The 57,671-nt window shown below is 71.9% G+C and carries 50 protein-coding genes and 1 pseudogene (1 of these 51 running past the window's edge); 25 read left to right on the top strand and 26 right to left on the bottom strand.

The window, feature by feature from the left end:
* On the bottom strand, positions 1-1,771 hold part of the coding region annotated (locus ACFVT5_RS41785) for an amino acid adenylation domain-containing protein (protein ID WP_389899383.1) (this coding region is incomplete at its 3' end). Its footprint begins 5,686 nt before the window's first position; 1,771 of 7,457 annotated nt are visible.
* Between the two features lie 846 nt (positions 1,772-2,617).
* Here ACFVT5_RS41785 and ACFVT5_RS41780 point away from each other — a divergent pair.
* On the top strand, positions 2,618-3,790 hold the full coding sequence (locus tag ACFVT5_RS41780; protein ID WP_389899382.1) for a M23 family metallopeptidase: 1,173 nt from the start codon (positions 2,618-2,620) through the stop codon (positions 3,788-3,790).
* A 42-nt stretch (positions 3,791-3,832) separates the two neighbouring features.
* Here ACFVT5_RS41780 and mca read toward each other — a convergent pair whose 3' ends face one another.
* The 8 genes from mca to ACFVT5_RS41740 all read right to left on the bottom strand — a co-directional run bounded on the left by mca (position 3,833) and on the right by ACFVT5_RS41740 (position 13,816).
* Entirely contained in the window at positions 3,833-4,675 is an 843-nt protein-coding gene (gene mca / locus ACFVT5_RS41775; RefSeq protein WP_389899385.1) for a mycothiol conjugate amidase Mca, read from the bottom strand.
* 199 nt (positions 4,676-4,874) lie between these two features.
* The gene (locus tag ACFVT5_RS41770; RefSeq protein WP_389899381.1) at positions 4,875-5,612 is read right to left on the bottom strand and encodes an ABC transporter permease; all 738 of its coding nucleotides are present in this window, start codon (positions 5,610-5,612) and stop codon (positions 4,875-4,877) included.
* Positions 5,593-6,615, bottom strand: a complete 1,023-nt coding sequence (locus ACFVT5_RS41765) for an ABC transporter ATP-binding protein (protein ID WP_389899380.1) — start codon at positions 6,613-6,615, stop codon at positions 5,593-5,595. The genes ACFVT5_RS41770 and ACFVT5_RS41765 overlap by 20 nt, the downstream gene beginning before the upstream one ends.
* A gap of 52 nt (positions 6,616-6,667) precedes the next feature.
* Complete coding sequence (locus tag ACFVT5_RS41760) at positions 6,668-7,801, bottom strand: S8 family peptidase (protein ID WP_389899379.1); 1,134 nt, start codon at positions 7,799-7,801, stop codon at positions 6,668-6,670.
* A 343-nt stretch (positions 7,802-8,144) separates the two neighbouring features.
* Complete coding sequence (locus ACFVT5_RS41755; RefSeq protein WP_389899378.1) at positions 8,145-9,086, bottom strand: sensor histidine kinase; 942 nt, start codon at positions 9,084-9,086, stop codon at positions 8,145-8,147.
* On the bottom strand, positions 9,083-9,781 hold the full coding sequence (locus tag ACFVT5_RS41750; RefSeq protein WP_389899377.1) for a response regulator: 699 nt from the start codon (positions 9,779-9,781) through the stop codon (positions 9,083-9,085). Before ACFVT5_RS41750 ends, ACFVT5_RS41755 begins: the two co-directional genes overlap by 4 nt.
* Positions 9,782-9,857: 76 nt before the next feature.
* Positions 9,858-10,607, bottom strand: a complete 750-nt coding sequence (locus ACFVT5_RS41745; RefSeq protein ID WP_389899376.1) for a LuxR C-terminal-related transcriptional regulator — start codon at positions 10,605-10,607, stop codon at positions 9,858-9,860.
* Positions 10,608-11,023: 416 nt separating this feature from the next.
* A complete protein-coding gene (locus ACFVT5_RS41740; RefSeq protein ID WP_389899375.1) occupies positions 11,024-13,816 on the bottom strand; it encodes an AAA family ATPase in 2,793 nt (930 codons plus the stop codon).
* 285 nt (positions 13,817-14,101) lie between these two features.
* On the opposite strand from ACFVT5_RS41740, the gene ACFVT5_RS41735 reads away from it, so the two are divergent.
* Positions 14,102-16,531: a LuxR C-terminal-related transcriptional regulator gene (locus ACFVT5_RS41735; protein WP_389899373.1), complete on the top strand. Its 2,430-nt coding sequence runs from the start codon at positions 14,102-14,104 to the stop codon at positions 16,529-16,531.
* Positions 16,528-19,248: a LuxR C-terminal-related transcriptional regulator gene (locus ACFVT5_RS41730; RefSeq protein WP_389899372.1), complete on the top strand. Its 2,721-nt coding sequence runs from the start codon at positions 16,528-16,530 to the stop codon at positions 19,246-19,248. Before ACFVT5_RS41735 ends, ACFVT5_RS41730 begins: the two co-directional genes overlap by 4 nt.
* 235 nt (positions 19,249-19,483) lie before the next feature.
* Here ACFVT5_RS41730 and ACFVT5_RS41725 read toward each other — a convergent pair whose 3' ends face one another.
* Together ACFVT5_RS41725 and ACFVT5_RS41720 are read right to left on the bottom strand one after the other, a co-directional pair.
* Positions 19,484-20,191, bottom strand: coding sequence for a LuxR C-terminal-related transcriptional regulator (locus ACFVT5_RS41725; RefSeq protein ID WP_389899371.1), 708 nt, complete (start codon positions 20,189-20,191; stop codon positions 19,484-19,486).
* A 170-nt stretch (positions 20,192-20,361) separates the two neighbouring features.
* Positions 20,362-21,321, bottom strand: coding sequence for an ArsR/SmtB family transcription factor (locus ACFVT5_RS41720; protein WP_389899370.1), 960 nt, complete (start codon positions 21,319-21,321; stop codon positions 20,362-20,364).
* A 156-nt stretch (positions 21,322-21,477) separates the two neighbouring features.
* Here ACFVT5_RS41720 and ACFVT5_RS41715 point away from each other — a divergent pair, with 156 nt between their 5' ends.
* From ACFVT5_RS41715 to ACFVT5_RS41675, 9 genes are all read left to right on the top strand, one after another.
* Positions 21,478-22,506 carry an SMP-30/gluconolactonase/LRE family protein gene (locus tag ACFVT5_RS41715; protein ID WP_389899369.1) on the top strand — a complete coding sequence of 343 codons (1,029 nt, stop codon included), beginning with the start codon at positions 21,478-21,480 and terminating at the stop codon, positions 22,504-22,506.
* 216 nt (positions 22,507-22,722) lie between these two features.
* Positions 22,723-23,805, top strand: coding sequence for a hydrogenase expression protein HypE (locus tag ACFVT5_RS41710; RefSeq protein WP_389899368.1), 1,083 nt, complete (start codon positions 22,723-22,725; stop codon positions 23,803-23,805).
* A gap of 71 nt (positions 23,806-23,876) precedes the next feature.
* Positions 23,877-25,658 (top strand): nickel-dependent hydrogenase large subunit, encoded by a 1,782-nt coding sequence (locus ACFVT5_RS41705; protein WP_389899367.1) that lies wholly within the window; start codon positions 23,877-23,879, stop codon positions 25,656-25,658.
* 39 nt (positions 25,659-25,697) lie between these two features.
* Entirely contained in the window at positions 25,698-26,639 is a 942-nt protein-coding gene (locus tag ACFVT5_RS41700) for a NifU family protein (RefSeq protein ID WP_389899365.1), read from the top strand.
* Positions 26,636-27,286, top strand: a complete 651-nt coding sequence (locus ACFVT5_RS41695) for a DUF5947 family protein (protein ID WP_389899364.1) — start codon at positions 26,636-26,638, stop codon at positions 27,284-27,286. Before ACFVT5_RS41700 ends, ACFVT5_RS41695 begins: the two co-directional genes overlap by 4 nt.
* Positions 27,283-27,924 carry a DUF6084 family protein gene (locus ACFVT5_RS41690; protein ID WP_389899362.1) on the top strand — a complete coding sequence of 214 codons (642 nt, stop codon included), beginning with the start codon at positions 27,283-27,285 and terminating at the stop codon, positions 27,922-27,924. Before ACFVT5_RS41695 ends, ACFVT5_RS41690 begins: the two co-directional genes overlap by 4 nt.
* A 1-nt stretch (position 27,925) precedes the next feature.
* Positions 27,926-29,350, top strand: coding sequence for a hypothetical protein (locus ACFVT5_RS41685; RefSeq protein WP_389899360.1), 1,425 nt, complete (start codon positions 27,926-27,928; stop codon positions 29,348-29,350).
* On the top strand, positions 29,347-29,901 hold the full coding sequence (locus ACFVT5_RS41680; protein WP_389899359.1) for a hydrogenase maturation protease: 555 nt from the start codon (positions 29,347-29,349) through the stop codon (positions 29,899-29,901). Before ACFVT5_RS41685 ends, ACFVT5_RS41680 begins: the two co-directional genes overlap by 4 nt.
* Positions 29,902-29,979: 78 nt before the next feature.
* Positions 29,980-30,084: a DUF6893 family small protein gene (locus ACFVT5_RS41675; RefSeq protein ID WP_389899358.1), complete on the top strand. Its 105-nt coding sequence runs from the start codon at positions 29,980-29,982 to the stop codon at positions 30,082-30,084.
* Here ACFVT5_RS41675 and ACFVT5_RS41670 read toward each other — a convergent pair.
* Positions 30,060-30,470, bottom strand: coding sequence for a helix-turn-helix transcriptional regulator (locus ACFVT5_RS41670; RefSeq protein WP_389899357.1), 411 nt, complete (start codon positions 30,468-30,470; stop codon positions 30,060-30,062). The genes ACFVT5_RS41675 and ACFVT5_RS41670 overlap by 25 nt on opposite strands.
* A 55-nt stretch (positions 30,471-30,525) precedes the next feature.
* On the opposite strand from ACFVT5_RS41670, the gene ACFVT5_RS41665 reads away from it, so the two are divergent.
* The 12 genes from ACFVT5_RS41665 to ACFVT5_RS41610 all read left to right on the top strand — a co-directional run bounded on the left by ACFVT5_RS41665 (position 30,526) and on the right by ACFVT5_RS41610 (position 42,920).
* Positions 30,526-30,888 (top strand): hydrogenase maturation nickel metallochaperone HypA, encoded by a 363-nt coding sequence (locus ACFVT5_RS41665; protein ID WP_389899356.1) that lies wholly within the window; start codon positions 30,526-30,528, stop codon positions 30,886-30,888.
* Positions 30,872-31,681: a hydrogenase nickel incorporation protein HypB gene (gene hypB / locus ACFVT5_RS41660; RefSeq protein ID WP_389899355.1), complete on the top strand. Its 810-nt coding sequence runs from the start codon at positions 30,872-30,874 to the stop codon at positions 31,679-31,681. The genes ACFVT5_RS41665 and hypB overlap by 17 nt, the downstream gene beginning before the upstream one ends.
* A complete protein-coding gene (gene hypF, locus ACFVT5_RS41655) occupies positions 31,678-34,140 on the top strand; it encodes a carbamoyltransferase HypF (protein WP_389899354.1) in 2,463 nt (820 codons plus the stop codon). The genes hypB and hypF overlap by 4 nt, the downstream gene beginning before the upstream one ends.
* Entirely contained in the window at positions 34,137-34,532 is a 396-nt protein-coding gene (locus ACFVT5_RS41650) for a HypC/HybG/HupF family hydrogenase formation chaperone (RefSeq protein WP_389899353.1), read from the top strand. Before hypF ends, ACFVT5_RS41650 begins: the two co-directional genes overlap by 4 nt.
* Positions 34,529-35,749: a hydrogenase formation protein HypD gene (gene hypD / locus ACFVT5_RS41645; RefSeq protein WP_389899352.1), complete on the top strand. Its 1,221-nt coding sequence runs from the start codon at positions 34,529-34,531 to the stop codon at positions 35,747-35,749. The genes ACFVT5_RS41650 and hypD overlap by 4 nt, the downstream gene beginning before the upstream one ends.
* On the top strand, positions 35,742-36,812 hold the full coding sequence (hypE, locus tag ACFVT5_RS41640; protein WP_389899351.1) for a hydrogenase expression/formation protein HypE: 1,071 nt from the start codon (positions 35,742-35,744) through the stop codon (positions 36,810-36,812). The genes hypD and hypE overlap by 8 nt, the downstream gene beginning before the upstream one ends.
* A gap of 127 nt (positions 36,813-36,939) precedes the next feature.
* The gene (locus ACFVT5_RS41635) at positions 36,940-37,317 is read left to right on the top strand and encodes a DUF779 domain-containing protein (RefSeq protein ID WP_389899350.1); all 378 of its coding nucleotides are present in this window, start codon (positions 36,940-36,942) and stop codon (positions 37,315-37,317) included.
* A 246-nt stretch (positions 37,318-37,563) separates the two neighbouring features.
* Positions 37,564-38,760, top strand: coding sequence for a phosphodiester glycosidase family protein (locus ACFVT5_RS41630; protein ID WP_389899349.1), 1,197 nt, complete (start codon positions 37,564-37,566; stop codon positions 38,758-38,760).
* 81 nt (positions 38,761-38,841) lie between these two features.
* Entirely contained in the window at positions 38,842-39,585 is a 744-nt protein-coding gene (locus ACFVT5_RS41625; protein ID WP_389899384.1) for a response regulator transcription factor, read from the top strand.
* Positions 39,572-41,725: an ATP-binding protein gene (locus tag ACFVT5_RS41620; RefSeq protein WP_389899348.1), complete on the top strand. Its 2,154-nt coding sequence runs from the start codon at positions 39,572-39,574 to the stop codon at positions 41,723-41,725. Before ACFVT5_RS41625 ends, ACFVT5_RS41620 begins: the two co-directional genes overlap by 14 nt.
* A 104-nt stretch (positions 41,726-41,829) precedes the next feature.
* Positions 41,830-42,189 carry a sortase-dependent protein gene (locus ACFVT5_RS41615; protein WP_389899346.1) on the top strand — a complete coding sequence of 120 codons (360 nt, stop codon included), beginning with the start codon at positions 41,830-41,832 and terminating at the stop codon, positions 42,187-42,189.
* An 80-nt stretch (positions 42,190-42,269) separates the two neighbouring features.
* On the top strand, positions 42,270-42,920 hold the full coding sequence (locus ACFVT5_RS41610; protein ID WP_389899345.1) for a class F sortase: 651 nt from the start codon (positions 42,270-42,272) through the stop codon (positions 42,918-42,920).
* A gap of 25 nt (positions 42,921-42,945) precedes the next feature.
* On the opposite strand, the gene ACFVT5_RS41605 is transcribed toward ACFVT5_RS41610, so the two are convergent.
* From ACFVT5_RS41605 to ACFVT5_RS41560, 10 genes are all read right to left on the bottom strand, one after another.
* Positions 42,946-43,140: a hypothetical protein gene (locus ACFVT5_RS41605; protein ID WP_389899344.1), complete on the bottom strand. Its 195-nt coding sequence runs from the start codon at positions 43,138-43,140 to the stop codon at positions 42,946-42,948.
* Between the two features lie 144 nt (positions 43,141-43,284).
* On the bottom strand, positions 43,285-44,148 hold the full coding sequence (locus tag ACFVT5_RS41600; protein WP_389899342.1) for a phosphatidylinositol-specific phospholipase C/glycerophosphodiester phosphodiesterase family protein: 864 nt from the start codon (positions 44,146-44,148) through the stop codon (positions 43,285-43,287).
* A 106-nt stretch (positions 44,149-44,254) separates the two neighbouring features.
* Positions 44,255-44,926 (bottom strand): ABC transporter ATP-binding protein, encoded by a 672-nt coding sequence (locus ACFVT5_RS41595; protein ID WP_389899341.1) that lies wholly within the window; start codon positions 44,924-44,926, stop codon positions 44,255-44,257.
* On the bottom strand, positions 44,919-45,845 hold the full coding sequence (locus ACFVT5_RS41590; protein WP_389899339.1) for an ABC transporter ATP-binding protein: 927 nt from the start codon (positions 45,843-45,845) through the stop codon (positions 44,919-44,921). Before ACFVT5_RS41590 ends, ACFVT5_RS41595 begins: the two co-directional genes overlap by 8 nt.
* 77 nt (positions 45,846-45,922) lie before the next feature.
* The gene (locus ACFVT5_RS41585) at positions 45,923-46,795 is read right to left on the bottom strand and encodes an ABC transporter permease (protein ID WP_389899338.1); all 873 of its coding nucleotides are present in this window, start codon (positions 46,793-46,795) and stop codon (positions 45,923-45,925) included.
* A complete protein-coding gene (locus tag ACFVT5_RS41580; RefSeq protein WP_389899337.1) occupies positions 46,788-47,753 on the bottom strand; it encodes an ABC transporter permease in 966 nt (321 codons plus the stop codon). The genes ACFVT5_RS41585 and ACFVT5_RS41580 overlap by 8 nt, the downstream gene beginning before the upstream one ends.
* A 32-nt stretch (positions 47,754-47,785) precedes the next feature.
* Positions 47,786-49,381, bottom strand: a complete 1,596-nt coding sequence (locus ACFVT5_RS41575) for an ABC transporter substrate-binding protein (protein WP_389899335.1) — start codon at positions 49,379-49,381, stop codon at positions 47,786-47,788.
* Positions 49,382-49,513: 132 nt separating this feature from the next.
* Positions 49,514-50,653 carry an acyl-CoA dehydrogenase family protein gene (locus ACFVT5_RS41570; RefSeq protein ID WP_389899333.1) on the bottom strand — a complete coding sequence of 380 codons (1,140 nt, stop codon included), beginning with the start codon at positions 50,651-50,653 and terminating at the stop codon, positions 49,514-49,516.
* On the bottom strand, positions 50,650-51,834 hold the full coding sequence (locus tag ACFVT5_RS41565) for an acyl-CoA dehydrogenase family protein (RefSeq protein ID WP_389899332.1): 1,185 nt from the start codon (positions 51,832-51,834) through the stop codon (positions 50,650-50,652). The genes ACFVT5_RS41570 and ACFVT5_RS41565 overlap by 4 nt, the downstream gene beginning before the upstream one ends.
* Positions 51,831-52,835, bottom strand: a complete 1,005-nt coding sequence (locus ACFVT5_RS41560; protein WP_389899331.1) for an NADPH:quinone oxidoreductase family protein — start codon at positions 52,833-52,835, stop codon at positions 51,831-51,833. Before ACFVT5_RS41560 ends, ACFVT5_RS41565 begins: the two co-directional genes overlap by 4 nt.
* A gap of 168 nt (positions 52,836-53,003) precedes the next feature.
* Between ACFVT5_RS41560 and ACFVT5_RS41555 the strand changes: the two genes are divergently transcribed.
* On the top strand, positions 53,004-53,909 hold the full coding sequence (locus ACFVT5_RS41555) for an SDR family oxidoreductase (RefSeq protein WP_389899330.1): 906 nt from the start codon (positions 53,004-53,006) through the stop codon (positions 53,907-53,909).
* A 40-nt stretch (positions 53,910-53,949) separates the two neighbouring features.
* Here the strand turns inward: ACFVT5_RS41555 and ACFVT5_RS41550 are convergent, their stop codons facing one another.
* From ACFVT5_RS41550 to ACFVT5_RS41535, 4 genes and pseudogenes are all read right to left on the bottom strand, one after another.
* Entirely contained in the window at positions 53,950-54,786 is an 837-nt protein-coding gene (locus ACFVT5_RS41550; RefSeq protein ID WP_389899329.1) for an enoyl-CoA hydratase/isomerase family protein, read from the bottom strand.
* Between the two features lie 65 nt (positions 54,787-54,851).
* Entirely contained in the window at positions 54,852-55,298 is a 447-nt protein-coding gene (locus ACFVT5_RS41545) for a hypothetical protein (RefSeq protein ID WP_389899328.1), read from the bottom strand.
* Positions 55,299-55,395: 97 nt separating this feature from the next.
* Positions 55,396-56,697, bottom strand: coding sequence for an alpha/beta fold hydrolase (locus ACFVT5_RS41540; protein WP_389899327.1), 1,302 nt, complete (start codon positions 56,695-56,697; stop codon positions 55,396-55,398).
* Positions 56,698-56,811: 114 nt separating this feature from the next.
* Positions 56,812-57,570 (bottom strand): annotated as a pseudogene (locus tag ACFVT5_RS41535) (substrate-binding domain-containing protein); the annotation flags it as partial.
* Positions 57,571-57,671: the final 101 nt, after the last annotated feature.

Below are 57,671 nucleotides of genomic sequence, written 5' to 3'. Positions count from 1 at the left end.
GGGTGAGGACGCAGGTCACCTTCAGCGAGTCGAGGATCCAGTGCCAGCGCTTCACAGGGGCGTTGACGTCCAGGGGGATGTAGGTGGCGCCGGCCTTCAGGATGCCCAGGAGCGCCGGGATCATCTCCGCCGAGCGCTCCATCAGGATCGCGATCTGGTCGCCGCGGCCGATTCCGAGGGTGGTCAGTCGGTGGGCCACCTGGTTGGCGCGCTCGTTGACCTCCCGGTAGGTCCAGCGCTCGTCCCTGAAGAGCAGGGCCAGTGCGTCGGGGGCTTCCGCCACGCGCCGCTCGAACAGCTGGTGGATGCAGAGGTCGCGCGAGTACGGCGTGTCCGTGTCGTTCCACTCATGGACGAGTCGCGTGAACTCCGCGGGCCCGAGCAGGCTCAACTCCCCCAGCGTGGCGTGGGGTTCGCGGGCCAGTTCGGTGACGATCCGGCGGAGGTGTCCCGCCATGCGCTCGATCGTGTGCGCCTCGAAGCGCCGGGTGTCGTAGTGGAGGGTGAGCGTGAGGCGTTCCCCGGGGGTGACGACGACGCTGAGCGGATAGGCGGCGTGACTCTCCTCCCAGGTCCTGACCATCCGGAGGGAGTCGGTGCCGGACTGGGTTTCCGCTGCCTCGTCCTGGACCCGGTCTTTCCCGTCCTCGTCCTCGACCAGCACGACGCTCTGGAAGAGGGATTCCCCGGAGCTGATCCCGCTCCACCGCTGGACCAGGAGCAGGGGGCTGTACTCGTGCTCCCGGATCCTCGCGTACCGCTGTTGCAGGTCCCGCATCCATTCCGCCCGGCCCATCGCGGCGGGCACGGGGACGCGCAGCGGAAGGGTGGTGATGAGAAGGCCCACCATGCCCTCGATACCGGGCAGTTCGGCGGACCGGCCGGGGGTGGTGACCCCCATGACCACCTCGTCGGCGTTCTTGTAGCGGCTCAGGAGGAAGGCCCAGGCGCTCTGGACGAGCGTCGTGAGTGTCAGGTCGTGCTCTACGCCGGTGGCCCGCAGCGCGGCGGTCTCCTGCTCGTCCAGGACGAGGGACACCTGCTCGTACGCGACGGTCGTGGCGTCCGTGTCCGTGGCGGTGCGCGTGTTCGTGTCCGTGGCGGTGTCCGCGTCGCCCTGCGTCCCCGTGTCCGCCTCTTCATCGGTCGGGGGCTTGCATTCGACGGGAAGGGGCGCGTCGGGTGCTACCGCGTCGAGTTCCGCGCGCCAGAATGCCTCGGCCCGGCCGGCGTCCTGGCGTCCCAGCCAGTCGATGTACGCGCGGAAAGGCGTCACCGCCGGCAGGTCGAGTGGCTGATCCGAGGTCAGGCCCGAATAGATCCGCTCGACTTCGCGCAGTACCGTCGCCTGGCTGCGACCGTCCATGAGGAGGTAGTGGAGGCTCCAGAGAATCCGGTACCGCTCGTCCCCCGCGCGGGCTATGTGGAGCCGCCACAAAGGCGCGTCGTCCACCGAGAAACCCCGCGCACGGTCCCGCTCCAGAAGCGCCTGGTGCCGATCGGAGCGCTCGGCCTCGTCCAGGGTGCGCCAGTCCTCGTACACGACGGGGACGTCCACACCTTCCCAGGCCGTCTGGAGGGGTTCCTCGGCCGTGGGGTCCGGAAAGCTCGTCCGCAGCGCCGCGTGTCGGCGCGCGACCTGCTCCCAACTCCGGCGGAATGCGTCGACGTCGAGTTCCCGCGCGACCTCCAGCACCACCTGTGCGTGGTAGAGCCCGGCCCTTTCCCCGTGCCGGGCCTGGAACAGAATGCCCTGCTGCGCGGGTGACATCGGGTAGGAAACCTCGACCCTCCCGTCCTCCGTGAAGGCAGGAAGGTCTTCTGCTGAGTCACGAGAAATACTCAAGGCCGCAATCCCCTGAAGTCATGAACAATGATGTGCGCTTCCGGCCCTGACCGAGGGAAAACGAACTCCCGCCGAACGGGAGTTGCATTCCCTTTGTCCCGCGACGGTCGGCGTCGACCGTTCCGGAGCCGTGCACATGGGCTTAGTCGATCAGTTCGGACCGAATCGAACCGGGCGAATACCTCGTCAGCGGCCGACGGAAGTCAGCCTGCGGAAGTACCGCGTGTCCCGGGTCGCCGCATCCCCGGGGGGATGGCTCCGACCTGGGCGGAAGGCCGCATGGAGGCCGACCGGGACGGTGGGGACAGGAGGGCGCACAGGACCCTGGCACACGACTTCGACTTCGACCCGACTTCGCATATCAAGTCCCCCGGACAAGAACAGGCCATCTGCAACTCACAACGAGCGGGTATCTCTTGCGTGCCCCTCCCATCGAGGGGTCGCGCTCGTTCACACCTTCGACTTCGCTCGGTATGCTCATGCACCCCGTCAGGGACTGTCAACAGCTTGTGTCAGCGCCCCCGTTGAGCGAACGCTGGCTTTTCCCGGACCGTCAACCCCGCTTTGACCTGCAAAAAGACTCGTGGAATCATCGCGCGCCGCTTGAGTGACCTTGAGCCGGCACCCGCAGGACTAGGAAATCGCCCATTCTTTTGAAACCCGCCGAGGTGTTCCGTCGCTCGTTGACGAGGCCGGCTGGGCAGCCATACTTGCGAGCACTGGCCTCCGAGCACTCCGCGCGGCACCCCCTACGGACGGGATCTCACCGACATGGCCCTCCTGCTTCTGAACGCCGCCCTGATCCTGGCCGTGCTGGCCACCGCCCACTGGTATGTGTTCCGGCGACTGGTCAAGGACGCCTCCCGCGACGGCGGCCCGTGGCGACGCGTCGGCACGGTGCTGGTGTGGCTGCTCGTGGCGGCCACGGCGCTCGTCCTGACGGCAGGACCCGCCGAACTGCCCTACGAAGCCCTCCGTTTCTCCTCCTGGACGGCCGCCACCTGGCTGCCCTTGCTGATGTTCCTCACGCTCGCGCTGCTCCTGGGCGAACTCGCCCGCCCCCTGCTCCGCCGCACCCTCGCCCACCGGGCCGCCCGGTCTTCGGGCGGCCCCGGTGACGCGCACGGGGTAGCGCAGAGTGCCGACGCCTCACGCCGGCTCTTCGTCGCGCGCGTCGTCGCGATCGGCGCCACCGTCCTCGCCGCGGGAACCGCCGCCCTCAGCAGGGCCGGCGGGTCACCCTCGCAACGTCCGGGCGAGCAGGGGGTCGAGGTCGCGTTCCCCTTCACCGGACTGTGGCGGGCCAGGAACAGCCCGGCCCGCCGGGTCCCGAGCCATGGCACCAATCTGCTCGGCGGTCGCTACGCCATCGACTTCATCGCCGTGGACGATGAGCACCGGACGGCCCGCAGCCGCAGTTGGCGGACCTTCTTCGCCACCGAACCGCCGCAGCTCTTCCGGGCGTTCGGTCTGCCGATCCTGGCGCCCATCGACGGCACGGTCGTCGCGGTCCACGACGAGGAGTCCGATCACGACGCACGGCGATCACAACTCGCCCTGGTGCCCTACACGTTGGGCCAGGGGGCACGGCTACGCCAGGGCGTGAACGCCATCGCGGGGAACCACGTGATCATCTCGCTGTCGGAGAAGGGCCCGTACGTCGCGCTGGCGCACTTCAAGGCCGGTTCCGTGCGAGTGTCCGTCGGCCAGAAGGTGACCGAGGGCGAGCACATCGGGGACTGCGGCAACTCGGGCAACTCGACCCAGCCGCATGTGCACATCCAGGCCATGGACAGCGCGGACATCTCGGTCGCCCGGGGTGTGCCGATGCTGTTCCGGCGCTTCCGCGAATGGCCTTCCGGCCCGGACAAGGCGCGGATCAGGGAGCGTACGGTGCCGCAGGAGGAAGCGGTCGTGGAGCCGCTGCCCGTCGCGCGTCCGTGAGCCCGCACCACTCCATGAGCACGCGACCGCCATCGCGGGCGGTCACAGACCCGCGAAAAGGTCGTCCTCCGGGAAGGACGTGTCGACCAACGACTTCGCCAGCTCGTACTCCTCCGTCGGCCAGCACTCCTTCTGGATGTCCAGTGGTACGTGGAACCAGCCGGCGTCGGGGTCGATCTGAGAGGCGTGTGCGGCCAGCGCCTTGTCGCGGATCTCGAAGAAGTCGCCGCAGGTCACGAAGGTGGTCAGGGCCCGTTCCCGATGCTCGAACGGTGCCATCTTGGCGAGCCAGTCGGCGCAGAGCGACCGCAGGCCGCGGGCGAGGAGCCCGTCGTGGAGTGCGCGGGTGCGCCGGGGGTTGAAGCCCTGGTTGTAGTAGATCTTCTGCGGCTGCCAGACGGGTCCGGACCGCGGATACCGTTCGGGGTCGCCCGCGGCGTCGAAGGCGGCCATGGAGATCCGGTGGGTCATGATGTGGTCGGGATGCGGGTAGCCGCCGTTCTCGTCGTAGGTGATCATCACCTGGGGGCGGAACGCGCGGATCAGTCTCACCAGCGGCTCGGCCGCCGTACCGACGTCCTGGAGCGCGAAGCAGCCGTCGGGCAGCGGGGGCAGTGGGTCGCCCTCGGGGAGGCCCGAGTCGACGAAGCCGAGCCATGCCTGCTCGACGCCGAGGATCGCTCGGGCCTCGTCCATCTCCTTACGGCGCACCTCGCGGATGTTCTTCTCGACATAGGCGTCGCCCTGGAGCCGGGGGTTGAGTACGGTCCCCCGTTCACCGCCCGTACAGGTCGCGACCAGTACGTCCACACCCTCGGCCACGTACTTCGCCAGGGTGGCCGCGCCTTTGCTCGACTCGTCGTCCGGGTGGGCGTGCACGGCCATCAACCGCGGTCGCCGTCCCACCGCGCCCGGCCCTGCGGCCTCGGGCAGAAGGGAAGAGGACATGAGGAAACCCTCGCTTCTTCATGCGTTCGGATCCGGCCAAGGGAAGGCGGGTGAGTGTCGCGGACGCGGCGACGCTCCTGGCTGAGGGGGTCGGCCAGGAGCGTCGCCTCGGGGTCCGCTCGCCCCTGAGGAAGGCTCAGGGCCTTCGGGACATCATCCGGTAGGTGATGAGGAACCCGACGAGGGACCAGGCTGCCAGGACGGCGAAGGGGAGGCCGGAGACGCCGTCCGGCGGGGTGTTGAGGGTGTCCCGGACCGACTCGGCCATGTACTGGAACGGAAGCACCCGGTGCACGGACTCGAACCAGTCGGGCAGCCGGGACGCCGGGAAGGTGATCGGGGAGAACATCAGCGCCACGAAGACGACCAGTTGCGACATCATGCGGGCGGCCGGCGGTGCCATCCCGTAGCCGATCCCGTACCCGAGACCGATGGCGGTGAACGCCGTCAGGAGGATCGCGGGGACGACCAACGGGCTGATGTGCAGGGTCAGATCGAAGCGCAGACCGGCGACCACGAGCGCGGCCAGCATGCCCGGCAGCGCGGTGATCAGCGCGACGGTGGCGTCCGACGCGATGAGGGCGCTTCTGGGCACCGGCAGTGAGCGGTTGAAGTCGAAGATGCCCTCCTGCTTCGAGGAAGCGACCTCCTGAGGGCCGATCACCATGCCGACGGTGATGAGTCCCAGGACCGGGGCGCCGGTCGCGAAGTAGAGCGCGGTGGCGTCGTCCATCTCGGGTATGAGGTACGCGAAACCGACGATGATGCCCACCGCGAGGCAGGTCTGGATGATGAGGTTCAGGGGCAAGGTCGCGCGGCTGCGCAGCGCGGTCCAGCCCAGCAGCAGGCCGTAGCTACGAAACCAGTGGCTCACCTTGCTCCTCCTTTCCGGTGTCGAGGGCTTGCGCCGTGCCGAGGGCTTCCGCTGTGCCGAGGGCTTCCGCTGTGCCGACATCGCTCTCGCCGCCGACCAGGTGGAGATAGACGTCTTCCAGGCCGACCGGCAGCAGCGCGAACTCGTCGATGTCCCCCGCCGCGCGTAGCTGTTGAGCCCAGGCGAGCGCCGCCGATGCCGCGTCGGATTCGAGGGGCACCACCACGCGCCGGGAGCTGCGCAGCGGCGGTCCCGCGACGGGAAGGTCGGCGGGCAGGTCCGGGAGGCTGTCGGGGGTCGCCGCCGTCAGTTCCAGCCTGAGTTCACCGACCGCCCGGGAGCGGAGCTGTGCCGCCGTGCCCTCCGCGAGGACCTTGCCGGAGCCCATCACGACGATGCGGTCCACGCTCCGTTCGGCCTCGATCACGTTGTGGGTGACGAGCAGAACGGCGCAGCCCCGGTCGGCGAGTGCGCGGATCTGCTCCCACAGCAGTCTCCGGCGGACGGGGTCCACGTCGTTGGTCGGTTCGTCGAGCATGACGACCCGTCCGGGCTCGGCCGCGGCCATGCCGAACGCGGTGAGCCTGCGGACGCCGCCGGAGAGACGTTCCCCGGTCGTGTCGGTCCACTCGCCGAGGTCCAGCGCGTCGATGAGTTCCCGGGTCCGGGTCGCGGCGGTCTGCTTGTTCATGCCGCGGATCCGGGCCATCGTCCGGATCGCCTGCTGGGGCGTCACACCGGCCAGCGGCGCGTGGGCCTGCGGCATCACCGACACCATCCGGCGTACCCGGGCGGGTTCGGCGACCGGGTCGCAGCCGTCGACCCGGATCGTGCCGGACGTCGGGAGCGCGAGTCCGGCCACCTGGTTGATGAGTGTGGTCTTTCCGGCGCCGTTGTGCCCCAGGAGGCCGACCACCTCACCGGCCTTGACGTGCAGGGTGATGCCGTCGTTGGCGCGGGTGCCGCCCCGGTAGCACTTCACGAGATCTTCGGTGATCAGCAATTCGTCACCCGTTGCCTTGGCGGAGAGTGGGGGTTGCTGGTCCTGCGGTGACTCACCGGACCACCTGGACAAGCTTGTTGGGCGTGTCGGTCGGTACGCCGGTGAGTGCGCCCGCGACGGCGGACCGGTCCAGGGCCTTGCCCACCGTGCTCGGGGTGGCCCTCGGGTGCTCGCCGAGGTAGAGCGCGGCCACTCCGGAGACATGCGCCGCCGAGACCGAGGTGCCGGAGTCGGAGCCCGTGCCGCCGCCCGGCCAGTCGGATGTGATGTCCACGCCGGGGGCGTAGAGGTCCAGTCCCCGGCCGTAGTTGCTGAACCCGGCGACCTGGTCGGCGCAGTCGGAGGATCCGACGGTGATGCCCTCGCTCACGTGCGCCGGCGAGGAGTTGGCGACGTCGTCGGTGCTGGCGCCCGCCGATATCGCGTAGGTGACCCCGGCGGCGATGGAGTTGCGTACGGCTTCGTCCAGTACCTCGCTGACGGGGGACCCGATGACGAAGTTGGCGACGGACGGGCGTTTGGCGTGCGCGGTGATCCAGTCGACCCCTGCCACGACCCCGGCGAGCGTGCCGCCGCCCTGCGCGTCGAGCACCTTCACCGATATCAGCTTGGCCTTTTTGGCCACGCCGTACTTGGTGCCGCCGACGATACCGGCCATGAGGGTGCCGTTGCCGTGCTGGTCGCTGCCGTCGCCGCCGAAGGCGTCGAAACCGAGGGTGGCGCGGGGCCGCAGGTCGGGATGGCTGTAGTCGATCCCGGTGTCGATCACGTAGACGTCTACTCCGGACGCGGCGCGTGCCGGGTAGGTGTAGGAGCCGTCGAGCGGAAGCCTGCGCTGGTCGAGCCGGTCGAGACCGCAGGAGAGCGGGCCCCGCTGGGTCGTCCTGTGGGAAGTCGCCCGGTGTACGGGGGTGTTGCGCTCCACGGCGCGCACGGAGGGATCGGCGGCCAGTCGCTTCGCCTGCGCCTCGCTGCCCTCGACCAGCATCCCGTTCAGGGCGTGGTCGTATCGCTCAAGGACTCGCACGCCGTAGTCGGCGGCGATGTCGGTGTGCGCCCCTTCTTCGAGAACGACCAGATAGTTCCCTTGTCCCGCACGGGCAAGGGCGGCGTCGGTGGAATTGAGTGCGGTATCGGCATCGGTTCCGAGGTCCTGTGCGTGGCCCGGAGCGGCCGTTGTGCCCACGCTGAGCAGAATGCCCACGGCCAAAGCGGTGACGGCTTTTCTACGGCCATTGATGGACCGGACTGGTCGCACAATTCCTCCTCGCGATGAAATGCTCGGTGTCGCCTGTGTGAAGGTGCACCAGGCGGCCCGGCGGTGAACGGCGGGACAAGCCTCCGTGGCTTGTTTCCGTCGGTCCCCGGGGCCGAAGCGCGGCTTCGCCGACCACGGTCCCGGGCGCGGCGCGAATCCGCTGCCGATATCGCTCGGCACTACAAGAATTCCCAGAATTTCGGCGCCCGGGTTGCCGGGAGCCCGGTGCCGTCGGCCCCAGCCCGGTGCCGTCAGCCCGAGTCCGGTGCCGTCACCGCGGCGCGCAGAACACCGGGCGCCGCGTCGGGCGTGCGTCGGGCCGGGGCAACTGGAGCCCCACGCACAGGCCGTGCGGTTCGACGGCGCTGAACGTCAGCCGTCCGCCGACGACGTCCACCATCTCGCGGGCGATGCTCAGGCCGAGTCCCGTGCCGGGCTCGTCGCGCGCGGTGGAACTCCGCCAGAACCGGCGGCCGATGTGCGCGAAGTCGGCCGGGGCGAGCCCGGGGCCCTCGTCCACGACCTCGACGAGAGTCAGGGAGCCGTCCTCCCGGAGGCGTACGGTGACGTGCCCGCCCCGCGGACTGAACTTGATCGCGTTGTCCAGCAGGGTGTCCAGGACGGAGCCGACCAGTGTCGCGTCGGCCTGGCCCACGGCCCGGGAATCGGCCACCACATCGATCGAGACCGACCGGCGTTCGGCCTGCGGTCGCCAGGCCATGACCCGGTTCATCACCAGGTCCAGCGCACGGACGGAACTGGCCTCCACGGTGAGCGCCCCGCAGGCCGAGGCGAGGTTCAGGAGTCGGCCGAGCACGAGGTCGAGCCGGTTCATCTCCTCGCGCATCAGCTCCACCTCCGCGCGCCCCGCGCCCTCCAGGCTCAGGGAGAGCATCTCCATCCGCAGGCTCAACACGGTGAGTGGATTGCGCAGTTGGTGCGATGCGTCCACCACGAACGCCGACTGCCGCTCCACGCACGCGTGCAGGGACGCTGCCATGTCGTCGTACGCGCCGGCCAGTCGGCGTACGTCGGCGGTCGCCCGGGGCAGCGGCGGGACCCGACTCGACAGGTCACCGTCGCCGAGCCGTCGTATCGCCCGCTCCACCTCGCGCAGGTGACACCGGCGGCGTCTGTCGCGGACCGCCCCGAGCAGGAGGACCGCGATCAGGAGGCACAGACAGGTGATCTCGAACGGCTGCCAGAAGGTCATCGGTCGCGCGGGCCCGGGACGGACAGTCGATAGCCCTTTCCTTCGACGGCCTCCAGAAGTGAGGACAGACCCCGGCGTTCGCGCAGCGACGCGATGTCGCGCTGGAGCGACGCCTTGAGCGTGGCGCGGTGGGTGCGCAGGACCTCGTCGACGATCCGGTCGACGGGCAGTGTCTCGCCGGGCCGCCGGGCCAGCGCGACCAGGATGCCGAACTCCTCGTCCGGCAGTTCCGTCGGGACGCCGTTGACCAGGACGGCCCGCTCCTTCAGGTCGATCCGCACCGGTCCCGCCAGGAGGAGATCGCCCGGCGGTTCGCCGATGGGTGCCGGTTCGGCGGGCCGGCGGCGGCGCATCACCGCTCTGACCCGGGCCAGGAGTTCGGCCAGGTTGTAGGGCTTGACCAGGTAGTCGTCCGCGCCCAGGTCGAGCCCTCGCACGCACGAGGCGTGGTCCCCGCGCGCGGTGGTCACCAGGATCGGTACGGAACTGCTCGCCCGTATCGTGCCGCACAGCGTGAAGCCGTCGCAGTCGGGGAGCCCGAGGTCGAGCAGGACGACATCGGGACGGGTCCGCTCCAGGAGGTCGAGCGCGGCCTTGCCGGTGTTCGCGCACACGGCTTCCAGGCCCTGTTGGGCCAATGCCGCCTGGAGGGCCGCCGATACCGGTTCGTTGTCCTCGACCACGAGTACTTTCACATCGCCCCCGCAGTAGTCACGGCCCACTGGTCCCGGCCCAGCAGTCGGTCACTCTAACGAGCGGGTGGATCAGCATCTAGGGTCGCCGGGATTCCGCTCGGGTGTCACCCCGCGTGGGTTCCGCGCCCTGGTGATCGGGGCGGATGTAGTCGGGGAGGATCCTCGGCGGCCAGGAGCCGATGCTGAACATGCCCATCGAGTACGCCTTCGCCGCGAGCGCGGTGCGGTTGGGCACCTTGAACTGCCGTAGCAGCATGCTGACGTGGTACTCGATGCCCTGGCGGCTGAGGAACAGCTTGGCGGCGAGGCGTACGGTCGGGTTGCCGGCCGCCACGCCTTCCAGGACCTTCGCGCTGAGGGGCGCGAGCTGCCACTGTGCGCCGACGAGGGCCTGTTGGTCGTCGGCGGTCTCCTCGGGCGTGAACTGCACCATGATCAAGGCGATGTGGCCGTCGTCCTCCACCGGGAGCGCGGTGAGCTTGCCGGAGACCGTGGTGCGGTGGAAGCACATGGCGACGGAGCGGCTGACCAGGCGTGCCTGGTGCCCCTGGAGGAGTCGGCCGAACTGACGCAGGACGTGCTGCCGCACGCTCGGGTGCAGGAACTCCGCGAAGTCGCGGTAGCGGATCTCCTCGGGGCGGCTGCCGCACTGGGTGCTCAGGACGCTGTTGACGGACCGTACGCGCAGGGCCGGGTCGAGGGTGGCGAGACCGATTCCGGAGCGTTCGAACAGTGAGAGGAAGACATCGCGGTATTCGCCGCTGCGGATGTCCGTCTCGAAAAAAGCTGAATCTATGTCGTCTAATTCGGGAAGGGGACGTAGCATGTTTCCGGAAACGAAAGTGCCTCCCGTGGCTGCTTGCCGCATCTTGCCTTCCGCACCGATCTTGGCATCGACCATGTAGCCCAACCCCCGTTGTTTCCTGAGTTTCTCGGCTTGGCCGTCGAGCAGCCTAATGAGGCGGTACACCGACAGGCAATGGGGTCCGGTGCCGGCCCGAAAGACTGTGGTCGCCGACGTGCGGTTCGGAGCGTGCGGTGCGGTAAAGACCGGTGCTTCACATCAAGTGACGCGACGGGGTCGGCCGTGCATCGCGTACAGGCCGGAAGTTAACCGCAGAACCCCGAAAATGCCCCACAGACATCCCGTTGGTCCGCACGACCTGCTGAGTTACCAGTCAGTAGCCCGTTCGGTGCACCGATCGGCCACCGAAGCCGAAGCCCCCGGCACCGCGCCCGAGTTCACAGGTTTCCAGCGAGCAGTCCTGAGCGGAAAGCGGCCTTCCCGGCCATCCGGCGCACCACCGGAATCAGCCCGGCCCGGCCCTCGACGCCCAGTCGCTGGTACAGCCTGGTCAGGATCTTCTCCACCGCCCGCCGGGTGACGCCCAGCGCCTCAGCGGCGTCCTGGTTGGTGTGACCGAGGGCGACCAGTGCGGCGACCCGGCGCTCGGTGTGGCTGAGTTGACCGCCGCCCAGCAGGTCGGCTCCGCGCGGCTCCCCGCGATGCGGGCCGGTCCAGCAGCGCAGCAGCGACTCGCCCGTCGTGTCGGCGATCCGGTCGGCCTCGGCGAGGAGTTCGGTGCAGCCGGGACGCCCGGCGGCGCGCAGCCGGTTCCCGTACGCCGTCAACGACCTGCCCAGCTCCAGTGTGTTGGTGCCCTCCCTGAGCACGGCGACGGACTCGGCGAGCAGGGACAGCGCGTAGCGGCCCCGCAGGGCGGTGCCCCAGATGCGCAGGATCCGGCCGTACACCGTCGGCGAGCCGAACCCCCGGGCCCGGTCGCAGGCACGGGCGAGGAGTCCGAGCGCGACCTCGGGTTCGCCGAGGCGTTGCAGCAGCGGCACACACCACAGGTCCACCGGGAACAGCGCACGGTTGCGCCAGCCGGCCGACTCGGCGCGGTCGGCGGCGTCCAGCAAGTCGGCCACCAGGGCGGCCAGTTCGGGTTCCGGGGTGTGCGGGATCCGCAGCACCCGCAGGGCGAGGTCGCGTACCGGCATCCCGGTCTCGCGCTCTTCGCACAACAGGACCCGCAGCCGGTCGGCCAGCCAGGGGTCGCCCGTTTCCACCGCCACGGATGTCAGGGCGAGCACGGCCGGCCAGTCGTCGTCCCGCAGCGGGTCGCGGGCCGTCGCGCAGAGGTCCAGCGCGTCCGACCAGGCGTCCGCGAGCCGGCCCGCGTGCAGGGCGATCAGCGCCCGCCAGCCCAGCGCATGGGTCTCAAGGCGTTCGTCACCGCGTTGCCGCGCCGTGCCGAGCGCCATGTCCAGCCAGCTGCGTACGGGTTCGTCGTCCATGGACGCCGTCGCCGCGCAGGCGATCATCAGCGCGGGCGCGGCGTACGCGGAGGTGGCCGAGGCCGGTTCGTGCTCCAGTAACCGGTGTACCAGCGAGGCGACTTCGGCGGCGGGCAGCCGTCCGCCGAGCGCGCCGGCGAAGGTGAGGACCGACACGAGTTCGCGTTCCGCCGCGCTACCGGGCCCGGGTCCGGGGTCCAGGGCGCGCAGCCGCTCGACGGCGGCGTCCGGGGCGTCCGGGGCGCTGAGCCCGAACAGCCGTACGCGGGCCTCCAGACGCAGTGTGAGGTCCACGGCGGCGGGGTCGCCGGCCGGCGGCGGCGAGAGCGCCCCGATGTGGTCGAGCACGTCGGACGCCGCCTGCCGGGCGGAGAGGAACAGCGTGAGCGGGATACAGGCCACTACCGCGGCCCGTTCCCCGGCCGAACTCAGCAGGGGGAGCGCCTGGATGACGTGGCGCAGCATGGCGGAGGTGTCGGCGTCCTGTTCCGCGTCGGCGAGGGCGGCCAGGAAGTCGCCGCGCTGCGGGCTGTCGGGCGGGAACTCGCGCAGGGCCCGGCGCAGACAGCGGATCGCGAGGGCGGAGTCCCGGCGGCGCCACGCCTCGCACGCCGCCTCGCGCAGCACCGGCGCGGCCTCGGTCCACTCGCCGGGGCCGATCTCCAGGAGGTGCGGGACGATCAGCTCGGCCGGGGCGCCGCTCTCGTGCAGCAACTCGGCGGCGCGGCGGTGGAGTCGGGTGCGGTCGGCGAGGGAGAGGGCGTCCTCGGCGATCTCCCGTACACAGTCCCAGAGCACGGGCGGCGTCCAGCGGTCGGCCGTCCAGCCGAGCCGGAGCAGCGTGCGGGCCGCCGCGGTCTCCTCGGCCGGGTCCAGCTCCGCGAGGCGGGCGAGGACCTGTGTCTCGGCCACCGCGCCGACGAGGGCGACGCAGTGGGCGAGCCGCCGGACGGGATTCGGGTGGCCGGTCAGCGCCGCGGCCACCCGGGCCCGCAGTTTCCAGGGCGCGGGACGGGTGCGGGCGAGGTCGAGGAGTCCCCCGGGGGCGTGGCGGTGCGGGGTGGGCACGCGGTCGAGCAGGGAGGTGATCAGGGCCGGGTTTCCGCCCGTCGCGCGGGTCCAGGCGCGGATCGGTCCATCGGCCAGGAGGATGCCGCGCTCCTCCAGGAGGGCGCCGACCTCCGCCTCGCCGAGCGGGCCCGTCCGTACCACCTGGTCCGCGGCCGACAAGAGGTCCTGTACGCCCGGCCGTTCGGCGGTCGCCTCCCCCTCGCACACCGCGACCACCAGGAGCAGCGGGGCGGGTCGCGGATCGGCGAGCAGCCGGGCCAGCCAGGTCAGGGACGCGTCGTCGGCCCATTGCAGATCGTCGGCGAGGAGCGCCACCGGCGCGGCGGCGCCCGCCTGTCCGGCCGTGCGCACCGCGCCGACGACCGCGGCCCGCCGTACCGCGGCGGCGAGGTCGGTCCTGGCCGGTACGTCGGCGTCGAGTCCTGCGTGCGGGAGGAGTTGGCCGGGGACGCCGAGGGGGACGCCTTGTTCCAGGCGGCTGCCACGGGCCCGTCGTACGACGAAGCCGTCCTTCGCGGCTTGTTCCGCGAGGGTGTCGAGGAACGTCGAACGGCCCATGCCCGGCGCGCCGGTGACCGCCACGAGCACGGTCTCGCCGTCCTGTGCGCGGTCCATGGCGGTACGGATCGCGGGGAGCTGGTGTGTCCGGTCACGGAGTAGCACGGGGGCCTTCGTTCAGGGAAGGGGCCGGGCAATCGCAGGGGGTTCCATAACAGTTCGTCCCGGTCGGCCGCCTCCGCTGCTCCCTGGCCGCCCCACCGAGGCACACCGAATTATCGTATCGTAATGATTATGAGTGCGAGCCGATCAGAGCACGTGCCTCCCCCTCTCTCGTGTCCGGCTTCTCGATCCGCCTCCCCCACCTCCCCCCGCACCTCGGCCCGGTCCGCGCAGTCGGGCCCGTCGGCCCGCCGGGTTCCCGCCGACCGTTTCGAAGCACGCTGTGTCGTGCTGCTCGGCTCCCCCGACCACGGCTCCCCCCACCACTCCCCCGTGGACGCGATCGTGCGCCATGTCGGCGACAAGTGCGGGCGGGAGACGAGCGTCCGACGCGTCGCCTGCCGGCGCGACGAGGCCGGAGTCGAGCACTCCGCGCTACGACTGCTGCTCAACGCGCCCCACGACGAACCGATCCCGGCGCACGAGGTACCGCGAGCGGCCCGCGCACTGGTCGACGGGCTGCTGACGCGAGGCCCCCTGGTCCTCGCCATCGGCGACGCGCAGTGGTGCGACGACGGCACACTCCGCTGTATCGACCGGGTGATGCGCGACGCGGCCGGTGAGCCGCTGACCGTACTGTTGAGTCTGTCGCGCGGCCTGCTGGCCGTCGCCGCGGCGGCTTTCCACGGGCTCCTCGCGCGCGACTACTGCTCGGTCGTCGACACCGCCGACCTCTGGCCGTCCGACATCGCACGGCCCGCCTCCGGAAGCCTCGACGACCTCCGCCGGCGCGAGCCCGGACTGCTCCGGGTCGCCCAGGCGGCGGCGCTCCTCGACAGCACCGACGCCGACCTCGTCGGCGCCCTTGCCGGGTTTCCCTCCGGAGTGGCGGGCCAACTCCTGGAATCCGCCCGGGATCTCGGGCTCGTCCCGGGACGGATACCGTCGCAGGGCGGTGCGCCGCTGGACACAGCGCTGGACACGCTTCTTGACACCTTGCCCGAGGCCAGGGACGAGCGGATGCGCGCGCAGGCCGCCGAGATCCTCAACGACGCGGCACGGCCCGCCGGTCAGGTGGCCGACCTGCTGCTCGGACAGTCCACGCTGGACCGCCCGTGGATGCGAGCCATCCTCAAGGAGGCGGCCACCGCAGCGCGCCGCGACCGTCCGGCCTCCGCGGTGTCCTATCTGACCCGGCTCCACGAGGCCGATCCCGACGACGCCGCCGTCCGCACAGACCTCGCCACCGTGCTGCTCGACATCGACCCGAAGGCCGCCGGAGAACACCTCAAGGCCGCGCTGTCCGCCGCGCGCGACCCGCAGCTACGGGCACGTGCCACCGGCCCGCTCCGGCTCACCGCCCTCATGACGCACCGCTGCCCCGACACACCCGACGCACTGGGCGAGTTGCTGCGCGAACTGGGACCGGACCGTCCGGACGAGCTGCCGACCGACCGGTCCCGGCCGGCCACGACCGGCGGGTCACCGGTGCACGGCGGCGACGCGACCGAGCATCTGATGGTCGCGGCCCGCGCGCTGCGCACCGCGCTCACCGGCACCGATCCCGACGCCGCCGTGGTCGACGCGCGTCACATCCTGCGGTCCTACCGGCCGGCCAACTCCTGGGCCAGGGTCGCCGCGGCCCGGGTCCTCGCGCTGGCCGACGACACCACGACCGCACTCGACCAGCTGCGCCGAGCGGTCGCGGACAGCGGGCGGCGCGAGGAGGTGTGGGCCGAGTACCACGCCGGCGCGGCTCGGGCGCTGCTGCTGCTCGAAACCGGCCAGGCGTCCGAGGCCGCCGATGCCGCGCTGACCGCGTCCCGTCTCGCCGCGGGACAGGACTGGGCCGGGCGGACCCAACTGGCGCCGATCGCCCTGGCCCTGGCGCTGGTGGCCCGCGCCGAACTCGACCGCGCCGAGGACGTCCTGCGCCGGATCGACGGCGCCCGTCTGGACGGTTCCGTCTGGGAGTACCACCATCATCTGACAGCCAGGGCCCTCGTGGAGCACGGCCATGGGCGGCCGGAACGCGCCCTGGCGCTGGTGGAGCGGTGCGGCACGAGCCTCGAAGCCGCCGGTGTGCGCAACCCGGTGTTCACGACCTGGTGGGTGCACAGTACGTACCTGCTCATGGAGTTGGGCCGGGTGAGCGCCGCGACGGAACGTGCCGAACTCGGCCGGCAGCTCGCCGAACAGTGGCCGACGGCCCGCAGTACCGGGCTGAGTCTGCTGGCCCGGGGCATGGTGGCGACCGGCGCTGACCGCGTCGAACTGCTCGCCGAGAGCGTACGCGTCCTCGCGGACAGCTCCGACCGGTACGCGCACGCACTCGCCGAACTCCGCCTCGGCACGGCGCTGTTGAGGCTGGGTGACGAGAAGGCGGCGCGCGGTCGTCTGCACGCGGCGCGGGCGACGGCCCTACAGGGCGGCCTGACCGTCGTGGCCGAACAGGCGCTCACCGCCCTCGCGGCGGCCGGCGGCCGACCCGCGCGGGCGGCGCTCAGCGACGCCGAGCGCCGGGTGGCGGAGATGGCAGCGGCCGGGGCGACGAACCAGGCCATCTCCGATGCCCTGTGTCTGACCGTGCGGACCGTCGAGTACCACCTGACGAGCGTGTACCGGAAACTCGGACTCGCCGGCCGCACCGAACTCGCGAGTCGGGTCGCGTCACGCGGGTCGCACCCGGTCGAGCATGTGCCGGACGAGTCACGTTGACCCCGCCGCCCTCATTCACCGAACCGGCACGGCCGCCGTGCGGGCTCCTGGAACGGTCGCGCGAACTGGCCCTGGTGGAGCGGGCGGTGCGCGAGGTCGCGGACGGCGGGTCGGCGACCGTCGTCGTGCACGGACGGCCGGGCACCGGACGCAGCGCCGTGCTCGCCGAGGCCGCGGCGCTCGCCCGGCGGGCCGGACTGCGCGTCGTCACGGTGCCCGCGCGGCTGGACCTGGCGAAGGGGGCGCCCGTGGTCCGGGACGCGCCCCTGGCGGTCGTCGTCGATGACGCCCGGGGGGCGCCCGTGGTGGAGCCGTCGGCGTCCCTCACCGGTTCCGACCGTTCGGAACGTTCGGACCGTTCCGACTGTTCCGACTGGGCGGAGCGCCGGCCGTTGCTGCGGGTGGTCGCGGGCGCCGGTCCGGAGGTCCTGGGCGCCACCGCCGCAGCCACCGCCTCCGCCCGCCCGGCCCGCTCGATCCGCTCCGTCCGGTACGAACTCGCCCTGCGCCCCCTGAGCGCCGACGCCGTACGGGTGCTGCTCGTCGCCGCGTACGGTGCGGACGTCGGGCGGCGACTGGTGGCGACCGCCGTCGCCGCGACGGGCGGCAACCCGGCGGTCCTGTGCGGCACCCTCCGGCGGTGGCCCGCTCCCGCACCCACGCCCGACGCGTTCGCGGCGCTCGCCGACCAGGTGGGCCGCCACCACCTCCGGACCACCCTGGCCCGGACGTCCGAGCAGACGGTCGCGCTGGTCGGGGCGAGCGCCGTGGCGGCCGGGGACCTCTCCTTCGGCCAGGTCTGCGAACTGGCCGACATCCCGCCGGCGTACCGCGAGCGGGCCCGTGCGGAGTCGGCCGGTACGGGGCTGCTCGCCCCGGGCTCACGTCCCCGGCTGTACGACCCGCTGGTGGCCGAGCGGGTCCTCGGGCTCATGGACGACGGGCGGCGCCGCGAACTCCACGAACGCGCCGTAATCCTGGCGCGCCGCGACGGGCTCCCGGAACCGGTCGTCGGCCGACTCGTCGCGCGGACCCGGCTGACCGGACCCTGGGTGCCCGGGGCGCTGTACGCGGCGGGCGCGCACGCCCGGCGGTCCGGCGAGGAGGGTGCCGCGGTCGCGTTCCTCGAACAGGCGATGGACCGCGGAGCGGCCGACGGGCTGCGTTCGGACGTCCTCCTCGAACTGGCGATGGCGCAGTCGTCGCTCCGCCCCGAGGCCGCCGACCGCGGCTTCCGCCGCGTCCTGGCCGAGACCACCGCACCGGACCGCTCGGCGGCGCGGCTGCTCGCCGCCGACCTGCTGACCCTGCGCGGCGGCGGGAGCGACGTGGCGACGGCCCTCGGCTCGGCGGCGGCGAGCGACGCGATGTCCCCGGCGGAGGGGCGCACACTGCTCGGCCTGCGCGAACTGGCCCTGGAGATCGGCACGTCGGCACCCGGCGCCGTGACACCCGACCTCATGGCATCCGACCTCATGACATCCGGTCCCGGGGCGGCCGGTCTCGCGGCGTCCGGTCCCGGGGCCGCCGGTTTCCTCGCGCCGGGCGAAGCGGCCGAGGCCGCGGCCATCGCCTGGCGGCACTGTCTGGCCGGGCGGGGCATCGACAGGGCGCGTCGGCTCGCCGGCGCCGTCCTCGCGCGGGCGGAGGCCGGGCTGTTCACCCCGCGCCTGGTCGCGGCGCGGGTGCTCACGGTCACCGAGGACATGGACCTGGCGCGGGACGGGCTCCGGCGGATCGAGGCCGAGGCCCGGCGCCGGGGAGTGGGCCCGGCGATCGGTCAGGCCCTGCTGAACCTGGCCGAACTCGCGCTGCGCACCGGCGAACCGGACGAGGCAGCCGACCGGTTGGCCGAGGCGGTCGCGGAGGTGCCCCGGCGGCACTGGCATCCCCGGACGCTGCCACGGCTGGCCGCCCTTGAGGCACTGGTCGCCCTGGAGTGCGGGCACCCCGACCTCGCCGAGTGCGTGGTGTCGGGGGCTCCGCCGGACCGGCACGAGCACAGTCTCGGGCGGACCCAACTCCAGTTCGTCCGGGGCGTCCTGGGCCTGCGCACCGGGCGGATCCCCGAGGCCACGGCCCACTTGCGCGAGTGCGGCCGGATCCTGCCGGCCCTGGGCTGCGCGAACCCCGCCGTCGTGCCCTGGCGCCCGCTGCTCGGCCTGGCGCAGGCCCCCACGAACCCCCAGGCCGCCGCCCGTGACCTGGCCGAGAGCCTGGCGGCGGCGCGGGCCTGGAGCGCCCCCTCGGCGATCGGCGCGGTCCACCTCTGGACGGGCCTCGCCCTCAACGGCCCGACGGCGCTGGGACATCTGCGGACCGCCGTACACGTGCTCGCCGGTACGGCCGCCCGCCGGCAGCACACGCGGGCCGTGGCGGAGCTGGCCGCCGCCCTGCTCGACGCCGGCCGGTCGGCGGAGGGGCGGCACCTCCTGGACGAGGCGGTCGCGGCGGGCCGGGCCGCCGGTGACCGGCCGGTCCCGCGTGCCGAGGAGGTCGCCGCCCGGTTCGCCGCGCTGCCCCGGACGAGTCGGGCGCGGCTGAGCCCGGTCCAGCTCAGGGTCGCGCTGCTCGCCGCCGATGGCCGGTCGAACAAGGAGATCTCCGAGGAACTGTCCGTCAGCGTGCGTACGGTCGAACTCCGGCTGACGCACACCTACCGGGCCTTGGGCATCAGCGGCCGGGCCGACCTGGCCATCGTGCTGGGGCACGCGTAGCGCCGCGCGCCGACCGGGCACCGCGTGTGTGCGGCCCACGTAAGGCCGATGCCCGATCGGGCACCACGTGGTGCGCCGCGCGTTCGGCCGACGCCCGATCGGGCATCAGGCGTACGAGGCATACGCAGGACCGCCACCCGACCGGTCATCAGGTGTACGGGTGCCCCATCGGCCCCCAGGTGTACGCGCCCGACCGAGCCCCAAGTCGGCCCGCCTGAACGGCTCTTGCCCGCGCTTACCCGCGCAGCGGCTCCCCCGTTCCCACCAGCCCTTCGCGCAGGGCGACCGCGACGGCGTAGGTCCGGTTGGGGCAGTTCAGTTTGGACAGCACGAGCGCCACGGTGCGCTTGGCGGCGTGCTCGGACACCCCGAGCGCCTGGCCGATCTGTCGGTTGCTCAACCCGCCGACCAGCAGCTCAAGGACCTGTCTCTCGCGCTCGGTGAGCAGCCCGATCGCCGAGCCGGTCCGCGCCCCGGCGTCCCCGCTCCGGCGCTGCGCCGATGCCGCGCGCGGGGTCTGCTTCGGCAGCAGCCGCTCGCCGTTGGAGATCCTGTGCAGCGCGTCGCCGAGCCCCTCGGTGGTCAGGGCGTCCTGGTCCAGGATGCCGTCGCAGCACACGGCTCCGTCGGCCGCGATCCGCCGGCTTTCCACACCGGGCAGGACCAGCAGTACGCGGATCCCGTTCCTGCTGACGACCGCCGCGAGTTCGGCGGCCCACGCGTCCTCACCCGTCCCGAAGCCGTTCACGCACCACAGCACCAGTACGTCACAGGAGAGGATGAGCAGTTGGATGGCGTCCTCTGGCGACGCCGCCGTGAACTCCTCGGGACCGTGGACCGAGTACTGCCGCACATGGTCGGCCTCCGCCAGCATGGCGGCGAGTCCCGCGCGCGCCACCTCGCCCCGTGCCACCACCACGACTCTGACCGAACCCGTGTCCATGCGGCTCCCCCGTTCGTCGAAACGACCGACTGCGATTATGTCCCCGCGGAGAGCATTCTCGGCCACTCCCGCGTTGCTCTCGGCGGTCGCCTCGGTGGCCGGTGCAAGGACCTTGCGGCAGGCACCGGACGGATGAGAGGGACGCGTACGACCCGTCTACTTCCGGCCGTCTACTTCTGGTTGCCCAGCAACGCTGTGCCGAGTGGCGTGAGCGCGTGAAGGACCGCGCTGCCGATCCGCGTCGTCGACACCAGTCCCGCGTCACGCAGGACAGCGGTGTGTTCGCTGGCCGTCGAGAGGGAGATACCGACGCGTTCGGCGAGCGCCGTCGTGCCGGCGGGGTGGCGCAGACCCGCGAGGACACGGGCGCGAGTGCGTCCGAGGAGCGGGGTCAGGACATCAGCCGAAGGGCCGGGCCCTGCCGCGTCGGGCATGGGGTAGACCAGCACGGTCGACGCGGTCGGCCGGTACATGAGCAGCGCGGAGCGCGCGAAGTACGAGGGCACGAGCAGGAGTCCGCGCCCGCACAGCTCCACCTTGTACGACCGCGGCGCCGGTATGAGCAGGTCCGGCGGCTGCCACTGCCAGCGCGGTCCCAGTGTGGCGAGCAGGGCGTCGACCCCACCGCGCAACAGGGTCTCGGCGCGCAGCGCGCGGTCGGCGGCCCCGGTGGCCCGGATCCGGGGCCACAGGGGCGCCATGGCCGTCCGGTGGTAGCGGTGCAGATCCCGCGCCAGATCACGGCGGGCGTCCGTGCCTCCCGCCAGGAGGTCCCTGACGCGCGGTCCGGTGGTCACCGTCGTGTGCAGTTCGGCGAGTTCCCCGGCGAGCCCGGCGTCCGGCGTGAGCGCGGCGAGGTCCACCGCCGAGCCGAAGTCATCGGCCGACGTCTGGAGGAGGAAGTCGGGCACATAGCCGCCGGCGGAGACCAGTTCGTGCAGGATTCCCGCCCGCTCGGCCAGTCCCGTACGCATGGTCCGGCGCCAGGAGTCGAGCCCCGGCCGGGTCGGGCCCGGCCGCTGCCGGCCGAGCAGATGCCGCACGCTCAGCGCGGTCTCGCCCAGGGCGTTGGGTGCGGGCGCCAAGGTGATCTGGCGCAGATCGGCGGCGGTGAAGCGCAGTCGGATCACCCGCCGATTATCCGGGTCACGCGGTCCTTTCGGCCAGAACCGAAAGGGGAGGTGAGCGCGCGGGAGGCCGAGGCACGCTGCACGGGACCGAAGTCCCGGGTGCCGGCGCGGCACCGCAGCCGGCGCCCGGGTCCCGCCACGCCCCGGAGGAGAACGATGCCCGTATCCCCACTCCGCAGAGCCGCCGCCCGCAGAGTCCCCGGAGGCGTCCCCGACCGGAACATCGCGAACGCGGCAGCCGTCCACGGATGCCGGGCCGTGCGGCTCGGGGCGGCCGTCGCCCTGTTGCTTGTCTTCCAGGGCGGCGGGGCCGAGGCCCGCGAATGGCCCGACACCTACGTCGTGTCCACGGCCCCGGGCACCCTCCCCGAGGGGATCACGGTCGAGCCGGACGGCACGATGTACGTGTCGTCCGACGGCACCGGGCAGATCTACCGGGGCTCGGTCCGCACCGGGCACCTGCGGCCCTTCCCCGCACAGGGCATGGAGCAGCGCACCAGCACGCTCGGCGTCCACACGGACCGCGGAGGCCGGATCTACTCCGTGGGCGGATCGACACTCACCGTGCACGACCGTGCGGGACGCCTGCTGACCCGGCAGACCGCGCAGGACGGTCCCCTCGGGCCCGCCGACCTCAACGACCTGGTGATCACGCGCGACGCCGTCTATGTCACGGACTGGGCCAACCCGGTCGTGCACCGCGCGGAGATCCGGCACGGACGTGTCGGACCGCTCAGGCCATGGCTCGACATGCGGCCGTCCATTCCGCAGTTCCCGGCGCGGTACTGGCTCCTCAACGGAATCGTGGCGGATCCGACGGGCCGCACGCTTCTGGTCGCCTCCAACGGCACCGAGGCCGTCTGGCGCGTCGACACGGGCACCCGGGAGGTCGTCCCGCTCGCTCTCGACACGGACTCGTTCGCCGCCGACGGCATGGTGCTGAGCGGTCACACGCTGTACGCGGTCATCAATTACGGAGCCCCGTTCGGCGTCTACATCGCGGATCTTGACGCGGACCTCCGTACCGGGACGGTGACCCACCGGATCACCGACGCGGGCTTTGACCTGCCCACCACGCTGGCCCGTCACGACTGCCGCCTGTACGTGGTCAACAGCCAGAACGATGATCCGCCCGGTGAGCCCCCGTACACCGTGACGGCCGTCGCGGATCCCACCTGCGGGTGACAGCGCCCTCGATACCACCGGCCCGGGGGAACGGGGGTTCCGCGGGCCGGTTCCGCACGCACACCCAGCACCCAGCAAGGGACACCGGTACCGCACCCCGGCAATAGGGCCACCCCGCACTTACCCGCGAGGACCGGTGCGCGGTATCCAGGAGAGAGGCTGTTTGTCCAGTGATGCCTGGATCGAGCCGATCTCTAGGAGTCTCTAGGAGTGCTCATGGACGCCCCGACCGCCACCACGGCCGACACCGCCGCGCGGGACGACGCGCAGGAGGAGCCGACCGTACACATTCTCTGGATCAACGCGGGGCTGAGCTGCGACGGGGACTCGGTGTCCCTCACCGCCGCGTCCCAGCCGAGTATCGAGGAGCTGGCGCTGGGCGCGCTGCCGGGTCTGCCGAAGGTCGCCGTGCACTGGCCCTTGATCGACTTCGAGTGCGGGCCCGTACAGGGCGCCGACAACTTCGTCGACTGGTTCTTCAAGGCCGACCGCGGGGAGTTGGAGCCGTTCGTGCTGGTCGTCGAGGGATCGATCCCGAACGAGCGCGTCAAGCCCGAGGGCTACTGGTGCGGCTTCGGCGACGACCCCGAGACGGGCCAGCCGATCACCACCAGTGAGTGGCTGGACCGGCTGACCCCCAAGGCCCTGGCCGTCGTCGCCATCGGGACCTGCGCGACCTACGGGGGCATCCACGCCATGGCCGGCAACCCGACCGGTGCGATGGGTGTGCCGGACTATCTGGGCTGGGAGTGGAAGTCCAAGGCAGGCATCCCGATCGTGTGCATTCCGGGCTGTCCGGTGCACCCCGACAACGCCTCGGAGACCCTGCTGTATCTGCTGTACCAGGCGGCGGGCGCGGCGCCCATGATCCCGCTGGACGAGGAGCTGCGTCCGACGTGGCTGTTCGGCGCGACGGTCCATGAGGGCTGCGACCGTGCCGGGTACTACGAGCAGGGACAGTTCGCCGAGGAGTACGGATCCCCGCAGTGTCTGGTCAAACTCGGCTGCTGGGGCCCGGTCGTCAAGTGCAACGTCCCCAAGCGCGGCTGGATCAACGGGGTGGGCGGCTGTCCCAATGTGGGCGGTATCTGTATCGCCTGCACGATGCCGGGCTTCCCCGACAAGTTCATGCCGTTCATGGACGAGCCGCCGGGCGGACATGTCTCGGCGGCGGCGAGCGGTGTGTACGGCTCCGTCGTACGGCGGCTGCGGCAGTACACCGAGAAGACCGTGGAGAAGGAACCGAAGTGGCGCACCAAGGGCGACCTGCTGAAGACCGGCTACCGGCCCCCGTGGTGACCCGCGGCTCCCGGCGGGTGACTCCGGTTCTCCGCTGAGGATCACACTCGACAGGAAGGCGGCGCGGCACCATGGCGACGGTGACGGACAAACCGGCGAGCGTCGGTCTCACGGAGATGTCGTGGGACCCGATCACCCGCATCGTGGGCAGCCTCGGCATCCATACGAAGATCGACTTCGCCGCGAAACGCGTCGCGGAGTGCTACAGCACCTCGTCCGTGTTCCGCGGGTACAGCGTGTTCATGCGCGGCAAGGATCCCCGGGACGCGCACTTCATCACCAGCCGGATCTGCGGCATCTGCGGCGACAACCACGCGACCTGCTCGGTGTACACGCAGAACATGGCGTACGGAGTGGCGCCCCCGCACCTCGGCGAGTGGATCATCAACCTCGGCGAGGCCGCCGAGTACATGTTCGACCACAACATCTTCCAGGAGAACCTGGTCGGCGTGGACTACTGCGAGCGGATGGTCCGCGAGACCAATCCCGGTGTCCTGGAACTCGCCGAGCGCACCGAGGCACCGCACGCCGGTGACCACGGCTATCGCACCATCGCCGACATCATGCGCTCGCTCAACCCGCTGGAGGGCGACTTCTACCGCGAGGCCCTGCAAGTGAGCCGGTACACACGGGAGATGTTCTGTCTGATGGAGGGCCGCCATGTGCACCCCTCCACGCTCTACCCCGGAGGCGTCGGCACGGTCGCGACGATCCAGCTCTTCACGGACTATCTGACGCGGCTGACCCGCTATGTGGAGTTCATGAAGCGCGTCGTACCGCTCCACGACGACCTTTTCGACTTCTTCTACGAGGCACTGCCCGGGTACGAGGAGGTCGGCAAGCGCCGGGTGCTGCTCGGCTGCTGGGGCGCCCTCAACGACCCGGAGTACTGCGACTTCCAGTACGCGCACATGGCCGACTGGGGCCGCAAGATGTTCGTCACCCCCGGCATCATCGTGGACGGCAAGCTGCTCACCAACAGCCTGCTCGACATCAACCTCGGCATCCGCATCCTGCTCGGCTCCTCGTACTACGAGGACTGGGCGGGCCGCGAGAAGTTCGTCGAACGGGACCCGCTGGGCAACCCGGTGGACGAACGGCACCCGTGGAACCAGCACACGATCCCGGCCCCGCAGAAGCGCGACTTCGAGGACAAGTACAGCTGGGTCATGTCGCCGCGCTGGTTCGACGGGACGGATCACCTCGCCCTGGACACGGGCGGCGGACCGATCGCCCGGCTGTGGTCCACGGCGCTGTCGGGCCTGGTCGACATCGGCTACGTCAAGTCCACCGGGCACAGTGTCCGGATCAATCTGCCCCGCACAATGACCAAGCCGGAGATGACGCTGGAGTGGGAGATCCCGGCGTGGAGCAACGCCATCGAGCGCAACCGTGCCCGCACCTACTTCCAGGCGTACGCGGCGGCCTGCGCCCTGCACTTCGCGGAGCAGGCGATGGAGGAGGTGCGCGCCGGACGGACCCAGACCTGGGAGAAGTTCGACGTGCCCGACGAGTCGATCGGCTGCGGCTTCACCGAGGCGGTACGGGGTGTGCTCTCGCACCACATGGTGATCAGGGACGGCAAGATCGCCAACTACCACCCGTATCCGCCGACTCCGTGGAACGCCAGCGTGCGCGACAGCTACGGCACACCGGGCCCGTACGAGGACGCGGTGCAGAACACGCCCATCTTCGAGGAGAACCCGCCCGACGACTTCAAGGGCATCGACATCATGCGGACCGTCCGCAGCTTCGACCCCTGTCTGCCGTGCGGCGTGCACATGTACGTCGGCGGCGGCCGGACCGTCGAAGAGACCCATCTGCCGACCGGGTTGAGCGGACTGGCCGGCTGATCCTTCGCCCGAGGGGTCCCGCACACGAGAGGCGTGCCGATGGCCGGACAGGAGACGGGCGAGCACATCGCCGAACTGCTCGACGAACTGGCGCGGCGGGCCGGGCCCGAAGCACGCGACACGGCGGACGAACTCGTGCGCAGCGTCGTGGAGTTCTACGGCGAGGGCCTGGCCAGGACGGTGCGGCTGCTCAAGGCCGCGCCGGCCGGCGCCGATCCGGTCGCCGTGCTCGTCGCCGACGAACTCGTCGGCGATCTGCTGATCCTGCACGACCTGCATCCCGAGGACACCCTGACCCGGGTGGGCCGGGCGCTCGACAAGGTGCGCCCGTACCTCGGTTCGCACGCGGGTGATGTCGAGGTCGCCGGGCTCGACCTGGACGCCTCCGAGGGACCGACGCTGCGGCTGCGGCTGCGCGGGAGTTGCGACGGGTGTCCTTCGTCCACGCAGACCGTGCGCTGGACCATCGAGGAGGCCGTCGCCCGGCTCGCCCCCGAGGTGGCACGGATCGACGTCGAGGGCGTCGCCGAGGACACCCCGCGGGAGCAGCCCCTGTTGCAGATCCAGCCGCACCGGCCGGACGACGCCCCGGGCGGAACGGGCGCTCCGGAGGCGTCGGACGCGTCGCGTGGGCCGGAAGCGCCGGACGGGCCCGTCCAGTGGCACACGGTGAGCCCGCCCGCACTGCCGGCCGGAGACCGGTCCACCCATGTCACCGAGGTGGGCGGGCACCCGCTGCTGCTGGTGCGGCTGCCCGGGAACCTGTACGCCTACCGTGACCGCTGCCCGTCCTGCGGCGGAGGTCTCGGTGCCGCCGTGCTCGACGGTGAGTCGCTGCGGTGCGCGCGGTGCGCGGCACAGTTCGATGTGCGGCGGGCGGGACACGGGGACCGGGGACACCTGGAGCCCGTACCGCTGCTTGAGGAGGACGGCGCGGTACGGGTCGCGCTGCCCGGGGAGTTGCTGGGGGCGCGGCCATGACGGCGGACGTGCTCAAGCAGTTCACGCGCCGGCCGCCGCCTCCGGGTGAGCGGTGCGAGCTGTGCGGGGAGCCGCTGCCGTCCGAGCACCGGCATCTCGTGGACACCGCACGCCGGTCCCTCAAGTGCGCCTGCCCGCCGTGCCATCTGCTCTTCATCCGGCCCGGTGCGGGGCAGGGCCGCTTCCGCGCGGTCCCCGACCGCTACCTCACCGATCCCGGATTCGCCCTCGACGCGTCCGACTGGAACCGGCTCCAGATCCCGGTGGGGCTCGCCTTCTTCTTCCGCAATTCCGCGCTCGACCGGCTCACGGCCTTCTACCCCAGTCCGGCGGGCGCCACCGAGAGCGAACTCGACCCGGAGACCTGGGACGCCGTACTCGGCCACACCCGGCTCACCGGGATCCTCGAACCCGATGTGGAGGCACTGCTGCTGCACTACGAGCGCGGAACACCGGTGACCTGCACCCTCGTTCCGGTCGACGTCTGCTACGAGTTGGTCGGCCGGATGCGGCTGCACTGGAAAGGGTTCGACGGTGGCGCCGAGGCCCGAGCGGATCTCGCCGAGTTCTTCCGGCGGATCGAGACGGCGGCGCGGCCCCTCGCTCCGGACACCGACCCGGCACCGGACCCGGGAGGCAACGCGTGACCGATCTCCACTTCACCTGCACCGGCGTACGGCCCGAGCCCTTCGGCGCCGGACCCACGCTGCTGTTCGGGCTGCGGATCGAGGAGTCCGACCACCAGCAGGTGCACGCGATCGCGCTGCGCTGCCAGATCCGTATCGAACCCGCGCGCCGCCCCTACGCGCCCGAGGAAGTCGGCATGCTGGGCGACCTGTTCGGGGAGCCGAGCCGGTGGAGCAGCACGCTGAAGCCGCTCCAGTTCGCGCACTCCTCGATCACGGTCCCCGGATTCACGGGTACCACCCATGTCGATCTGCCGGTGCCGTGCACCTATGACACCGAGGTCGCGTCCGCGTCGTACTTCCGTGCCCTGTCCCGAGGCGAGATCCCGCTGTTGATGCTGTTCTCCGGCACGGTTTTCACCGGCCGGGGTGGCTTCCGGGCCGAGCCCATCCCCTGGCACAAGGAGACCCAGTATCTGATGCCGGTGGACGTGTGGCGGGGCATGATCGAGCAGTACTTCCCCGGTACGGGCTGGCTGCGGATCCGGCAGGACTGTCTGGAGTCGCTGCGCAGCTACCGTTCCGAGCGTGCCCTGCCGTCCTGGGAGCGGGTCTTCGAGGAACTGCTCGCCACCGCCGGTGCGAAGGGCGGCGACTGAGATGACGCGTTCCCTCAACCCCTTGGCCGACGGCTTCGACCAGGCCCGCGCGGTCGCCGACGCGGTGCTGTTCGAGGGGTACGTCCTCTACCCGTACCGCGCGTCGGCCGCCAAGAACCGGGTGCGCTGGCAGTTCGGCGTCCTGGTGCCGCCCGCGTGGGCGGGGACGGGCGGTGAGCACGACGTACAGCGCACGGAGTGTCTGTTGGAGCCGCGCGAAGGCGACCGGCTCCACGCGGAACTGCGCTTCCTGCGGGTACGGCGGCGTACCGTCGAACGGCTCGCGGACGACGGCACGTTCACCGAGGTGTCCGAGCTGGAGTTGCCCGACCGGGTGCTCGTGCCCTGGGACGAGGGCACCGAGGAACGCGTACTGATCCACGCGCCGCTGGCCGAGTTGACGGAGGATCAGGCGCACGCGCGTGCCGTGACGTTCGACCTGCCGTCCGCCACCTCCCATGAGTCGGTGACCGACGAGGAGGGCCGCACCGTGGGCCGGCTGGTCCGGCGCGGGTCACGGGTCAAGGGTGACCTCCGGCCCCAGGTGGAGGAGTTGCCCGGTCCGTACGGCGCCGTACGCCTCTCCGTGACCGTACGCAACATCACTCCCGTCGCGAGTACCGCCGACACGGGTCGTGAGGCGGCGCTCCCGCACAGCATGGTCGGTACGCATCTGCTGCTCGGGGTGCCCGGTGGACGGTTCCTGTCGATGACCGATCCGCCCGAGTGGGCGCGCCCCGCCGTCGACGCGTCACACAACGACGGCACCTGGCCCGTCCTGGCGGGTCCGCCCGGCGGGGACGACATCGTGCTGTCCTCGCCGATCATCCTGGAGGACCACCCGGCCCTCGCGGACGAGAGCCCCGGACCGCTCTACGACGCCACCGAGATCGACGAGATCCTCTCGCTGCGCACGGCGGCGCTCACCGAGCGCGAGAAGCGCGAGGCACGGGGCACGGACGCCCGCGCCGCCGAGGTCGTCGACCTGGTCGACAGCATGCCGGAAGCGATACGGGAGCGGCTGCACGGAGCGATCCGGGGCCTGCGCGACGTGACAGGCGACGACGACGTCGCGGACTCTCCGGCCGCCGGACTGAGCCTGCCGGACGGCTCCGGGCACCCCTGGTGGGACCCGGCACAGGACCCCGAGGCGGATCGGACCCCGGTCACCGTCGTCATCGACGGCGAGACCGTGGGCGCCGGGAGCCGGGTCCTGCTCACCCCCGGAGCGCGCCGCTCCGACGCACAGGACGCCTTCCTCTTCGGCCGTCACGCGACCGTCGAGACCGTGGTGAACGACCTCGACGGCGAGACCCATCTCGCGGTGGTCGTGGACGACGACCCGGGCACCGATGTCCGCCGGGACCAGGGCCGGTTCCTCTACTTCAAGCCCGATGAGGTGGCCCCGCTGAAGGAGGCGCCATGACCGATCACGACCAGCCGCGCCGGGTCCTCGTCGCCGGCGTCGGCAATGTCTTCCTCCAGGACGACGGGTTCGGCGTGGAGACCGTCCGGCGGCTCGCCCGCCTGGAGCCGACTCGGCTGCCGCCCGGCGTGGAGTTGATGGACGCAGGGATCCGCGGGGTGCATCTCGCCTACCGGCTGCTCGACGGCTACGAGACCCTCGTCCTGGTGGACACCGTGAGCCGGGGCGGTCCGCCCGGCACGCTCTACACCATCGATGTCGGCCCCGAACGGCCGGGCGCGCGGCCGGACACGGAACCGGGCACGGGACCGGACGCGGTACCACTGGACACCCACGCCATGGACCCCGCGGCCGTGCTCGGCCTGCTGCACGACCTGCACGCCGGAGCGGGCGGCTCCCTGCCCGACGAGGTGTACGTGGTCGGCTGCGAACCCCGTGCGACGGACGAGGGCATGGGCCTCACCCCACCCGTGGCCCAGGCCGTGGAGACAGCGGCGGACCTGGTCCTGGACCTGGTGCGCCCGGACTCCCCCGGACCCCGGAGGAGCTGAACCGATGGAACTGAACCGCTGAACCGTTGAAAGGCTGAACGGCTGAACGGCTGAACGGCTGAACCGATGGAGGCAGGCATGGAATGGACCTGGATCGGCGTCGCCGCGGGCCTCGTCGTGGCCTATGGAATCGCCAGGAATCTGCCCGACGCACGCCGCTATCTACGCATGCGGCGCATGTGATCCCGGTACACGGGACCGGCCTCGACGCCGAAGCGGTCACCGGTGCCGATGCCGTCGAGCTGGAGATACCGCTCAAGGAAGAGATGGAGGGTGCCGTGCAGCTCCCCCAGCCGCACGAACCACAGGGCCAGGTCCATCGCGCCCTGCTGCGTGATCACGTAGACACGGCGCGCGGGGCCGCTGTCCGAGGCGTCCCAGTGCGAGGAGACCTCGCCGCAGCTCTCCATGGAGCGCAGCAGCCGGTACACATGGGCCGACTCGGTCTCCGCACAGCCGAACGCGCCCAGTCGCTGCACCAGTTCGTATCCGTGACCTTGACGCTCGGCCAGCAGCAGGAGCAGCACCGGGGTGAGCAGAGCGCGCCGCTCGACCTCGTGACCAGTCATCGTTCTCCCAGCGTAGCCAGCCTGGGCACGCTCGCACGTCCGGGCGGTGGGCGCGGTGCATGAGCTGTCCATCGCGATGGCCGTCGTGGACCAGGTCCAGGAGGCCGTGGGGGCGGGCGACCGCGTCACGTCGCTGACGCTGCGCATCGGCGAGCTGGCGGGGGTGGTGCCCGAGGCGCTGGACTTCTCGTTCGGTCTCGCGGCCGACGGCACCGCGCTGGCGGGTGCGCGGCTGCTGATCGAAACTGTGGAGGGACGGGCGCACTGCGACGGCTGCGGCCGGGACGCCCCGACCGGAATGCCCCCGGTCCTCTGGTGCGCCGGCTGCGGCGCGAATCTGACGCTGCTGGCGGGCCGGGAACTCGACATCGTCAGTGTCGTACTCGACGAGGAGGCGGGCCATGTGCCGAACCGTTGACCTCCATCAGGCCGTCCTCGCCAAGAACGACGAGCACGCACTCGCCCTACGGCGCTATCTGGCGGCGCGCGGCACGGTGGCCGTGAATCTGCTGTCCAGCCCCGGCAGCGGCAAGACAGCCCTGCTCGAACAGCTGCTGAGCCGGGCGGTCGCGGCCGGAACGCCCGCCGCCGCCGTCACCGCCGACCTGGCCACCGAGAACGACGCCACCCGGCTCGCCCGCTCGGGCGCCCCGGTCCAGCAGATCCTCACGGACGGGCTCTGCCATCTGGAGGCCGGGATGCTCCAGCGGCGGCTCGAAGGGTGGCTGCCCGAGGACACCCGGCTGCTGTTCGTGGAGAACGTCGGCAATCTCGTCTGCCCGGCCTCCTACGACCTCGGCGAGACCCTGCGCATCGCGCTCGCGTCGGTGACCGAGGGTGAGGACAAGCCGGTGAAGTACCCGGCGGCCTTCGGTCTGGCGCAGTTGGTCGTGGTCACCAAGACCGACATCGCGGACGCCGTGGGCTTCGCGCGCGAGGAGTTCCTGCGCGGGGTACGGCAGGTCAACCCGGGTGTGCCGGTCCTGGAGACCTCCGCACGCACCGGCGACGGCGTCGACGCGCTGCTCGCGCACATCCTGCGGTACGTGGACGGAGCGGAGCCGCACACGCCCGTCCTGGCACGCGAGCACGAGCGGTACCTGCACAGCCATGAGCACGCCGACGCCCACGAACATGACCATCAGCAAGGGAACGGTCACCCGCACGGGCACGATCATGTGCCCGCGCACGAGCGGGACGCCGTGTCATGACCGGGGCCACGGGCCGCGCGCGCCGGCACGTCACCGTGCGGGGCGTGGTCCAGGGCGTCGGCTTCCGGCCCTTCGTGTACACCCTCGCCGAGGACCTCGGCCTGACCGGCTGGGTCACCAACAACGCCCAGGGAGTCGACGCCGAGGTCGAGGGCCCGGCGCGGGCCGTGGCCGCGTTCTGCGCGCGCATCGGCACCCGGGCACCGCCACTCGCCGTGGTGGAATCCGTCGAGGAACGCGGCGTACCGCTGGAGAACGACGGCTCGGGCTTCACCATCCGCCCCTCGTCGGGCGGTCCCGGCCGCACCCTGGTGTCGCCGGACACCGCGACCTGCGCGGCCTGTCTGAGCGAGCTGGCGGACCCGGCGGACCGGCGTTACCGGCACCCCTTCGTCACCTGTACACACTGCGGCCCCCGGTTCACCATCGTGACCTCGCTGCCGTACGACCGGGACCGGACCACGATGGCCGGCTTCCCGATGTGCCCCGACTGCGCCCGTGAGTACGCCGACCCGGCCGACCGGCGCTTCCACGCGCAGCCCGTCGCCTGCCCCCACTGCGGCCCCCGCCTCACCCTGCGCACCGGCCCGCGCGAACCTGAAGGGCCACGGGACGCGGAGGCGCTGGCGGTGGCCCGCAGGATGCTCGCCGAAGGTGCCGTCGTCGCGGTGAAGGGTCTCGGCGGCTATCACCTGGCCTGTGACGCGGGCGACCCCACGGCCGTACGGACCCTGCGCAAGCGCAAGAACCGGGGCGGCAAGCCGTTCGCGGTGCTGGCCGACGGTCTGGAGACGGTCGAGCGCGTCGCGATGGTCGGTGCGGCCGAGCGGGAGCTGCTGCTCGGCCCCCGTAAGCCGGTCGTCCTGCTGCGGCGGCGCGCGGCCACGGCCGCCGAGGTGGCTCCGGGGGTCGCGCCCGGCAGCCCCGACCTCGGCGTGATGCTGCCGTACACCCCGCTGCACCGGCTGCTGCTCGGGCTGCCCGGGGATCCGCCGGGCCCGGCGGTGCTGGTCATGACCAGCGGCAACCGGGCGGGTGAACCCATCGTCACCGACGACGCCGAGGCGCTGACCCGGCTCGAAGGGCTGGCCGACGCGTGGCTCGTCCACGACCGCCCCATCCATGTGCCGTGCGACGACTCGGTGGTACGGATCTGCGCGGGCGCCGAGCTGCCGGTGCGCCGCTCGCGCGGCTACGCGCCCTTCCCCGTGGCGCTGCCCGTGCCGGTCGTGCCGGCACTCGCTGTCGGTGGTGATCTGAAGAACACGTTCTGTGTCGGAGACGGCCGCTACGCGTGGCTGTCGGCGCATGTCGGGGACATGGACGACCTGGCCACGCTGACCGCGTTCGAACGGGCCACCGCGCATCTGACGGACCTCACCTCCGTCGCCCCGCGGCTGCTGATCGCCGACCGGCACCCCGGCTACCGCTCCACGCAGTGGGCCCGCCGCGCCGCCGAGGCCCGGGGGCTGCCGCTGCGGCAGGTCCAGCACCATCACGCGCATGTCGCGTCGGCCATGGCGGAACACGGTCTGGACGGCTCGGCGCCGGTGATCGGGGTGGCGTTCGACGGGACGGGATACGGCGACGACGGGACCGTCTGGGGCGGTGAGGTGCTGATCGCCGACTACGACGGGTACCGCAGGTTCGCCCATCTGCGTCCGGTGCCGCTGCCGGGCGGTGACGCGGCGGTCCGCAACCCGTACCGGATGGCCCTGTCGCACCTCGGCGCAGCGGGGCTGCCCTGGTCGGACGATCTGCCGTGCACCGCCGCCGCCACACCGGAGGAGCGGCGGCTGCTGCGGCGCCAGTTGGAGCGCGGGCTGGCCTGCGTGCCGACGTCCAGCATGGGCCGCCTGTTCGACGCGGTGTCGTCCCTGGCGGGCGTCTGCCACCGCGTGGAGTACGAGGCACAGGCGGCGATGGAGCTGGAGAACGCGGCCCTGTCCGAGGGGTCGGGACCGGTCGGTGACGACGCGCGGAACGACTCGTACGGGTTCATGCTGGGAGCGGAGCCCCAGGGTTCCGCGGCGCCACCGACGGCCGGGCCCGGGCATCAGCCGGACGGCCTCGCGCCACTGGTCGCCGATCCGGCGCCGGTGCTGGCCGCCGCCGTCGCGGATGTCCGCGCGGGGGTTCCGGCGGGGGTCGTGGCCCGCAGATTCCACGGGGCCGTGGTTTCCCTGGTCCAGGAGGTGTGCGCGGTGGCACGCGAACGCACCGGCCTCACGACGGTGGCCCTGAGCGGCGGGGTGTTCTGCAACGCCCTGCTCACCGAGGGCTGCACCGCCGTCCTCGAAGGCGACGGCTTCACCGTGCTGCGGCACCACCGGGTGCCGCCCAACGACGGCGGTCTGGCCCTCGGGCAACTGGCCGTCGCCGCGCGGGCCGAGGCGTCCCGAGCCCCGGATTCCCGAGCCCCCGAGTCCCGAGCCGTCGATTCCCGAATCACGGGGTGAGCGAGGAGCGAGCCATGTGTCTGGCCGTACCCGGCCGAGTGCTGGAGATCGAGGAACGTGACGCGACGCGGATGGCCAAGGTGGACTTCGGCGGTGTCGTCAAGGACGTGTGTCTGGAGTACGTACCGGACATGCAGGTAGGGGACTACGCGATCGTCCATGTCGGGTTCGCCTTGCAGCGGCTGGACGAGGAGTCCGCGAAACAGACCCTGGAGCTGTTCGAGAACCTCGGGGTCCTCGATGAGGAGTTCGGGGACGCCTGGGGCAAGGCCGCCAGGGACGCGGGCGCCCAACGCCCCGCCGGTACCGGGCTCCCGGGCGCCGGAGCACCGACCGGCGCGGCCCCCGGCCATGGTGCCGGCATCCCGGATGACAAGGAGGCGCGGTCATGAAGTATCTCGACGAGTTCAGCGATCCGGTCCTCGCGAAGCGGCTCTTCGACGACATACGGGCCGTCACCACACAGCCCTGGTCGCTCATGGAGGTGTGCGGCGGACAGACGCACTCGATCATCCGGCACGGCATCGACCAGTTGCTGCCCGACGAGATCCAGCTGATCCACGGGCCGGGCTGCCCGGTCTGTGTGACCCCGCTGGAGATCATCGACAAGGCCCTGGAGATCGCGTCACGGCCCGAAGTGATCTTCTGCTCCTTCGGCGACATGCTGCGGGTGCCCGGCAGCGGACGCGATCTGTTCAAGGTCAAGAGCGAGGGCGCGGACGTACGGGTCGTGTACTCGCCGCTGGACGCCCTGCGGATCGCGCAGCAGAACCCGGACCGTCAGGTCGTCTTCTTCGGGATCGGCTTCGAGACCACGGCGCCGCCGAACGCGATGACCGTGTACCAGGCGAAGAAGCTCGGCATCGCCAACTTCAGTCTCCTGGTCTCGCATGTCCGGGTGCCCCCGGCCATCGACGCGATCATGAACTCGCCGGACTGCCGGGTGCAGGCGTTCCTCGCCGCAGGACATGTCTGCACGGTGATGGGCACCAACGAGTACCCCGAACTGGCCGAGCGGCACCGGGTCCCGATCGTCGTGACCGGCTTCGAACCGCTGGACATCCTGGAGGGCATCCGCCGGGCGGTACGCCAACTGGAGGCGGGCGAGCACACCTTGGAGAACGCCTACCCGCGTGCCGTACAGGCCGACGGAAGCCCCGCGGCCCGCGCCATGCTGGCGGACGTCTTCGAGACGACCGACCGGGCCTGGCGCGGTATCGGCATGATTCCGCAGAGCGGCTGGCGGCTCTCCCCCAAGTACCGTGAGTACGACGCGGAGTACCGCTTCGCGGTGAGCGGCATCGACACCCAGGAGTCGACGGTCTGCCGCAGTGGCGAGGTGCTCCAGGGCCTCATCAAGCCGCACGAGTGCGCCGCCTTCGGCAAGGAGTGCACCCCGCGCAATCCGCTCGGCGCCACGATGGTGTCCAGCGAGGGCGCGTGCGCCGCGTACTACCTGTACCGGCGCCTGGAGACACCGGACGCGGGCGCGGCACAGGAGGCGTCCGACGCGAAGGACGCCAGCACGAACGGTGCCGGTGCGAACGGTGCCGGTGCGAACGGTGCCGGTGCGAAGACGTCGAGCAAGGAGGCGAGTTCCGTTGGCTGACACCGCTTCGGCCCCCGCCGACTTCTCCGGCTGGACCTGCCCCGCGCCGCTGCGCGACCACGACAGGATCGTGATGGGTCACGGCGGTGGCGGCACACTCTCCGCCGAGTTGGTGGAGCATCTCTTCGCCCCGGCCTTCGGCAGCGACATTCTCGCCGAGCTGGGCGACTCGGCCCATCTCACTCTGGGCGGCGCCCGGCTCGCGTTCTCGACCGATTCCTTCGTGGTACGTCCCCTGTTCTTCCCCGGCGGCAGCATCGGTGACCTCGCTGTCAACGGGACCGTCAACGACCTGGCGATGGTGGGGGCCGTGCCCTCGTATCTGTCCTGCGGGTTCATCCTGGAGGAGGGCATCGAACTCGCCGTCGTGGGGCGGGTCGCCGAGGCCCTGGGTGCGGCGGCGCGCACGGCCGGCGTGGTGGTGGCGACCGGCGACACCAAGGTCGTCGACGCGGGGCACGGCGACGGCGTCTTCATCAACACCGCCGGGATCGGCCTGATCCCGGACGGCGTCGACCTGCGCCCGCAGCGCGCGGCGCCCGGTGACGTGGTGCTGGTCAGTGGCCCCATCGGGGTGCACGGTGTGGCGATCATGAGCGTGCGCGAGGGGCTGGAGTTCGGCGTCGAGATCCAGAGCGACACCGCGTCGCTGGCCGGTCTGGTCGCCGACATGCTGGCCGCGCACCCCGGCATCCATGTGCTGCGCGACCCCACTCGTGGCGGCCTGGCGACCTCGCTCAACGAGATCGCGGCGGCGGCCGGTGTGGGGATCACCCTGGACGAGCGCGCCCTGCCCGTCCCGGACACCGTGGCGAACGCCTGCGCCTTCCTCGGGCTCGACCCGCTCTATGTCGCGAACGAGGGCAAGTTGGTCGCGTTCGTCCCGCCGGAGCACGCCGACGCGGTCCTTGAGGCGATGCGCGCGCACCCGCTGGGCAAGGAGTCCGTGACGATCGGCCACTGTGTCGCCGACCATCCGGGCATGGTGGTCGCGGCCACCGGGCTCGGCGGCACACGGGTGGTGGACATGCCGCTCGGCGAGCAACTGCCCCGCATCTGCTGACGATCACCCACCGCCCACTGCAACCTTCTCGCAACCTGACGCGTGCTCGACTGGCTCCCATGGACCCTGACCCCATGGACCGTTACCCCATGGACTGTTACGCCATGGACCCTTACGAGACCGCGCGATGAGCGGCGCCCGGCCGGCCGGCGAGGGTGCCGCGCGGGTGGAGCTGACCCCGGCGGCGGCCGAGCTGCTGCGCCGGCTGCGCGAGGCCCACGGCCCGCTGATGTTCCACCAGTCCGGCGGCTGCTGCGACGGCAGCGCGCCGATGTGTTACCCCGAGGGCGAGTTCCGCACGGGCGCGTCCGACATACTCCTCGCGGAGCTGGCCGTGGACGGTGTGGCGGAACCCGTCACGTTCTGGATGTCGAGGAGTCAGTACGAGGTGTGGAGCCACACCCGGCTGATCGTCGATGTCGTCGAGGGCCGGGGCAGCGGTTTCTCGCTGGAAGCACCCGAAGGGGTACGTTTTCTGATCCGTTCCCGCCTTGTCGGCACATAGCCACTGACAGGGCCCCCTCCGTCTGATGGACTCCCTCCTTCTGAACTGCGCGCCGTCCGCCGCCGGTTGACCAACGGCGGGGCGGGACGGCGGCAGCCGGCCGGAGCGGAGAGGGCGGGCCCTGTCATGGCAGGTGCGGCGGTACGGAATCGGGAACGGACAGGACAGACACCGGAGTTAGGGGCGCCGGAACGTCGAACACGTAGGGGACGGAGACGGGTCGGAACGGGGCTGACCGCACTGGCGATGTCCGGCGCGCTGGCCGGTGCGGTGCTCTCGGGAGCGGCGCCCGCCAGCGGCGCGGAGCGTCAGGCCGGGCCGCCGGAGGTGCCGGTCGCTCCCGGAGTCACGTACCGCGAGTTCGACATCGCGGCGGCGAAGGGCCCGACCCACGCGCATCTGCTGACCGTCGATCTGCGCGACCGGCACGTGAAGGTGGATCTGCTGCGGCCCCCGGCGGTGGGCTCGCGCGCCACGATCTCCTCGCTCGCCGACTCCGCGGGAGCCGTCGCGGGCGTCAACGGCGACTTCTTCAACATCACCGAGACCCAGCATCCCGGAGTCGCGGCGACCGGCGCGGCCGTCGGGCCCGCGATCGGCTCGGGGCGCGCCCTCAAGGCGGCCGTCCCGAACGGACAGCGCTTCGGTCCGGCCCTGCCGCCCGGCACGACCACCGAGGACGTCCTCGGCGTCGGCACCGACGGCCGCGCCCGCCTGGACCGGATCGCCCTGGACGGCTCGGTCACCACAGCCACGGCCCGGCTGCCGCTGCGCGGGCTCAACCAGTACGCGCTGCCGGTGGGTTCGGTGGGCGCGTTCACCTCGGACTGGGGCAGCGTGTCCCGGGTCCGCGCCACCTGCGGAACGGACACCGACCGGGCGGCGCCGTGCAGTGCCGACACCCATGAGGTGACCGTGCGGCACGGCAAGGTGGTCGCGTCGGCGGACACACCGGGCAGCGGCCCCGTCCCGGCAGGTACGACGGTGCTCGTGGGCCGTGAGGCGGGCGCCCAGGAGCTGCGGAAGCTGTCGCCGGGCGACCGGGTGAAGGTACGGCACCGGCTGGTCGCCGCCACCTCCCGGATCCCGTACCGCTTCGCGATCGGTGGCTATCCGGTGCTGCGGGACGGGGCGGCGCTGCCCGGTCTGGACGCGCGGACGTCGGCCGTGCGCACGGCGGCGGGCATCGCGGACGGCGGACGACAACTCCTCCTGCTCGCCCTGGACGGCGCGCCCACCTCCCGTACCGGACTGAACATCGCCGAAGTCGCCGACGTGATGCGGGGGTTGGGGTCGCGGGACGCGTTCAGTCTGGACGGCGGCGGTTCATCGACGCTGGCGGCCCGCGCACCGGGCGCGGCCACCGTGTCGGTACGCAACCATCCGAGCGACGGCACGGAACGGGCCGTCGCGAACGGCATCGGCGTCTTCTCACGGCGCTGAACTCTCGCACGGCACCGAACGGATCGTCGTACTCCGCCACCACGGCACTCGCCTACGATCGACCGCGTGTGCGCATACGTCATGGTCGCCGAGGACGACGACAAACAGGCCGAGCTGGTCCGTCGCTATCTGGAACGTGAGGGGCATTCCGTCACGGTGGTACGGGACGGGCTCGCCGTTCTTGAGCAGGTCCGGCAGAGAGAGCCGGACCTGCTCGTGCTCGACGTGATGATGCCCCGGGCCGACGGTCTCGATGTGGTCCGGGTGCTGCGGGCGGAGGAGCGGGAGCTGCCGGTTCTGATGCTGACGGCCCGCACTACGGAGGACGATCTGCTGCTCGGGCTCGATCTGGGCGCCGACGACTACATGACGAAGCCGTACAGTCCCCGGGAGTTGATGGCCCGCGTACGCACCCTGCTGCGACGCAGCCGGCGGACGGGGCGGGACGCGGAGCCGGTGGAGCCGTCGGCAACGCTGACCGTGGGGGCGCTGGTCGTCGACCCGGACCGGCACGAGGTGCGTATCGACGGAGAGGCCGTCGAGTGCACGCCCGGTGAGTTCCGGATTCTCGCCGCGATGGCCGCCGAACCGGACCGTGTGTTCACCCGGCAGCGACTCCTGGAGGAACTGCACGGTTTCGACCGGTACATCAGTGGACGGACGGTCGACGTCCACATCATGAATCTGCGGAAGAAGGTGGAGCCCGCGCCGCGCAGCCCGGTGCGGCTGCTCACCGTCTTCGGGGTCGGCTACAAGCTGACGGATCCGGGCCGGGCCCGGGAAGCGCGGGTCCCGGCGCGAGGCGCGCGCGATGCGTCGCGGTAGCGGTTCCGGTGGCGGGGATACCCGTGCCCGTGAACGGCGGGGCGCGCGGCTGCCGTTGCGCAAGAGTCTGCTGGGGCGCTTCCTCGCCGTGTCGGCGGCCGTCGCGGCCTGCTCGGTGGTGGCGACGGCCTGGCTCGCGGCGCAGACCACGTCCGGGGCGATCAAGCAGGAGCAGGGGCAGAACCTCGCCGACGACACGCACATCTACACGACCCTGCTCGGGTACGCGGCCACGCATCCGGACTGGGACGACGTGGGCGGCACCGTCGAGCAGTTGGCGGAACGGACCGGGCGCCGGATCACGGTGACCGCGCAGAACCGCCGCCCGCTCGCGGACTCCAGCTCAGACTCCGGTGCGACACCGTCCGCCCTGCCGCGCCGGGTCTCGGCGGTGGTCGACCCGCTGTCCGTCGACACGGCCCTGTCCGCGTCGGGCGCGGAACTCTCCGACCCGCCCGCCGGCGTCTCCTGGGTGTCCGGGGCGTCCCGCTCGCCGACACCGACGATGGCGCCGCAGCCGGTGGCGAGCGCCGCACCGACCTCGGTCCCCGACTCCCGTGCCCCGGCCCCGGGCGCCCCCGTGAAGTCCCCCGAAGTCCGGACGGAGCCCGCCACGCCGCCCGCCGACGCGCCGGTCACGTCGACCGACCGCATCGACCCGCGTGCCGTGGGCCCCTTCAAGTTGCCGGCGGCGGAGCAGAAGGCTCTGGGCGTGGTCGCGAAGCGGGAGGCGGAGTGTCTGCGGCGCAACGGTGTGGCGGTGGACGTCGTCGCCGCCCCGAACGGGCGCCCCAGACTGCGGACCGCCGACGACTCCGCTCGTGTGTCGGAGGCCGCCCAGTCCCTTGCCTACCGGTGCGCGGTGGTGGATGCCGACGAGCCGACCCGGACCGAGGCCAAGGCGCTGACCGCGCTCACCCATCTGACGAACCTCTGTCTGGCGCGCGGCAACCATGAGGACGTCAAGCTCAACCTGGACCTGACCTGGACGACGGCGGGGGCGGCACCTGGGGTGCGCTCCGAGGTCGACGACTCGGCCGTGGCGTCCTGTGTGGGCACCGCCCGCCGGGAACAGCTCAGCACCTATGTGGCCGCGCCCGCACTGCTGTTCATCGCGGATCCGGGCGGCGCCACGGTGCCCGGCTTCGACCTGTCCCCCGCCAACACCGCCCAGATCGCGGGCGCCGCCGCGCTGGTGCTCGCCCTCACGGTGGGCGCTTCGGTACTGACGGGCCGACGGCTGGTCCGGCCGCTGCACGCGCTGACGGGCGCGGCACAGCGGATGAAGGACGGCGAGGACTCGGCGCCGGTGCCGGTCACGGCGGACAACGAGATCGGCCGGCTCGCGACGGCCTTCAACGACATGGCGGAACACCGCGCGCGTCTGGAGCGGCAGCGGAAGGTGATGGTCAGCGATGTCGCGCACGAGTTGCGGACTCCGCTGAGCAACATCCGGGGCTGGCTGGAGGCGGCGCAGGACGGCATCGCGGAACCGGACGGTCCGTTCGTCTCCTCGCTCCTGGAGGAGGCCGTCCAACTCCAGCACATCATCGACGACTTGCAGGACCTGGCCGAGGCCGACGCGGGCGCGCTGCGACTGCACCCCGAACCCGTACGGATCGATGACCTCGTCGGACAGGTCGCGGCGGCGCACCAGGCCCAGGCCGAGACGGCGGGCGTCACGCTCACGGTGTCCGTCCCGCCCGCCGACGACCTGCCCGTCCTGACCGTTGACCCGGTCCGGCTGCGGCAGGCGATCGGCAACCTCGTCTCCAACGCGGTCCGGCACACGCCGTCCGGCGGCGAGGTCACGCTGCGGGCGGTACGGGACCCCGAAGGCGACAGGGAGCAGGACGGGAAGGGTGTCGTCGTGGAGGTGCGGGACACCGGCGAGGGCATTCCGGAGGCCGATCTGCCGTATGTCTTCGACCGGTTCTGGCGGGCCGAGAAGTCCCGCAGCCGCAGGACCGGAGGCAGTGGTCTCGGTCTGGCGATCGTCCGCAAACTCACCGAGGCGCACGGCGGCGCCGTACGGGTGTCGAGCGAGGTCGGCGTGGGCTCGGTGTTCTCGCTGCGCCTCCCGGCCCCCGCCGAGGTCTCGGAGCGGGCCGAGGCTGATGCGATGACCACAGCGATCTGACAGGTTCTTCATAACTTCACGCCAGCCTTGCGGTCATGCCCGTGGCGGCGGTTCACGCCGGTCGCGGGCACCCCACATTGCCCAGCTGGAATGGAGCCACCGTCATGTCCCACCGCCCGTCCCTGCGTACCATCGCGCTGCTCAGCGCGACGGTCGGCGGCGTGCTCGTCCCGTCCACCGCGGCCTTCGCCACGGACTCGCCCACCCCGGCGGTCACCAAGCAGCCGGAGGCGACGGCCTCGAAGGCGCCGTCGGCCCGCCCTTCCGACGCTCCGGACCGCACCGCGACGCCCACCCCGGCCGTCACCGCTCCACGCGGTGGCGTGGCCGCCGGTGAGCGTCCTGCCGACAGCGGCTCCGGCACCGGTGCGCTCGCCGGTACGGCGGCGGGTGCCGCGCTCCTCGCGGGCGCCGGCACCTTCGTGATCCGCCGCCGCTCGACCTCGGCCCACCGCAACGGCTGACGTTCCGACCGGGTGGCGCCGTCCATGACGGGCGGCGCCACCCGACCGGCCGCCCCGCCCTCTGGAGATCCCGGGAACCGATGCCCACGCCTCTGACCGCACCCCCCGCAAGGCGCCTCGCGCTCGCCGCGACGGCCACGCTCCTTCTGCTCACCGGCTGTTCGTCCGGCGCCTCCGACGCGCCCGCCGCATCCGATGTGTCCATCACCTCCGACGCGTCGTCGAAGCCCGAGCGGGGGACGGAGTCCGACCCCTCCGCACCCGGCTCCGAACGCCCGCCCGCGGCACCCGATCCGGCCCATGTGGCCATCCCTTCCCTGGATGTGTCCAGCACGTTGATGCCGCTGGGCCTGAACAAGGACGGCACGGTCGAGGTGCCGCCGGCCGAGAAGGGCATGACCGCGGGCTGGTACACGGGAGGGGCGGTGCCCGGTGAGCACGGGCCCGCCGTCATCATCGGCCACAACGACACGCGGTACGGACATGCCGTCTTCCATGACCTGAAGAAGATCGCCAAGGGCGCGGACATCGCCGTACGGAACAAGCGGGGCGCGACCGTGCACTTCACGGTGACGGGCACCGAGACGGTGAGCAAGGGGACGTTCCCCACCAGGAAGGTCTACGGGGCCACGAAGGGGCCCGAGTTGCGGCTCGTGACGTGCGACGGCGCGTTCGACGCGCAGGGGCACCCGGTGGACAATCTGATCGTGTACGCGACCCTCAAGGCTTGAGGCCCCGTCAGGGCTTGAGGTCGCGTCAGGGCCTGAGGCTGCTGACGATGTCGGCGGTCGTCGTGAGGCCGTCGTGGATGGTCGGCGCCATGCTCGAACTCGCGAGGAAGAAACCGAGCAGGACGCAGACCAGGGCATGCGAGATCTTGAGTGCGCCGTTGCGCAGGAAGACCACGGCGAGGATCAGCAGAAGCAGCACCACAGAGATGGAAATGGCCATCGTCACCCTCCTCCGCCACGTCGGCACCCGTGGCTTTCGGCCGCAAGTGTCGCGTAGCGGAGGGCTCGTCCGGGCGAGTGACGTGTCCGCCGAACGTGTGTTGACTGGGTGTGACCGTCCTGGGACGAGGTGCCGCCCGGCCGGTTACCGCTTGTCGTGGGCGTCGAGGAACGCCTCCAGGCCCGCCAGGTCATCGGTGTTGAGGAAGTCGACGTCGGCGGCGAGCAGTTCGGCCCAGAGGGCGTCACGGGCCGGTCCCGCGAGGTCGGGCGTGGCCCAGAAGCGGACCTGCTGGCCGCGCCGGTGGGCGTCGGAGACGATGCCGCGCAGCTTGTCGCGTTCGGCGGCGGGGAACGGTCCCGTGCCCTGCCAGGTGAAGTTGTTGGTCCAGTTGTCGCTGATCAGGGACACGAAGGAGGCGGGCGCCGCGGTGCCGAGGTCGGTGAGGCGGCCGTCGTAGAAGGCGTACCGGGTGCGCTGCGCCTCCATCGGGGCTCGGGCGGCGCGGTCACCGGAGATCACTGCCGTGACGGCGCCCCGGCGCACCCGGCCGTCCGTGTAGCCGGTGAGGAGGTGCCGGTAGGGGCGCAGTCGCCGGTCGAGTTCGCGGTAGGTGGACGCGCCCTCGGTCTTGATGTCGATGAGGAGTTGCAGCGGGGTGCGCCATCCCCGGTACACCGAGCCGTGGTTGGCCCGGACGCGGGCGGCCAGCGGGTCGAGGTAGAGCGATTCGAGGGTGCGGGCCGGGTCGAGGTCGACCGCGTCGTGGGCGACCAGGAGTGCGCCGTCGACCAGCCAGATGTCGGCCTCCACGCTGCCGAAGCGGTGGTCGAGCGCGTCGAACAGGGGCCGGGTGTGCTCGTAGTCGTTGTGGGCGTGCGCGCGTCCCAGCGGACGGGGACCGTGCCCGCGCCCGTCGCTCCGCGCGAACGCGGTGGGCGCGGCGACGGTTCCGGCGAGTGCGGCGCCGAAGGTGGTGAGGGCGGCGCGGCGGGTGGTGAAGGCCATGTTCTGCTCCCGTGGGGGTGCCGTACAGGTCGCCAGTGAGTATGCGGTCGCCGGCCGGCGATCGGAGCCCCCGCGACGAGGAGTTGGCGCGATCGCCACCCTTGATTCACCGCGCCGCCTCTGGTCCTGCGAGTTCCTCCCAGTGCACTGTCCGCCCGCACCACCGTTCCAGCAGGGTGCGGTCGTGGCCGACCGCGAGGAGGGCTGCGCCCGTCGCGCTCCGGTACTTCTCCACGACGGCGACCAGGGCGGCCGTGGTGGAGGCGTCGAGCATGGCCGTCATCTCGTCGCAGATCAGGAGCCGGGGCCGCAGGACGAGGGCGCGGGCCAGGCAGGCGCGCTGGAGCTGTCCGTCGCTGACCTCGTGGGGTCTCCGGCCCATGAGGTCCTCACCCAGGCCGACCGTGCGTGCCAACTCCCTCGTCCGGTCGACCACTTCGGAGGCACGGCCGGTGGCACGGAGGGGTTCGGCGATGAGGTCGGCGAGCCGCAGCCGTGGGTCGGCGGAGAGGCGGGGCTGCTGGAAGGCGACCCCGATGGCGGTGCGTTGGGCGCGCGGCGCGCGATGGCGCCAGCCCAGGACCGGGGCGCCGTCGAGGACGACGTCGCCGGAGTCGGGGCGGTGCAGCAGGGCGGCGACCCGGGCGAGCGTGGACTTGCCGCATCCGCTGGGGCCGAGCAGTCCCACCGACTCGCCGGCGCCGACGCGCAGCGAGACGTTCCGGACGACCGCGGCGCGGCGGTCGTATCCGGCGGTGAGGGAACGGAGTTCAAGCACCGGGCACCTCCGAGGGGACGGCCGCCGCCTCGTGGGCCAGGGGGTGGTGGCAGGCGACGTCCCGGAAGGCCGGCAGCGTGCCGCAGAGGTCCGTCGCCCGGGAACAGCGCACGGCGAAGGCGCATCCGTTAGGCAGCGCCGAGAGCTCCGGCGGCATCCCCGGTATCGGGGTGAAGTCCCGCTCGGGCAGCGCGTTCAACAGGCCGCGCGCATAAGGGTGTCGGGGGCCCGGCGTGCCGAAGAAGGCGGGCGCGTCGGCGATTTCCACGATCCGGCCCGCGTACATCACGGCGACGCGGTCGGCGATGCGGGCCGCGGCCGACAGGTCGTGGGTGATGAGCAGGAGCGCACGCCGGTCGCCGGTGTGGCGGCGCAGTTCGTCGACGGTACGGTCCACCAGGTCCCGGTCGAGGCCGGTGGTGGGTTCGTCGGCGAGCAGCAGCGGGGCGTCACCGACCAGGGCGAGCGCCGTGGCGGCCCGCTGGGCGAGTCCGCCGGAGAGTTCGTGCGGGTAGCGGTCGAGGTGGTCGGCGGGAAAGGCGGCCCGCTCCGCCGCGGCCCCGACGGCGTCCCGCAGCTCCGCCCTGGGGACGCGCGCCACCTCCCGCAGCGTCTCCACCAGATGCGAGCGCACGGTGCGTACGGGGGTCAGATGCGCGGCGGGACTCTGCGGTACGAGGCCGACGCGGCGTCCCCGTACCGTGCGGGCCAGGGTGTGTTCGCCCGCGGTGAGCAGGTCGGTGTCGCCGCCGATGACGGCGGAGCCGGTGGCGTCGGCGTTGCCGGGGAGCAGCCCGAGCAGGGCGGAGGCCAGGACGGACTTGCCGCAGCCGCTCTCGCCGACGAGGGCCAGGCACTCCCCCGCCGCGAGGTCGAACCGGGCGTCGGTGACGGCGTGCACGAAGGTGCCCTCGCGCATCCGGAACCGTACGGAGAGATCCCGTACCGACAGTACTGGCGGGGCGGGGGCGGTGCTCAGGGGATGGCCGTCCCTTCTCACAGCATCAGCTCCGATCGGCGCCGTGGGTTGAGGCGTTCCCGCCAGGCGCCCGCGAGGCCCGCGACGGCGATGGTCGGGACGATGATGAAGAGGCCGGGGAAGAGCGTCGGCCACCAGTCCCCGGCGAGCAGGGAGCCGCGCGCGGACTGGACGAGTCCGCCGAGGCTGGCCTGGTGGGTGGGCAGACCGAGGCCGAGGAAGGACAGCGCGGACTCGTGCCAGATGGCGTGCGGGACCATCAGGACGGCGGCGAGTCCGGCCTGCGGCAGGACGCCGGGCAGCAGATGGCGTACGGTGACGCGCCACCGTGAGGCGCCGCCGGAGATCGCCGCGTCGACGTAGGGCCTGGCGCGCAGCGAGAGGACTTCGGCGCGGACGATCCGGGCCGTCGACAGCCAGTGGGTGAGCGCGACGGAGACGACCACGGGCCAGACGCCCGGCCGGAACATCGCGACGATGAAGATGCCGAGCAGCAGATGCGGCACCGACGCGAACGCGTCGACCAGACGCATCACGAGCCGGTCCACCCAGCCCCCGCAGGCCGCGGCCGTCGCGCCGACCGCGGTGCCGATGACGGTGGCGACGACGGCGGCCACCACCCCGACGAGGAGGGACACGCGCAGCCCGTACACACAGCGAAGGAGCAGATCACGGCCCACGTCGTCGGTGCCGAACGGGTGTGCCCAGGACGGAGGTTGAAGCTTGTCGGCGAGGTGTACGGCCTGTTCGTCGAGGTCGGCGAGCGGCGGTACGAGCAGTACGGCGAGGAGTACGGCGGCCACGATCACGGCCGATGAGCCGACCCGCCAGACGCGCGGGGTGCGTGGGATCCGTAGCGGCCCGGCGGTGCGGCGAAGTGTGTCAGCCATCGAATCCCACCCTCGGGTCGGCGAGCCCGTACAGCAGGTCGGCGAGCAGACTGCCGGCGAGGACGGCGGCCGTGGCGAGGACGGTGAGCGCGGCGAGCAGCGGGAAGTCGACGGCGGTGGCGGCCTCGACGGTCGCGGCGGCGATGCCGGGCCAGCTGAAGACGGTCTCCACCAGGAGGGCGCCGGTGATGAGTTCGGGCACCCGGGAGCCGATGAGGGTGAGCACGGGCAGCATCCCGGAGCGCAGGGCGTGTCCGACGAGGACGGTGCGTTCGGCGAGGCCCCGCGCACGGGCGCCGCGCACCGGGTCCTCGTCCAGCGCGTCACCGACGCCTTGGCGAACGTACAGGGCGAACCAGGGCAGTTGGGAGATGGCGAGCACGGCGGCGGGCAGGATCAGATGGCGGGCGACCTGTCCGGCCGTGACGGTGTCGCTGCCGGTGTCGGTGAGGCCGCCTGCGGGCAGGACACCGAGCTTCAGCGCGAACAGCCAGACGGCGAGGAGCCCCAGCCAGAACGGGGGCGCCGCCTCCAGGGTGTACGCGAGGGAGCTGACGGCGCGGTCGACGGGCCCGCCCCGGCGCCGGGCGGCGAGCACGCCGAGTGCGGTGCCGAGCAGGATCGCGACGGCGAACGCGGTGGCGGCCAGGAGCACGGACCAGCCGGCGCGTTCCCCGATGGCCTCGGCGACGGGCTGCCGCAGGGTGCTGGAGTCCCCGAAGTCGCCGCGCACCGCCGAGGTCAGCCAGTCCCACCAGCGGGCGACGAGCGGCTGGTCGACACCGAGGTTGGCGCGCAGTTCGTCCAGGTTCTCCTGCGAGGCGGTGAGCCCGGCGGTCCCGGCGTACGCCTTCACCGGGTCGAAGGGCGAGGCGGCGGCGATGGCGAACACGCCGAAGGTCACGGCCGCCAGGACGGGCACGGCGAACAGGGCCCGCCGTCCCACGAGGCGGCTCATGGGCCCCCAGGGGAGCCGCCGGGAACGGGACTTCACGATGTCGGCCGCCAGTGCTCGACGTCCCACCAGGGACCCGACGCGAGCCCGTGGTCGTGCGGCTCGACCTGGGTGGTGAGGGAGCCGAACCGCTTGTCGGTCACATACAGGTGGTCGATGTGGGTGAGGAAGGTGTAGCCGGGGTTCTTCACCAACTCGCGCTGGACGGTGTCGTACGCGGCCTTGCGCGCGGCCTTGTCGGCGGTGCGGCGGGCTGCGTCGAGCGCGCGGTCGACCACCGGGTTGTCGTACCAGGCCATGTTGTTGAAGCCGTCGCCCGCGAGGTCGGAATTGAGGAGTGTGTACTGGTCGAAGTCGGGGTCGGCGGGTGAGCCGCCGCCCGCGAGGACCGCGTCCTTCGGCATGCGCGGCTCGATGACCTCCCACGTGCCCGCCTGCACCTTGATCTCGATGCCGAGCTTCTTGGCGTCGGAGGCGTAGGCGAGGGCGTGGTCCTGGCGGAGCTTGTCGCCGGAGACGTACCAGAGGGGGAAGGCGGCGCGTACGCCGTCCTTCTCGCGGATGCCGTCCTCGCCGGGCCGCCAGCCCGCGCCGTCGAGGATCTTCTTGGCCCGCGCCGGGTCGTGGGGGCGTTCGGTGCCGCTGGTGAACCACTCGCTGTCGGTGGGGACCGGGCCATAGGCCGCCTTGCCCGCGCCGTCGAGGATCGAGTCGACCATGGCCTTCCGGTCCACGGCGAGGTCGAGTGCGCGCCGCACGGCGGTGTCCCCGGTGGTCTTGTTGCCGGTGGGGAGGGTGACGACGCGGTAGTCGAAGGTGGTGGCCGCGTAGGTCCTGCGGTTCTTGTCCGCGTCGAAGGTCCTGGCGAGCGCGGGCGGGAGGATCGCGGCGTCGAGGTCGCCGGAGCGCAGCCGCGTGGCGCGGACGTCGTCGTCCTTGATGATCGCCATGGTGAAGTTCTTGATCTGCGGCGCGCCGCCCCAGTAGCCGGGGTTGGCCTTGAAGACCAGCTTCTCGCCCTTGGACCAGTTGACCAGCCGGTACGGTCCGGTGCCGACGGGCTTGGTGGTGAACGGCCCGGTGTTGACGTCCTGCCGGCCCGCTATGTGCTCGGGCGCGATGGGCAGGACGGTGCGCTCGGCGAACGGCGCGTAGGGGTGGGCGAGCCGGAAGACGACGGTGTGGTCGCCGTCTGCCTCGACGCTTTTCACGGCGTCGAGTTCGGTGCGCGAGGCGTTGTTGGTCTTCTTGTCGAGGATGGTCTCGTAGGTGAAGACGACGTCTTTGGCGGTGAACGGCTTGCCGTCGCTGAACTCGACGCCCTCGCGCAGCCGGTAGGTGTAGGTGCGGCCGTCCTTGCTCACTTCGGGCAGTTCGGCGGCGAGCGCGGGGCGCAGGTTCATGTCGGCGTCACGGGTGAGCAGTCCGTCGAAGAGCTTCGAGTTGCCGTCCTTGCCGTAGCCGAGCAGCGGGCTCAGACTGTCCGGCTCGTACGCGATGCCGACGACCGCCGAGTCCTTCGCCCCCTCGTCCCCCGTGCCGTCGCCGGGCGCGGAACACGCCGTGGCGGCGACCGCCAGTGCGACGGCCGCCGCCACGGTGCCCGTTCCCCGTATCGCTCGGGCCTTCATGCCACTCCACCCCTAATGAAGATCACACGTTATTGCGAATGGATCGCAATTATGCCTCACGTAATGGGCGAGTAAAGCCTTGGGTCCGTACGAGATGCGCGAGGTGTGAGAGGGCGTTCGGCGGGCGGGCGGTCAGGGTGTTCCGAGGTCGACCAGGTCACCCACCGCCTCCCGGTGCCGCCCCGCCGTGCCGAGGGCGATCGAGTCGGCCTTCGCTCGCTTCAGATACAGATGCACCGGGTGTTCCCACGTCATCCCGATGCCGCCGTGCAGTTGGAGCGCCTCCTCGGCGGCGTGGACGGCGACCGGCGACGCGTACGCCTGGGCGACGGCCACGGCGAGCGGAGCGTCGGCGCGGTCCGTGGCGAGGGCGTCGGCGGCGGCGCGGGCGGCGGCCCGGGTGCCGACCGTGTCCAGCCACACCTGGGCCATCCGGTGCTTGAGTGCCTGGAAGGAGCCGACCGGACGGTTGAACTGGTGGCGTTCGCGGGTGTGTTGGACCGTCTCGGTCAGGCACCATTCGGCGACACCGAGCTGTTCGGAGGCGAGCAGTCCGGCACCGGAGGACAGCGCCCGCCGCACGGCCCGGTCGGCGGCGTCGGTCAGCAGCCGCGCCGGCACCGCGTCGAACCCGACATCGGCGAGCGGCCGGGTGCGGTCCAGCGACGTCCGGGGTGTGACGGTGACTCCTTCGGCGTGGCTCGTGTCGACCGCGTACAGGCCGCCGTCCGCCGCCGGGACGAGCAGCAGATCGGCGGCGCCCGCGTCGGCGACACCGGTGACCCGGCCGTGCAGGGCGCCGCCCTCGTACCGGACGGTGGCGGTCACGGGTCCCGGTGCGGTGGACAGGGGCACGGCGAGGGCCGCGACGGTACGTCCCGACGCGAGCGCGCCCAGCAGTTCACCCGCCGTGTCGCCGCCGCAGGACAGCAGTGCCTCGGTGGCGATCACCGCGCTCGTGAGATACGGGACCGGCGCCACCGCGCGGCCCAACTCCTCCAGGACCACGGCGACTTCGCGGTGCGTGGCGCCCTGGCCGCCGAACGGTTCGGGCACCAGGAGCCCGGCGAGCCCCATGCCCTCCGTGAGCGCCTTCCACAGGTCGGGGTCGTGCGGTGTGTCGGACTCGGTACGGGCGAGTACGGAGGCCGCGTCGCAGTGGTCGGTGAGGAGATCGCGGACCGCCGAACGCAGCGCCTCCTCCTCTTCCGTGTACAGCAGGTCGGGCGACGTCTCGACGGGGCCGGAGACGGTGGCGGGGGTGGTGCTCATCGGGCCAGGTCCTTCCAGGCGACGTCCTTGTCGGTGCGTGGCTCGGACGGCAGGCCGAGGACGCGTTCGGCGACGATGTTCAGCAGGACCTCGCTGGTCCCGCCCTCGATGCTGTTGCCCTTGGAGCGCAGATAGCGATAGCCCGCCTCGCGGCCGGTGAAGTCGACGAGTTCCGGGCGGCGCATCGTCCAGTCGTCGTACAACAGCCCTTCCTCGCCGAGGAGTTCGACCTCCAGGCCGCTGATCTCCTGGTTGAGGCGGGCGAAGGCGAGTTTCATTCCGGAGCCCTCGGGTCCGGGCTGTCCCGCGACGAGTTGCTGGCGCAGCCGCTCGCCGGTGAGCCGGGCCACCTCGGCCTCCACCCACAGCGTCAGCAGCCGCTGCCGCAGATCGTGGGTGCGCAGTTCGGGACGTTCGCGCCAGACCCGTGAGACGGGACCGATCATGCCGCCCTCGCGGGGGATGCGGGCGCCGCCGATGGAGACCCGCTCGTTCATGAGGGTCGTCTGCGCGACGCGCCAGCCGTCGCCGACCTCGCCGAGCCGGTGGCTGTCGGGGATGCGGACGTCGGTGAGGAACACCTCGTTGAACTCGGCCTCGCCGGTGATCTGACGCAGCGGCCTGACCTCGACACCGGGGTCGGTCATGTCGCAGACGAAGTAGGTGATGCCCCGGTGCTTGGGGAGGTCCGGGTCGGTGCGGGCGATGAGGATCGCCCAGCGGGCCAGGTGCGCGCTCGACGTCCACACCTTCTGTCCGTTCACCACCCAGTCGTCGCCGTCGCGCACGGCGCGGGTGCCGAGGGCGGCCAGGTCGGAGCCGGCGCCCGGTTCACTGAAGAGCTGGCACCACACCTCTTCGCCGACCCAGAGCGGGCGCAGGAACCGCTCCTTCTGCTCGTCGGTGCCGAAGCCGAGGAGGGTCGGTGCGGCCATGCCGAGGCCGATGCCGATCCGGCGCGGGTCGTTGTCGGGTGCGTCCGCCGCCGCGAGTTCGGCGTCCACGACGGCCTGGAGGGAACGGGGGGCGCCGAGGCCGCCGAGCCCCTCCGGATAGTGGACCCAGGCGAGGCCCGCGTCGAATCTGGCCTGGAGGAAGTCGGTGCGACCGGTGTTCGCGGGCGGGTGCGCGGCGAGCAACTCGCGGGTGCGGCGGCGCAGTTCGGCAGCGTCCGTCGTCATACGGCTGTTCCTTCCTGTGCGAAGGCCGTTTCGCCGGAGTCGACGGCTTCCGGGACCACGACGACTCGGCCGGTGGTGACACCGTCGGCGACCCGCTGGACGGCGTCGGCCGCCCCCGTCAGCGGAACGCGCTCACTGACGAGCGGCTTGATCGCGCCCCGCGCGGCGAGTTCGGTCAACTGCGCGTGACAGCGCGCGATCGATCCGGGGTCCTTGGTGGCGTACAGGCCCCAGTGCAGGCCGAGGATCGCATAGTTCTTCAGCAACGCGTGGTTGAGGGCCGGCGCCGGTACGGTCCCGCCGGCGAAACCGACGACGACGATCCGGCCCTCGAAGGCGACGCACTTCGTGGACTTGGCGTACGCGTCCCCGCCGACCGGGTCGTAGACGACGTCGGCGCCCCGGCCGCCCGTCGCCTCCTTCACCACGGCGACAATGTCCTCCGTGCGCCGGTCCACGACCACGTCACAGCCGAGGTCATGGGCGACCCGGGCCTTCTCGGGGCCGCCGACGACTCCGATGACCCGGGCGCCGGCGGCCTTGCCCAACTGGACGGCCGCGCTGCCGACACCGCCGGCCGCCGCGTGCACGAGCAGCGTCTCGCCCGGCTGGATACGGGCCCTGCGGTGCAGACCGAACCAGCCGGTCTGGTAGCCGATGTGCAGGGCCGCCGCCTCGGCGTCGTCCAGGCTGTCGGGCGCGGGCAGCAGGGACGCCGTGCCGGCGAGCGCGTACTCGGCGAAGCCACCGTGCGGGAGTGCCGGGTTGGCGATGACCCGGCGCCCGTCCTCGGTCTCGCCGCAGATCTCCACGCCCGGGGTGAACGGCAGCGGGGGCCTGATCTGGTACTGGCCCCGGCACAGCAGCGCGTCAGGGAAGTTCACACTGGCGGCCCGCACCCGCAGGAGCGACTGCCCTCCGGTGGGTTCCGGAGGCTCGATCTCCGCCAGGCGCATCACCGTGCCCGGTTCGCCGGTGTCGCGCACTTGCCATGCCTGCATGGGCCCTCCAGGGGACCGGGGATCGGTGCGGGTCTCCTCGCATACTAAGCGGTTGCTTTGATTGGAGGGAACAGGCTGTTTCCGTTGACGCGCGGCTTCGGAGTTCACGGCGGGGAAAGGGGCCTGTATCTCTGGAGGTTTGCGGCCCTGGACGGTATCGACTTCGGCATGACGGACGACGAGTACACCACGACGGACTGCCCCGGACTGCCCGCTCCTCCCCCGCCGGGCGCGAGCGCGCTGCCGCCCGGCACCTTCGACTCCGCCGTGGTCCTGGTGACGGGCGGAGGTACCGGACTTGGCAAGGCCGTCGCCGCCGAATTCGCCCGTCTGGGCGCCGACTTGGTGATCGCCAGCCGCTCGCCGGAGCATCTGGCGGCGGCGCGGCGCGACCTGGCGGAGGTGGGCGGCGGCCGGGTGGTCTGCGCGCCGTGCGACATCCGCGATCCGGCGCGGGTCGCCGAGGTCTTCGACATGGCCGAGCGTACGGTCGGTCTGCCCGAGGTCCTGGTGAACAACGCGGCGGCGAACTTCCCGGTGCCCGCCGAGGACATGTCCCCGAACGCCTGGCGCGCGGTGGTCGACATCACGCTGACGGGCACGTTCTTCATGACGCGTGAGTTCGGTCGCCGCCATCTCGCCGCCGCCACCCCGGGCTCCGTCATCGATGTCGGCGCCTCGTACGCCTGGACGGGCGGTCCCGGCTTCGCCCACAGTGCGGCGGCCAAGGCCGGTGTGGAGAGCCTGGTGCGGACCCTTGCCGTGGAGTGGGGCCCGTACGGGATCCGGGTCAACGGCCTGGTGCCCGGTCTGATGCCGCACGACGACATGACCGCCGATATCCGGGGCACCCTCGACCGCGCGGACGACCGGGACGCGCGGCAGCCCGCGCTCCGGGTCGGGGCGCCACGCGAACTGGGCTGGGCGGCCACCTTCCTGGCCTCGCCGTACGCCCGTTTCATCAGCGGTCACACGCTGGTCGTGGACGGTGCGAACTGGCAGCGCAGGGCTGTCGTGAGCGCGCCGGTGGAGACCGTGCGGGAGCAGTTGGGCCGGGGACCGTTCACTGGCTGAAGCCGCCGCCCCCTCGCACCCATGCCGCCGCGCAGCGGTGTCAGCGGCCCTCGAAGCGCGGCGCCCTGCGCGCGGCCCGCGCCGCGTACCCCTCGCGGGAGTCGTCGGAGGTGAGGGTGATCGCGGTGGCGAGCGCGGCGCGGTCCAGGGTCTCGGGCATGCCCCGGTCCGCGTAGGAGTCGATGTCACGCTTGACGCCCTGGACGGCGAGGGGCGCGTTGGCCGCGATCTCGGCGGCGATCACGCAGGCAGTCTCCTCCAACTTCGCCACGGGCGTGACGAGTTGGACCAGTCGGAGGCGTTCAGCGGTGGCGGCGTCGATCCGGCGGCCGGTGAGCGCGAGCAGCTTCGCCCAGCCCGCTCCGGCGTCCCGGGCGATCCGCAGATCGCCGCCCGCGTCCACGGCGACCCCGATACCGGTCTCCGGCAGGGCGAAGACGGCGTCGTCCGCGGCGACCCTGATGTCGGCCATGAGGGCGAGTTCGAAGCCGAACCCGAGGCAGTGTCCCTGGACGGCGGCGACGACGGGCTGCGGCAGACCAGCGACGACACGGAAGCGTTCATGGACCCAGCGGATGCCCTCGTAGTAGTTGCGGACGCGCTGCGCGCCGGAGCGGCCCGTGATGGCGCCGCCGGGCGCGGTGACGTCGATGCCCGCGCAGAACGACCGCCCCTCGGCGCGCAGCAGCACGGCCCGCACCCGGTCGTCGAAGCGGATCCGGTCGGCGAGCAGGCCGAGTTGCCGCGTGGACTCCCAGCTCCACGCGTTGAGCTTGTCCGGGCGGCAGAGGGTGAGGACGGCGAGCCCGTCGTCCCCGACATCGAGCCGCAGCCGCTCCTCGCCCTCCGCGATGTCCGTGCTCGTGGTGTCGATCACCCGGACCCCCTCAGCTCTTTCGGCCCCCGTGCCTCCGCCAGCCATCTGACGTACCGTCAGAATAGTCAGGGGTGGTAGCTGGGATCCAGCCGGTAGAGCGTGATGCCCACATCGGTCACCGTGGTGTCGGAGGAGCCCTCGCAGGCGACGGCGAGACCCGCCTCGAACCGGGTGCTCTCGGACTGCGACGCGCGCGCCTGCGCACCGTCCTTGCGCCGCGCCTCGGTCAGCAGGTCGGAGGCCATCACCCACCGCTGATGGTCACTCATCTTCCTCAGGAAGTCCGCGCAGGGCGTGGCGTCGTACGCGGACTTCCAGGTCTGTTCATAGGTGCCCGCACTGCTCCCCGGCTCCGGCTCGGGCGGTTCGGTACGGGTCGGACTCGTGCTCGACGCCTGTGCGGTGGCGTCGGACCGGACGGTTCCGGAGCCGGTTCCGGAAACCTCGCCGGCGCACGCGATGAGCGTGCCGGCGAGTGCCGTGACGGTTAGCAGAGCGGGACTGATGCGCATGACGCCCCCCAAGGACGGTGCTGTGATCCGTCATTGTGGAGGGGCGGTGAAGGCACGGTCATCATGCCCGAACGCTTCGTGTCCGACCCGTAACGGATCACGCCTCGTCGCGGGTGAGGGCCAGCAGTCGGTCCAGGACGCGGGGCCCGCTCGCGCGCACTCCGTCGTGCTCGTACTCGTCCGTGACCCAGGTGCGCAGCCCCCGGATCGTGCGGGCGGTCTCCAGGGCGTGCGCGGTGTCCACGTACATGTCGTCGTGGTAGACGGCGGCGGCGACCGGGACCTCGTTGTGTGCGAGGCGCGTCGCGTCGTACAGCGGGGTCCAGTCGGTGCGCTCGGCGAGCAGGTCCGCGGCCTCGCGGAGCGGGCGCAGCGCGGGGTCGCAGTCGAAGGTCCAGGGGTGCACGGACTCGCCGGTGAACAGCAGCGGTCCGTCGCCCTCCAGGGTCCGTACCGCGTCGAACTGCGGGAACTCGGCCCGCACCCGCTGTGCCGACCAGGCCGTGGGCCGGGCGTCCTGGGCGTAGCACGCCTCGTGGACCAGGGCGTAGAGGGGGTGTCCGGCGTAGGAGAGCGCGGCTTCGACGTCCTGCTGGAAGGCGTCCGACAGGGCGGCACCGGCCGGGGTGCGGACGAACGCGTTCTCCAGGAGGTAGTGCAGCCGGTGGCTGCCGTCGCCGCCGCCGAGCATGATGCCGAGGGACTGGAACGCCTCGACGGTGAGCCGGTAGCCGCCGGGCAGCACGACGTCGTTCTCGGCGAGGTGCGTGGCGATGCGCCAGGCGCGCTCGACGTCCATCGGGTAGCGGGCGTAGTGCGCGGCGACCTTGCGTTCGATCCGCGGGTACGCGGCCCGGTAGACGTCGTCCGCGTGACCGTCGAGGGTCGGCAGACCGCCGGTGATCACGGCGGCGCGCAGGCCCTCGGGCGCGGTCGACAGATAGTGCGTCGTGCAGAAGCCGCCGAAGCTCTGGCCGAGCACGGTCCAGGGCGCGCCACCGGTGAGGGCGGGTCTGATCCACTCGCAGTCGCGGACGATCGAGTCGGCGCGGAACCGGGCCAGATAGTCGGCCTGCTCACGGGCGCCGCCACGCAGCGGGAGCGTCTGCCGGTTCGCCGGGGACGAGCGCCCGGTGCCGCGCTGGTCGATGAGGAGGACCCGGAACTCCTGGACGGCGCGGCCGAGCCAGGCGGCCTTGCCGGCGAACCGGTTGGCGCCGAAGCCGGGGCCGCCCTGGAGATAGACGAGCCACGGCAGGTCGGCCTGCTCCTTGCCGGCCGCGACGGCCTCGCGCCCGTACAACTCGATCTGCTCCCCCGACGGGTCGTCGTGGTCGAGGGGCACGGTGAAGTGGTGGTCGGTGAGAACGACGCCCGGCTGGCGGTACGAGACGGTCAAGGCTGCTCCTGTGCCGTGTTCAAAATGCGGACTGGCGGTGTCAGTTCAGCACAGGGGCGGTACGCGGGTCAGCACAGGGCCGTACGCGCGTCAGCACAGGCGGCGTACGCGAGGTCACCGGGGTCGCAGGGTCGAGTTGCGCACCACCAGTTCCGGCTGGAGCACCACCCGCCGGTGCTCATGGGTGCCGGGCCGCGCCGCCTCGGTCTCCTCCAGGAGGAGTTCCGCGGCGAGGGCCCCCATGGTGACGGCGGGCTGCCGTACCGAGGTGAGCGGCACGGCGGCGGCCGACGCGAACTCGATGTCGTCGTAGCCGACGATGGCGAGTTCGTCGGGGACGCTCACGCCGGCCGCGAACACGGCCTGGAGGACACCGAGGGCGAGCAGGTCGTTGGCGCAGAACACGGCGGTCGGCCGGTCGGCGAGGCCAAGGAGCCGGGCGCCCGCGTCCCGGCCCGCCGCGACGTCGAGCCGTTCGGTGGGCAGTTCACGCAGCGCGCTCGCGGGCAGTCCCGCCTCGGCGAGTGCCCGCAGCGCGCCGACCCTGCGGTCCCGCACCTGGTGCAGACCGGCCGGTCCGCTGACGTACGCGATGGTGCGGTGCCCGGCGTCCACGAGATGGCGTACGGCGAGCGCGCCGCCGTTGACGTCGTCCACAGAGACGGAGCACTCGGTGGTGCCCTCGGCGACGCGGTCGACGAGGACGAAGGGGATGTCGTGGCGGCGGAAGGCCGCGATGTTCTGGCCGGTCGCGTCGGCGGGCGTGAGCAGCACGCCACGGACCCGCTGTTCGGCGAAGAGGGCCAGATACTCGGCCTCCTCTGCGGGGTTCTGGTCGCTGTTGCAGACCATCACGCCAAGTCCCGCGTCGCGGGGGGGGGGGGGGGGGGCGCGCCGGCGGCGGGGGGGGGGGGGGGGAAAAGCCGGGCCGCAGGCCACACACGGACCGCAACGCAGGCGGGTGGGACAGCCGG

The organism is Streptomyces sp. NPDC058001, from assembly GCF_042886315.1.
Classification (GTDB): Bacteria; Actinomycetota; Actinomycetes; order Streptomycetales; family Streptomycetaceae; genus Streptomyces.
Note: the sequence above shows the minus strand (reverse complement) of the source record. Positions and strands in the feature narration are given on the sequence as shown.

Coding starts and splice junctions, on each gene's coding strand:
- ACFVT5_RS41780 (WP_389899382.1), top strand. CDS start 2,618: ATGGCCCTCCTGCTTCTGAACGCCGCCCTGATCCTGGCCGTGCTGGCC.
- mca (WP_389899385.1), bottom strand. CDS start 4,675: ATGGCCGTGCACGCCCACCCGGACGACGAGTCGAGCAAAGGCGCGGCC.
- ACFVT5_RS41755 (WP_389899378.1), bottom strand. CDS start 9,086: ATGACCTTCTGGCAGCCGTTCGAGATCACCTGTCTGTGCCTCCTGATC.
- ACFVT5_RS41745 (WP_389899376.1), bottom strand. CDS start 10,607: ATGCTACGTCCCCTTCCCGAATTAGACGACATAGATTCAGCTTTTTTC.
- ACFVT5_RS41725 (WP_389899371.1), bottom strand. CDS start 20,191: ATGGACACGGGTTCGGTCAGAGTCGTGGTGGTGGCACGGGGCGAGGTG.
- ACFVT5_RS41715 (WP_389899369.1), top strand. CDS start 21,478: ATGCCCGTATCCCCACTCCGCAGAGCCGCCGCCCGCAGAGTCCCCGGA.
- ACFVT5_RS41710 (WP_389899368.1), top strand. CDS start 22,723: ATGGACGCCCCGACCGCCACCACGGCCGACACCGCCGCGCGGGACGAC.
- ACFVT5_RS41705 (WP_389899367.1), top strand. CDS start 23,877: ATGGCGACGGTGACGGACAAACCGGCGAGCGTCGGTCTCACGGAGATG.
- ACFVT5_RS41700 (WP_389899365.1), top strand. CDS start 25,698: ATGGCCGGACAGGAGACGGGCGAGCACATCGCCGAACTGCTCGACGAA.
- ACFVT5_RS41695 (WP_389899364.1), top strand. CDS start 26,636: ATGACGGCGGACGTGCTCAAGCAGTTCACGCGCCGGCCGCCGCCTCCG.
- ACFVT5_RS41685 (WP_389899360.1), top strand. CDS start 27,926: ATGACGCGTTCCCTCAACCCCTTGGCCGACGGCTTCGACCAGGCCCGC.
- ACFVT5_RS41680 (WP_389899359.1), top strand. CDS start 29,347: ATGACCGATCACGACCAGCCGCGCCGGGTCCTCGTCGCCGGCGTCGGC.
- ACFVT5_RS41675 (WP_389899358.1), top strand. CDS start 29,980: ATGGAATGGACCTGGATCGGCGTCGCCGCGGGCCTCGTCGTGGCCTAT.
- ACFVT5_RS41670 (WP_389899357.1), bottom strand. CDS start 30,470: ATGACTGGTCACGAGGTCGAGCGGCGCGCTCTGCTCACCCCGGTGCTG.
- hypB (WP_389899355.1), top strand. CDS start 30,872: ATGTGCCGAACCGTTGACCTCCATCAGGCCGTCCTCGCCAAGAACGAC.
- hypF (WP_389899354.1), top strand. CDS start 31,678: ATGACCGGGGCCACGGGCCGCGCGCGCCGGCACGTCACCGTGCGGGGC.
- hypD (WP_389899352.1), top strand. CDS start 34,529: ATGAAGTATCTCGACGAGTTCAGCGATCCGGTCCTCGCGAAGCGGCTC.
- ACFVT5_RS41635 (WP_389899350.1), top strand. CDS start 36,940: ATGAGCGGCGCCCGGCCGGCCGGCGAGGGTGCCGCGCGGGTGGAGCTG.
- ACFVT5_RS41630 (WP_389899349.1), top strand. CDS start 37,564: ATGTCCGGCGCGCTGGCCGGTGCGGTGCTCTCGGGAGCGGCGCCCGCC.
- ACFVT5_RS41625 (WP_389899384.1), top strand. CDS start 38,842: ATGGTCGCCGAGGACGACGACAAACAGGCCGAGCTGGTCCGTCGCTAT.
- ACFVT5_RS41620 (WP_389899348.1), top strand. CDS start 39,572: ATGCGTCGCGGTAGCGGTTCCGGTGGCGGGGATACCCGTGCCCGTGAA.
- ACFVT5_RS41615 (WP_389899346.1), top strand. CDS start 41,830: ATGTCCCACCGCCCGTCCCTGCGTACCATCGCGCTGCTCAGCGCGACG.
- ACFVT5_RS41610 (WP_389899345.1), top strand. CDS start 42,270: ATGCCCACGCCTCTGACCGCACCCCCCGCAAGGCGCCTCGCGCTCGCC.
- ACFVT5_RS41605 (WP_389899344.1), bottom strand. CDS start 43,140: ATGGCCATTTCCATCTCTGTGGTGCTGCTTCTGCTGATCCTCGCCGTG.
- ACFVT5_RS41600 (WP_389899342.1), bottom strand. CDS start 44,148: ATGGCCTTCACCACCCGCCGCGCCGCCCTCACCACCTTCGGCGCCGCA.
- ACFVT5_RS41590 (WP_389899339.1), bottom strand. CDS start 45,845: ATGCGCGAGGGCACCTTCGTGCACGCCGTCACCGACGCCCGGTTCGAC.
- ACFVT5_RS41585 (WP_389899338.1), bottom strand. CDS start 46,795: ATGGCTGACACACTTCGCCGCACCGCCGGGCCGCTACGGATCCCACGC.
- ACFVT5_RS41580 (WP_389899337.1), bottom strand. CDS start 47,753: ATGAGCCGCCTCGTGGGACGGCGGGCCCTGTTCGCCGTGCCCGTCCTG.
- ACFVT5_RS41575 (WP_389899335.1), bottom strand. CDS start 49,381: ATGAAGGCCCGAGCGATACGGGGAACGGGCACCGTGGCGGCGGCCGTC.
- ACFVT5_RS41570 (WP_389899333.1), bottom strand. CDS start 50,653: ATGAGCACCACCCCCGCCACCGTCTCCGGCCCCGTCGAGACGTCGCCC.
- ACFVT5_RS41565 (WP_389899332.1), bottom strand. CDS start 51,834: ATGACGACGGACGCTGCCGAACTGCGCCGCCGCACCCGCGAGTTGCTC.
- ACFVT5_RS41560 (WP_389899331.1), bottom strand. CDS start 52,835: ATGCAGGCATGGCAAGTGCGCGACACCGGCGAACCGGGCACGGTGATG.
- ACFVT5_RS41555 (WP_389899330.1), top strand. CDS start 53,004: ATGACGGACGACGAGTACACCACGACGGACTGCCCCGGACTGCCCGCT.
- ACFVT5_RS41545 (WP_389899328.1), bottom strand. CDS start 55,298: ATGCGCATCAGTCCCGCTCTGCTAACCGTCACGGCACTCGCCGGCACG.